General features: G+C 64.8%; 64 protein-coding genes and 2 tRNA genes (1 of these 66 cut by a window edge). 33 read left to right on the plus strand and 33 right to left on the minus strand.

Annotated elements, in window-relative coordinates; genetic code table 11:
- Together ftsY and AC3WJR_RS09910 are read left to right on the plus strand one after the other, a co-directional pair.
- Positions 1–874, plus strand: partial view of a signal recognition particle-docking protein FtsY gene (gene ftsY / locus AC3WJR_RS09905; RefSeq protein WP_492724626.1) — the 3' portion only. It extends 56 nt beyond the left edge of the window; only the last 874 of its 930 coding nucleotides appear in the window; its start codon lies off the left edge, out of view; it ends in the stop codon at positions 872–874.
- The gene (locus AC3WJR_RS09910) at positions 871–1497 is read left to right on the plus strand and encodes an inner membrane-spanning protein YciB (RefSeq protein ID WP_492724628.1); all 627 of its coding nucleotides are present in this window, start codon (positions 871–873) and stop codon (positions 1495–1497) included. Before ftsY ends, AC3WJR_RS09910 begins: the two co-directional genes overlap by 4 nt.
- Before the next feature lie 442 nt (positions 1498–1939).
- Here the strand turns inward: AC3WJR_RS09910 and AC3WJR_RS09915 are convergent, their stop codons facing one another.
- Both AC3WJR_RS09915 and pspF read right to left on the minus strand, forming a co-directional pair.
- A complete protein-coding gene (locus AC3WJR_RS09915) occupies positions 1940–2551 on the minus strand; it encodes a superoxide dismutase (RefSeq protein ID WP_492724630.1) in 612 nt (203 codons plus the stop codon).
- A 73-nt stretch (positions 2552–2624) separates the two neighbouring features.
- Positions 2625–3680, minus strand: coding sequence for a phage shock protein operon transcriptional activator (pspF, locus tag AC3WJR_RS09920; RefSeq protein WP_492724632.1), 1056 nt, complete (start codon positions 3678–3680; stop codon positions 2625–2627).
- Between the two features lie 157 nt (positions 3681–3837).
- Here pspF and AC3WJR_RS09925 point away from each other — a divergent pair, with 157 nt between their 5' ends.
- The 8 genes from AC3WJR_RS09925 (at position 3838) to AC3WJR_RS09960 (ending at position 6689) form a co-directional block, all read left to right on the plus strand.
- Positions 3838–3987 carry a hypothetical protein gene (locus AC3WJR_RS09925; RefSeq protein ID WP_354282260.1) on the plus strand — a complete coding sequence of 50 codons (150 nt, stop codon included), beginning with the start codon at positions 3838–3840 and terminating at the stop codon, positions 3985–3987.
- A 36-nt stretch (positions 3988–4023) separates the two neighbouring features.
- Positions 4024–4692, plus strand: a complete 669-nt coding sequence (gene pspA, locus AC3WJR_RS09930) for a phage shock protein PspA (protein ID WP_354282258.1) — start codon at positions 4024–4026, stop codon at positions 4690–4692.
- A gap of 1 nt (position 4693) precedes the next feature.
- Positions 4694–4984: an envelope stress response membrane protein PspB gene (gene pspB / locus AC3WJR_RS09935; protein WP_354282256.1), complete on the plus strand. Its 291-nt coding sequence runs from the start codon at positions 4694–4696 to the stop codon at positions 4982–4984.
- 1 nt (position 4985) lies between these two features.
- Positions 4986–5363: an envelope stress response membrane protein PspC gene (gene pspC, locus AC3WJR_RS09940; RefSeq protein ID WP_354282254.1), complete on the plus strand. Its 378-nt coding sequence runs from the start codon at positions 4986–4988 to the stop codon at positions 5361–5363.
- 45 nt (positions 5364–5408) lie between these two features.
- On the plus strand, positions 5409–5699 hold the full coding sequence (locus AC3WJR_RS09945) for a hypothetical protein (protein ID WP_492724634.1): 291 nt from the start codon (positions 5409–5411) through the stop codon (positions 5697–5699).
- A 19-nt stretch (positions 5700–5718) separates the two neighbouring features.
- The gene (locus tag AC3WJR_RS09950) at positions 5719–5991 is read left to right on the plus strand and encodes a hypothetical protein (protein ID WP_492724636.1); all 273 of its coding nucleotides are present in this window, start codon (positions 5719–5721) and stop codon (positions 5989–5991) included.
- 192 nt (positions 5992–6183) lie between these two features.
- Positions 6184–6423 carry a hypothetical protein gene (locus AC3WJR_RS09955; RefSeq protein WP_492726100.1) on the plus strand — a complete coding sequence of 80 codons (240 nt, stop codon included), beginning with the start codon at positions 6184–6186 and terminating at the stop codon, positions 6421–6423.
- A gap of 23 nt (positions 6424–6446) precedes the next feature.
- Positions 6447–6689: a hypothetical protein gene (locus AC3WJR_RS09960; protein ID WP_354282246.1), complete on the plus strand. Its 243-nt coding sequence runs from the start codon at positions 6447–6449 to the stop codon at positions 6687–6689.
- Between the two features lie 126 nt (positions 6690–6815).
- Here AC3WJR_RS09960 and AC3WJR_RS09965 read toward each other — a convergent pair whose 3' ends face one another.
- The 4 genes from AC3WJR_RS09965 to AC3WJR_RS09980 all read right to left on the minus strand — a co-directional run bounded on the left by AC3WJR_RS09965 (position 6816) and on the right by AC3WJR_RS09980 (position 9619).
- Positions 6816–7238, minus strand: a complete 423-nt coding sequence (locus tag AC3WJR_RS09965; RefSeq protein WP_492724638.1) for a DUF1810 domain-containing protein — start codon at positions 7236–7238, stop codon at positions 6816–6818.
- Positions 7239–7290: 52 nt separating this feature from the next.
- Positions 7291–7896 carry a hypothetical protein gene (locus AC3WJR_RS09970; protein WP_492724640.1) on the minus strand — a complete coding sequence of 202 codons (606 nt, stop codon included), beginning with the start codon at positions 7894–7896 and terminating at the stop codon, positions 7291–7293.
- A gap of 65 nt (positions 7897–7961) precedes the next feature.
- Positions 7962–8046, minus strand: a tRNA-Leu gene (locus AC3WJR_RS09975).
- 67 nt (positions 8047–8113) lie between these two features.
- Positions 8114–9619, minus strand: a complete 1506-nt coding sequence (locus AC3WJR_RS09980) for a YifB family Mg chelatase-like AAA ATPase (protein WP_492724642.1) — start codon at positions 9617–9619, stop codon at positions 8114–8116.
- 93 nt (positions 9620–9712) lie between these two features.
- Here AC3WJR_RS09980 and AC3WJR_RS09985 point away from each other — a divergent pair, with 93 nt between their 5' ends.
- The 7 genes from AC3WJR_RS09985 to AC3WJR_RS10015 all read left to right on the plus strand — a co-directional run bounded on the left by AC3WJR_RS09985 (position 9713) and on the right by AC3WJR_RS10015 (position 13908).
- On the plus strand, positions 9713–10000 hold the full coding sequence (locus AC3WJR_RS09985) for a hypothetical protein (RefSeq protein ID WP_354282240.1): 288 nt from the start codon (positions 9713–9715) through the stop codon (positions 9998–10000).
- A gap of 87 nt (positions 10001–10087) precedes the next feature.
- On the plus strand, positions 10088–10222 hold the full coding sequence (gene rpmH, locus AC3WJR_RS09990; RefSeq protein WP_010162954.1) for a 50S ribosomal protein L34: 135 nt from the start codon (positions 10088–10090) through the stop codon (positions 10220–10222).
- A 32-nt stretch (positions 10223–10254) separates the two neighbouring features.
- Entirely contained in the window at positions 10255–10572 is a 318-nt protein-coding gene (gene rnpA, locus AC3WJR_RS09995; RefSeq protein ID WP_492724645.1) for a ribonuclease P protein component, read from the plus strand.
- Between the two features lie 28 nt (positions 10573–10600).
- The gene (gene yidD / locus AC3WJR_RS10000; RefSeq protein ID WP_354282236.1) at positions 10601–10834 is read left to right on the plus strand and encodes a membrane protein insertion efficiency factor YidD; all 234 of its coding nucleotides are present in this window, start codon (positions 10601–10603) and stop codon (positions 10832–10834) included.
- Positions 10835–10871: 37 nt separating this feature from the next.
- A complete protein-coding gene (gene yidC / locus AC3WJR_RS10005) occupies positions 10872–12656 on the plus strand; it encodes a membrane protein insertase YidC (protein ID WP_492724647.1) in 1785 nt (594 codons plus the stop codon).
- Entirely contained in the window at positions 12653–13288 is a 636-nt protein-coding gene (gene yihA, locus AC3WJR_RS10010) for a ribosome biogenesis GTP-binding protein YihA/YsxC (protein ID WP_131527398.1), read from the plus strand. The genes yidC and yihA overlap by 4 nt, the downstream gene beginning before the upstream one ends.
- 227 nt (positions 13289–13515) lie before the next feature.
- A complete protein-coding gene (locus AC3WJR_RS10015) occupies positions 13516–13908 on the plus strand; it encodes a hypothetical protein (protein WP_492724649.1) in 393 nt (130 codons plus the stop codon).
- Positions 13909–13992: 84 nt separating this feature from the next.
- Here AC3WJR_RS10015 and AC3WJR_RS10020 read toward each other — a convergent pair whose 3' ends face one another.
- The 5 genes from AC3WJR_RS10020 to AC3WJR_RS10040 all read right to left on the minus strand — a co-directional run bounded on the left by AC3WJR_RS10020 (position 13993) and on the right by AC3WJR_RS10040 (position 18133).
- Positions 13993–14601, minus strand: a complete 609-nt coding sequence (locus AC3WJR_RS10020; RefSeq protein WP_492724651.1) for a PEPxxWA-CTERM sorting domain-containing protein — start codon at positions 14599–14601, stop codon at positions 13993–13995.
- A gap of 30 nt (positions 14602–14631) precedes the next feature.
- Complete coding sequence (locus AC3WJR_RS10025) at positions 14632–15099, minus strand: OsmC family protein (protein WP_492724653.1); 468 nt, start codon at positions 15097–15099, stop codon at positions 14632–14634.
- 1 nt (position 15100) lies between these two features.
- Positions 15101–16240: a glutathionylspermidine synthase family protein gene (locus AC3WJR_RS10030; RefSeq protein WP_492724655.1), complete on the minus strand. Its 1140-nt coding sequence runs from the start codon at positions 16238–16240 to the stop codon at positions 15101–15103.
- Positions 16240–16623 (minus strand): hypothetical protein, encoded by a 384-nt coding sequence (locus AC3WJR_RS10035; protein ID WP_354282223.1) that lies wholly within the window; start codon positions 16621–16623, stop codon positions 16240–16242. Before AC3WJR_RS10035 ends, AC3WJR_RS10030 begins: the two co-directional genes overlap by 1 nt.
- Positions 16624–16777: 154 nt before the next feature.
- Positions 16778–18133, minus strand: coding sequence for a chloride channel protein (locus AC3WJR_RS10040; RefSeq protein ID WP_492724658.1), 1356 nt, complete (start codon positions 18131–18133; stop codon positions 16778–16780).
- Positions 18134–18208: 75 nt separating this feature from the next.
- Between AC3WJR_RS10040 and AC3WJR_RS10045 the strand changes: the two genes are divergently transcribed.
- Positions 18209–18877 (plus strand): glutathione S-transferase family protein, encoded by a 669-nt coding sequence (locus AC3WJR_RS10045; protein ID WP_492724660.1) that lies wholly within the window; start codon positions 18209–18211, stop codon positions 18875–18877.
- A 38-nt stretch (positions 18878–18915) separates the two neighbouring features.
- On the opposite strand, the gene AC3WJR_RS10050 is transcribed toward AC3WJR_RS10045, so the two are convergent.
- Together AC3WJR_RS10050 and AC3WJR_RS10055 are read right to left on the minus strand one after the other, a co-directional pair.
- Positions 18916–19380 (minus strand): cupin domain-containing protein, encoded by a 465-nt coding sequence (locus tag AC3WJR_RS10050; protein ID WP_492724662.1) that lies wholly within the window; start codon positions 19378–19380, stop codon positions 18916–18918.
- 111 nt (positions 19381–19491) lie between these two features.
- Positions 19492–20124 carry a PEPxxWA-CTERM sorting domain-containing protein gene (locus tag AC3WJR_RS10055; protein ID WP_492724664.1) on the minus strand — a complete coding sequence of 211 codons (633 nt, stop codon included), beginning with the start codon at positions 20122–20124 and terminating at the stop codon, positions 19492–19494.
- Positions 20125–20318: 194 nt separating this feature from the next.
- Here AC3WJR_RS10055 and dapE point away from each other — a divergent pair, with 194 nt between their 5' ends.
- Positions 20319–21452: a succinyl-diaminopimelate desuccinylase gene (dapE, locus tag AC3WJR_RS10060; protein WP_492724666.1), complete on the plus strand. Its 1134-nt coding sequence runs from the start codon at positions 20319–20321 to the stop codon at positions 21450–21452.
- A 157-nt stretch (positions 21453–21609) separates the two neighbouring features.
- Here the strand turns inward: dapE and AC3WJR_RS10065 are convergent, their stop codons facing one another.
- Complete coding sequence (locus AC3WJR_RS10065) at positions 21610–22833, minus strand: threonine synthase (RefSeq protein ID WP_492724668.1); 1224 nt, start codon at positions 22831–22833, stop codon at positions 21610–21612.
- 403 nt (positions 22834–23236) lie between these two features.
- On the opposite strand from AC3WJR_RS10065, the gene AC3WJR_RS10070 reads away from it, so the two are divergent.
- On the plus strand, positions 23237–24397 hold the full coding sequence (locus AC3WJR_RS10070; RefSeq protein WP_492724670.1) for a hypothetical protein: 1161 nt from the start codon (positions 23237–23239) through the stop codon (positions 24395–24397).
- A 103-nt stretch (positions 24398–24500) separates the two neighbouring features.
- Here AC3WJR_RS10070 and grpE read toward each other — a convergent pair whose 3' ends face one another.
- Positions 24501–25052: a nucleotide exchange factor GrpE gene (gene grpE / locus AC3WJR_RS10075; RefSeq protein WP_492724672.1), complete on the minus strand. Its 552-nt coding sequence runs from the start codon at positions 25050–25052 to the stop codon at positions 24501–24503.
- A gap of 20 nt (positions 25053–25072) precedes the next feature.
- Positions 25073–26116: a heat-inducible transcriptional repressor HrcA gene (hrcA, locus tag AC3WJR_RS10080; protein WP_492726102.1), complete on the minus strand. Its 1044-nt coding sequence runs from the start codon at positions 26114–26116 to the stop codon at positions 25073–25075.
- Between the two features lie 145 nt (positions 26117–26261).
- Between hrcA and AC3WJR_RS10085 the strand changes: the two genes are divergently transcribed.
- From AC3WJR_RS10085 to AC3WJR_RS10095, 3 genes are read left to right on the plus strand one after another with little or no spacing between them, the layout of a single operon-like run.
- Positions 26262–26843, plus strand: coding sequence for an SRPBCC family protein (locus AC3WJR_RS10085; RefSeq protein ID WP_492724674.1), 582 nt, complete (start codon positions 26262–26264; stop codon positions 26841–26843).
- Positions 26843–28030, plus strand: coding sequence for a zinc-dependent alcohol dehydrogenase (locus tag AC3WJR_RS10090; protein ID WP_354282201.1), 1188 nt, complete (start codon positions 26843–26845; stop codon positions 28028–28030). Before AC3WJR_RS10085 ends, AC3WJR_RS10090 begins: the two co-directional genes overlap by 1 nt.
- Positions 28031–28053: 23 nt before the next feature.
- Entirely contained in the window at positions 28054–28839 is a 786-nt protein-coding gene (locus tag AC3WJR_RS10095; RefSeq protein WP_492724676.1) for an SDR family NAD(P)-dependent oxidoreductase, read from the plus strand.
- A gap of 197 nt (positions 28840–29036) precedes the next feature.
- On the opposite strand, the gene AC3WJR_RS10100 is transcribed toward AC3WJR_RS10095, so the two are convergent.
- Positions 29037–29801 (minus strand): energy transducer TonB, encoded by a 765-nt coding sequence (locus AC3WJR_RS10100; protein ID WP_492724678.1) that lies wholly within the window; start codon positions 29799–29801, stop codon positions 29037–29039.
- 97 nt (positions 29802–29898) lie between these two features.
- On the opposite strand from AC3WJR_RS10100, the gene rph reads away from it, so the two are divergent.
- Both rph and rdgB read left to right on the plus strand, forming a co-directional pair.
- On the plus strand, positions 29899–30615 hold the full coding sequence (gene rph, locus AC3WJR_RS10105) for a ribonuclease PH (protein WP_492724680.1): 717 nt from the start codon (positions 29899–29901) through the stop codon (positions 30613–30615).
- Positions 30612–31256 carry an RdgB/HAM1 family non-canonical purine NTP pyrophosphatase gene (gene rdgB / locus AC3WJR_RS10110; protein ID WP_492724682.1) on the plus strand — a complete coding sequence of 215 codons (645 nt, stop codon included), beginning with the start codon at positions 30612–30614 and terminating at the stop codon, positions 31254–31256. Before rph ends, rdgB begins: the two co-directional genes overlap by 4 nt.
- Before the next feature lie 73 nt (positions 31257–31329).
- Here rdgB and AC3WJR_RS10115 read toward each other — a convergent pair whose 3' ends face one another.
- Positions 31330–31941 (minus strand): PEPxxWA-CTERM sorting domain-containing protein, encoded by a 612-nt coding sequence (locus AC3WJR_RS10115; RefSeq protein WP_492724684.1) that lies wholly within the window; start codon positions 31939–31941, stop codon positions 31330–31332.
- A 238-nt stretch (positions 31942–32179) separates the two neighbouring features.
- Positions 32180–32728 carry a CAP domain-containing protein gene (locus AC3WJR_RS10120; protein ID WP_492724686.1) on the minus strand — a complete coding sequence of 183 codons (549 nt, stop codon included), beginning with the start codon at positions 32726–32728 and terminating at the stop codon, positions 32180–32182.
- 68 nt (positions 32729–32796) lie between these two features.
- Between AC3WJR_RS10120 and hemW the strand changes: the two genes are divergently transcribed.
- Entirely contained in the window at positions 32797–33963 is a 1167-nt protein-coding gene (gene hemW, locus AC3WJR_RS10125) for a radical SAM family heme chaperone HemW (RefSeq protein WP_492724688.1), read from the plus strand.
- A 21-nt stretch (positions 33964–33984) separates the two neighbouring features.
- Here the strand turns inward: hemW and AC3WJR_RS10130 are convergent, their stop codons facing one another.
- From AC3WJR_RS10130 to AC3WJR_RS10150, 5 genes are all read right to left on the minus strand, one after another.
- Positions 33985–34647, minus strand: coding sequence for a DUF4893 domain-containing protein (locus AC3WJR_RS10130; RefSeq protein ID WP_492724690.1), 663 nt, complete (start codon positions 34645–34647; stop codon positions 33985–33987).
- Positions 34648–34844: 197 nt separating this feature from the next.
- Complete coding sequence (clpX, locus tag AC3WJR_RS10135; protein ID WP_131529270.1) at positions 34845–36113, minus strand: ATP-dependent Clp protease ATP-binding subunit ClpX; 1269 nt, start codon at positions 36111–36113, stop codon at positions 34845–34847.
- A gap of 165 nt (positions 36114–36278) precedes the next feature.
- Entirely contained in the window at positions 36279–36980 is a 702-nt protein-coding gene (locus AC3WJR_RS10140) for an ATP-dependent Clp protease proteolytic subunit (RefSeq protein ID WP_354282187.1), read from the minus strand.
- A 193-nt stretch (positions 36981–37173) separates the two neighbouring features.
- Complete coding sequence (tig, locus tag AC3WJR_RS10145) at positions 37174–38802, minus strand: trigger factor (protein WP_492724693.1); 1629 nt, start codon at positions 38800–38802, stop codon at positions 37174–37176.
- A 60-nt stretch (positions 38803–38862) separates the two neighbouring features.
- Positions 38863–38947 (minus strand) — tRNA-Leu (locus tag AC3WJR_RS10150).
- 172 nt (positions 38948–39119) lie between these two features.
- Here AC3WJR_RS10150 and AC3WJR_RS10155 point away from each other — a divergent pair.
- Both AC3WJR_RS10155 and AC3WJR_RS10160 read left to right on the plus strand, forming a co-directional pair.
- Positions 39120–39329: a hypothetical protein gene (locus AC3WJR_RS10155; protein ID WP_492724695.1), complete on the plus strand. Its 210-nt coding sequence runs from the start codon at positions 39120–39122 to the stop codon at positions 39327–39329.
- A complete protein-coding gene (locus AC3WJR_RS10160) occupies positions 39326–39547 on the plus strand; it encodes a hypothetical protein (protein ID WP_492724697.1) in 222 nt (73 codons plus the stop codon). Before AC3WJR_RS10155 ends, AC3WJR_RS10160 begins: the two co-directional genes overlap by 4 nt.
- 86 nt (positions 39548–39633) lie before the next feature.
- On the opposite strand, the gene AC3WJR_RS10165 is transcribed toward AC3WJR_RS10160, so the two are convergent.
- The 7 genes from AC3WJR_RS10165 to AC3WJR_RS10195 all read right to left on the minus strand — a co-directional run bounded on the left by AC3WJR_RS10165 (position 39634) and on the right by AC3WJR_RS10195 (position 46324).
- On the minus strand, positions 39634–40443 hold the full coding sequence (locus AC3WJR_RS10165; protein ID WP_492724700.1) for a hypothetical protein: 810 nt from the start codon (positions 40441–40443) through the stop codon (positions 39634–39636).
- Between the two features lie 71 nt (positions 40444–40514).
- Entirely contained in the window at positions 40515–41999 is a 1485-nt protein-coding gene (gatB, locus tag AC3WJR_RS10170) for an Asp-tRNA(Asn)/Glu-tRNA(Gln) amidotransferase subunit GatB (protein WP_492724702.1), read from the minus strand.
- A complete protein-coding gene (locus AC3WJR_RS10175; protein ID WP_492726104.1) occupies positions 41996–42400 on the minus strand; it encodes a type II toxin-antitoxin system VapC family toxin in 405 nt (134 codons plus the stop codon). The genes gatB and AC3WJR_RS10175 overlap by 4 nt, the downstream gene beginning before the upstream one ends.
- 2 nt (positions 42401–42402) lie before the next feature.
- On the minus strand, positions 42403–42681 hold the full coding sequence (locus tag AC3WJR_RS10180) for an AbrB/MazE/SpoVT family DNA-binding domain-containing protein (RefSeq protein ID WP_492724705.1): 279 nt from the start codon (positions 42679–42681) through the stop codon (positions 42403–42405).
- A gap of 34 nt (positions 42682–42715) precedes the next feature.
- On the minus strand, positions 42716–44200 hold the full coding sequence (gene gatA / locus AC3WJR_RS10185; protein ID WP_492724707.1) for an Asp-tRNA(Asn)/Glu-tRNA(Gln) amidotransferase subunit GatA: 1485 nt from the start codon (positions 44198–44200) through the stop codon (positions 42716–42718).
- Positions 44200–44502 carry an Asp-tRNA(Asn)/Glu-tRNA(Gln) amidotransferase subunit GatC gene (gatC, locus tag AC3WJR_RS10190; protein WP_492724709.1) on the minus strand — a complete coding sequence of 101 codons (303 nt, stop codon included), beginning with the start codon at positions 44500–44502 and terminating at the stop codon, positions 44200–44202. Before gatC ends, gatA begins: the two co-directional genes overlap by 1 nt.
- Positions 44503–44539: 37 nt before the next feature.
- Complete coding sequence (locus AC3WJR_RS10195; protein ID WP_492724711.1) at positions 44540–46324, minus strand: DUF4153 domain-containing protein; 1785 nt, start codon at positions 46322–46324, stop codon at positions 44540–44542.
- A gap of 133 nt (positions 46325–46457) precedes the next feature.
- Here AC3WJR_RS10195 and AC3WJR_RS10200 point away from each other — a divergent pair, with 133 nt between their 5' ends.
- Both AC3WJR_RS10200 and ruvX read left to right on the plus strand, forming a co-directional pair.
- A complete protein-coding gene (locus AC3WJR_RS10200) occupies positions 46458–47609 on the plus strand; it encodes a DUF3089 domain-containing protein (RefSeq protein WP_492726106.1) in 1152 nt (383 codons plus the stop codon).
- A complete protein-coding gene (gene ruvX, locus AC3WJR_RS10205) occupies positions 47609–48073 on the plus strand; it encodes a Holliday junction resolvase RuvX (RefSeq protein WP_354282165.1) in 465 nt (154 codons plus the stop codon). Before AC3WJR_RS10200 ends, ruvX begins: the two co-directional genes overlap by 1 nt.
- Positions 48074–48082: 9 nt before the next feature.
- On the opposite strand, the gene AC3WJR_RS10210 is transcribed toward ruvX, so the two are convergent.
- Together AC3WJR_RS10210 and AC3WJR_RS10215 are read right to left on the minus strand one after the other, a co-directional pair.
- A complete protein-coding gene (locus tag AC3WJR_RS10210; protein WP_492724714.1) occupies positions 48083–48649 on the minus strand; it encodes a PEPxxWA-CTERM sorting domain-containing protein in 567 nt (188 codons plus the stop codon).
- Between the two features lie 991 nt (positions 48650–49640).
- A complete protein-coding gene (locus AC3WJR_RS10215; protein ID WP_492724715.1) occupies positions 49641–50183 on the minus strand; it encodes a PAS domain-containing protein in 543 nt (180 codons plus the stop codon).
- 256 nt (positions 50184–50439) lie between these two features.
- Between AC3WJR_RS10215 and AC3WJR_RS10220 the strand changes: the two genes are divergently transcribed.
- The 3 genes from AC3WJR_RS10220 to AC3WJR_RS10230 all read left to right on the plus strand — a co-directional run bounded on the left by AC3WJR_RS10220 (position 50440) and on the right by AC3WJR_RS10230 (position 53148).
- Positions 50440–51426, plus strand: coding sequence for an aspartate carbamoyltransferase catalytic subunit (locus tag AC3WJR_RS10220; protein ID WP_492724718.1), 987 nt, complete (start codon positions 50440–50442; stop codon positions 51424–51426).
- Positions 51423–52658: a dihydroorotase gene (locus AC3WJR_RS10225; RefSeq protein WP_492724720.1), complete on the plus strand. Its 1236-nt coding sequence runs from the start codon at positions 51423–51425 to the stop codon at positions 52656–52658. The genes AC3WJR_RS10220 and AC3WJR_RS10225 overlap by 4 nt, the downstream gene beginning before the upstream one ends.
- A 91-nt stretch (positions 52659–52749) precedes the next feature.
- Positions 52750–53148: a cupredoxin domain-containing protein gene (locus tag AC3WJR_RS10230; RefSeq protein ID WP_354282154.1), complete on the plus strand. Its 399-nt coding sequence runs from the start codon at positions 52750–52752 to the stop codon at positions 53146–53148.
- The last annotated feature ends 7 nt before the right edge of the window (positions 53149–53155 follow it).

Raw genomic sequence — 53155 nt, forward strand, 5'->3', positions numbered from 1 at the left:
GCTGATCGGCAACCTCGCCGGTCTCGGCACCGGGCCGCTCGATACCAAGACGCTGGACGAGATCGAGGAAGCGTTGATCGCGTCCGATCTCGGCCCGGAGACCGCCGCGCGGATCCGCCGCCGCCTGTCGACCGGCGTGTTCGAGCGCGACATGGAGGAGCTCGGCATCCGCCTCGTCGTCGCCGAGGAAATCGAGAAGTCGCTCGACACCGTCGCGGTCCCGCTCGAAATCACCGGCTTCCCGCGCCCGCACGTCATCCTCGTGATCGGCGTCAACGGCTCGGGCAAGACGACCACGATCGCCAAGCTCGCGCATTTGCTCAAGGAACAGGATTACGGCGTGATGCTCGCGGCGGGCGACACGTTCCGCGCCGCCGCCATCGGGCAGCTTGCAACCTGGGCGGAACGCGCGGGCGTCCCGCTCATCTCGGGCAAGGAAGGCGGCGACGCAGCCGGGATCGTCTACGAAGCGGTCAAGCAGGCGACCGCAACCGGCATCGACGTGCTGATCGTCGACACCGCGGGGCGCCTCCAGAACAAGCGCGAACTGTTGGACGAACTGTCCAAGATCCGCCGCGTGCTCGGCCGCCTCAACGTCGAGTCGCCGCATGACGTGTTGCTCGTGCTCGATGCGACCACCGGGCAGAACGCGCTCAACCAGATCGAAGTGTTCAAAGAGTCCGCTGGTGTTACCGGCCTCGTCATGACCAAGCTCGACGGCACCGCGCGCGGCGGCGTGCTCGTCGCGGCGGCGGAGAAATACGGCCTGCCGATCCACGCGATCGGAATCGGAGAGGGCATGGGCGATCTGCGCCCGTTCGACGCGAACGAGGTTGCGCGGATCATCGCGGGCGTGGAAGGGGTCCGCAAATGACCACCCCCCTGTCTTCCGCTTCCAAACCCCCGCTCAGTTCGGGTCAACGCCTTGCTGTCGACATCGGCCCGATCGCGATCTTCTTCCTCGTCAACTTCCTCACCCCCGGGCTCGACACGGTCAAGCTGCTCGCCGGCACTGGCGCGTTCATGCTCGCGAGCGTTGCGGCGATGGTCTATTCGCTGATCAAGTCGGGACGCATCTCGCCGATGTTGTGGATGACAGGCACGCTTGTGCTCGTGTTCGGCGGGCTGACGCTGTATTTCCACAGCAAGGAATTCATCCAGATCAAGCCGACCGTCATCTACGCGATGCTGTCGGCGATCCTAGTGTTCGGGCTGGTGACGGGACGGCCGCTGTTGAGCCTGTTCCTCGATTCGGCCTATCCGGGACTGAACGAAACCGGGTGGCGCAAGCTGACGATCAACTGGGCAGTGTTCTTCGCGTGCCTCGCGGTGCTCAATGAAGTGGTGCGGCACGAATTCAGTTATAGCTTCTGGCTCGGGTTCAAGCTGTGGGGGGTGATTCCCCTGACGCTTATCTTCGCCTTTGCGAACGTACCGATGCTGATGAAGCACGGCTTCCAAATGGGGGAAGAGCCGCCGGTCCCGCCGGTCGAGTGATTCGGGGGCCTATTTCTTCTGCCGTCGCTTCCCCGGCGAAGGCCGGGGCCCAGTAGCGAAGGGCGAGGTAACCGGGCGCAAGCGCCAGCAAACTCCAGTCTCGCTGCTGGGCCCCGGCCTTCGCCGGGGAAGGAAGTAATAAACTAAGAAGAAACCGCGGGGGAGAGCAAACTCTGCTCGATCCCCCGGCAATCGTTTCGCCGTTGCCGGTCTTTCCGGCGGCGTCCCTCGTCCTGCGTTTCTGTTTTATGTCCGGCGCTACGACAGCACGCACACCATAACAGGCGTTCCAACAAAAAAAAGGCCGGTCTTTCGACCGGCCGTGAAAGTTTTAGGAGAGGATGCCTGAAAGGCACACTCTTTGTGCAGTGCAGCACGGCTTTGAGCAACTGCAAAAATACGCTTTCACGATTGCACTGCGCGCAACTGCACGAGAATCACGTCAGGCGGTTGCGCCGTCGAACCGCTTGCCGGCCTCGTCCCAGTTCACGACATCCCACCAAGCCTTCAGATAGCCCGGACGGTCGTTCATGTACGTCAGGTAATAAGCGTGCTCCCACACGTCGTTACCGAGGATCGGGGTGCCCTTGTCCTTGGCATCGTCCATCAGCGGATTGTCCTGGTTGGGCGTCGAAACGACCTTGAGCGCGCCCGACGAATCCTTGATCACCCATGCCCAGCCCGAACCGAACTGGCCCGCACCCTTGGTGTTGAAATCTTCCTTGAGCTTGTCGAGGCCGCCATACGCGTCGATCGCCTCGGCGAGCGCGCCGGAAGGCTGCGTCGTGCCGGCCGGTGCCATGATCTTCCAGAAGAAGTCGTGGTTCCAGAAACCGCCGCCATTGTTGCGCACCAGCGGCGGGAGCGTCGAGATCATGCCGAGGATTTCCTCGATCGACTTGTCCGCCAGCTTGGGGTCGGCGGCGACGCCTTCGTTGAGCTTGTTGGTGTAAGCGGCGTGATGCTTGTCGTGGTGGAACGTCATCGTCTCCTTCGAGATCGTCGGCTCCAGCGCGTCATAGGCATAAGGCAGCGGGGGAAGTTCGAAAGCCAAGGCTCGTCTCCTTTGATAATGACGGGGTCGCTCACCCAAACGTCGCTTGGGCGAAATGGGTCCGGCGCGCTCGTTACGCAACCGATTCGGAAGAAGCGCCTGAAATCAGGCCGTGACGCTTCAACGCGTGGCGCAACTGGTCGTAGCTCAGCCCCAGCGCCTCGGCGGTCGCGCGCTGGTTGAACCGGTTTTCCGCCAGCGCGGTCTGCAGCATTTCGCATTCGAACCGCGCGAGCCGCGCCTTGTAATCCATCGGCTGGACCGGGTCTGCGCAAGGCGGTGGCGGAGCGTCGACGTGTTCCGGTGCTGCGACGTGCGGTGCGACCGGCGGGGCGGATGCCAGCGAGGTGGCGGGGCGATGCGGCGACTGGAACGGATCGAACACGATCGTGTCGATCGGCGTATCGTCATCCGAGCGGTACACCGCGCGTTCGACCACGTTGCGCAGCTCGCGCACGTTGCCGGGCCAGTCATAGCCCTTCAACTGCGCTTCGGCCGCAGGGGTAAACCCCGGCCACCCGTCGCGGTTGAGTTCCGCCGCCATCCGCCGTCCGAAATGCTCGGCGAGCACCATCACGTCGTCGACTCGCGCGCGGAGCGGCGGCAGCGTCACCACCTCGAAACTCAGCCGGTCGAGCAGATCCGCGCGAAACTGGTGCCGGCTGACCTTGTCGGGCAAATGTTCGTTGGTCGCCGCGACGATCCGCACGTCGACCCGCATCGGGCGCGACGACCCGATCCGCGTCACTTCGCCATATTCGACCGCGCGCAGCAGCCGGTCCTGCGCCGCCATCGACAGCGTGCCGAGCTCGTCGAGGAACAGCGTGCCGCGATGCGCTTCCTCGAACCGCCCTGCCCGCGCCTTGGTCGCGCCGGTAAACGCGCCCGCCTCGTGCCCGAACAATTCGGCCTCAATCAGCGTCTCGGGGAGCGCAGCGCAGTTCATGATGACGAGCGGCTGATCCCAGCGTGGTGACAGGCGGTGGAGGCGTTCGGCGACCAGTTCCTTGCCCGTCCCGCGTTCACCGATGACGAGCACCGGGCGGTCGAGCGCCGCCGCGCGGCTCGCGAGTTCGAGCGCGTCGAGAAACGCGCCTGACTGCCCGATGACCTGTGTGGTTCGCTCCATTGCCAAGGCTTGGCGTAAAGTCCCAAGCCTTGGCAAGGGCCATTCCGTTCACCTTCTAGCAAGGTACGGATTTCCGGCGTTTTTCGATTTGGCACGGTCCCTGCAAGGCTTCTGGCATCGCCCCACGGGGCACCGGACACAAACAGGGAGACCCACAATGGACAGCCAGTACAAGAACCGCACTTCGCTTCCCCAACTGCTCGTCGCGCTTGTCGCCACCGTCCTCGTCGGATCGGTCGCACTGGCCGGCACGGTCGGACCCGCGATGGCGACCTCTTCTACGGTAACGGCCCCGTATCAGGCCTGACGCCGCCATTCCCGAAATTTCCCAAGGAGTATCATAATGGGCATCTTCAGCCGCACCCGAGACATCATCGCCGCAAACTTCACCGACTTGCTCGACAAGGCCGAAGACCCCTCGAAGATGATCCGCATGATCATCCTCGAGATGGAGGAAACGCTGGTTGAGGTCCGCGCCTCCGCCGCCCGCACGATCGCGGACCAGAAGGAAATGCGCCGCCACATCAGCAAACTCGGCGCGTTGCAGGAAAGCTGGACCGAGAAGGCCGAGCTGGCGCTGTCGAAAGGCCGCGAGGATCTCGCCAAGGCAGCCCTCGTCGAGAAGCAGAAGGCCGCCGACATGGCAGCGCAGCTCGACGGCGAGATCGCAGTGCTCGATGAATCGCTCCACGGATCGGAGGAAGACATCGCCAAGCTGACCGGCAAGCTCCGCGAAGCCCGCACGCGCCAAAACTCGATCGCAACCCGCTTCGAGACTGCCCAGAACCGCTTCAAGCTGCGCGAGATGTACAACGGCCCACGGATGCAGGATGCGTTCAGCCGGTTCGAGATCATGGAGCGCCGCGTCGATATGGCCGAGGGCCGCGCCGACGTCGCCGGAATGGGCGCACCGCCCAAGACGCTCGAAGAAGAAATCGCCGAGCTCAAGTCGAGCGAGAAGGTTGAGGCCGAACTCGCCGCGATGAAGGCCCGCGTTAGCAAGGACGTCTGAGATGGAAGACATCCTCGTTCCGATCTTCGTCTGCGGCACGCTCTTCGTCGGCATGCCCTGGGTCATCCTCCACTATGTCACCAAGTGGAAGCAGGCGCCGAAGATCACCAACGAAGACGAGAAGCTGCTCGACGAGCTCTACTCGCTCGCCCGCCGATTGGAAGACCGGCTGGGCACGGTGGAGCGGATCATCGCCGCCGATCACCCCGAATGGCGCATCAGCATGCCGCTCGCCGAGCCGACCGCCCAATCGTTTCCAACCCCGTCTTATGACCCCACCCGGAGGAACTGAAATGTCCGCCAGCCGCACCAAATTTTACCTCGACAAGCAGAACGCCAAATGGATGGGCGTCTGCTCGGGGATCGCCGAATACACCGGCATCGACGTGACCCTCGTCCGGGTCGGGGTAGCGCTGCTGACCCTCGCGACCAGCGGATGGATCTTCATCGCTTATGTCGTGATGGGATGGGTCGCCGAGAAGAAGCCGAGTGGCCTGTACGACAGCGCCGACGACGCACGCTTCTGGCAGGGCGTCCGGTCCAACCCGACCCGCTCGACCGCCGAAGTCCGCAGCAAGTTCCGCGACATCGACCGCCGGCTCGCCGACATCGAAGTCATGTACACCAGCCGCAACAGCCGCCTCGCCGACGAGATCGACAGCCTGCGCTGAACGCGGCGGGGGCCAGTTTCTAGCTTTAATCAGGGGAGAATACCGATGTCTTGGGGTGGTCCAGGCTTCATCGTTGCCATCATCGCCATGTCGACCTTCGGATGGGTGTTCACCACCTGGATCCGCGCCCGGCACGGCTATCCCATCGAGAACGAATGGAGCGGCGTCGCCAGCCGCACCGATCCCGACGCAGACCGCAAGCTCGCGCTGCTGATCGGGGAAAACGAAAAGCTCCACGGCAAGATCAGCCGCCTCGAGGAGCGCCTCGCGGTCCTCGAACGGATCGCGACCGACCCCGCCGAACGCACCGCGCGCGACATCGACGCGCTGCGCTAACCCAGGAAAGGATCTGAGCATGGCATTCGATAGCGTCTTCCTCATCCCGATCCTTGCGATCAGCGTTGGTCTGGTCGCAGTCACCGGCGGGGTCATCGTCCGCCCCTGGCTTGCCTTCAAGGAACGCCAACTTGCGAGCGAAGCCACGATGGTCGCCGAAAAGGCCGCGCAATATGCGGCCCAGACCGAGCGCCTCGAACAGCGCGTTCGAGTATTGGAGCGCATCCTGACAGATCGCGGCGTCGATCTCTCCGACGAAATCGACCGGTTGCGCGACACCCCGCTTAACTAACCCCTACCCTTTCTTCCCCGAGGACATCATGATCATCTTTTTTGGAATACTCGCCGTCGTGACGGCGGGATGTTGCTGGGCGACCGAAAGCATCGACCGTCCTCGCCGCCGCGCAGCGCGCGCGGCACGCCAGGCCACCCAGGGCTGACCAGCCCGAAAACCTAAAGGGAGAATGTCATGAACGGTGGAGAAATGATGGTCGTCCTGATCGTGCTGGTCGCGGTCGTCGGCGGGATCATCAAGGCACGCTACAAGGCGGCCGGCCGGATCGAACTACAGCCGCAGCAGGACAGCGCCGACGCCCAGCGCCAGCGCGACGAGATCCGCGCGCTCAAGGAGCGGATCGCCGTCCTCGAACGGCTCGCAACCGAAAACAACGACAGCGGCGCCCGCCTCGATCGCGAGATCGAGAAGCTGCGCGACCGTCCATGACCACCTTGGCAGGAGCAGGGATCATGACCGACCCCAATTTCTACATGACGATCGCGGTCGCCGGGCTGGCCGGCCTCGCGATGCTGACCTTCGCCACGCTCACCGGCTGGCGCGGCTGGCTGTCCTACAAGCTGGAACAGCTGCATGCCGTCGGCGATGCCAATGCCGGCCCCGCGCTTCCCAACGCCAGCGCGCGGATCGAGATTGCGGACCTCAAGGAACGCATCCGCAAGTTGGAAGCCATCGCCGCGGGCGTGGATCTGTAAAGCCGCACCGCGTTTCGCTACCCCGTTACGCTTAAGCGCGACGGGGTAGCCTGTATCCCTGGCACAAGGGTCCACCAGAATTCGGGCCAACAACATCCGTTCGGGCCGAGCAAAGTCGAAGCCCCCCTACCGCCGCCCGACAATCTCCAAAGTCCGGGCATCGCGCTCGCCACCAAACCAGCGGCCCAGCGCCTCCCCGACCACCGCAGGCGCCCCCGCCGCCTCGAACAGCGTCAGCGATGACCGCAGCTTGATTGCATCAATCCCGCCAAACACGCCTTGCGCGGTTCCGCCCGACAATGCCTGCAACACCTCGACAGCGGACAGATAGCGCGGCCCCAACACCCCGTCAGCGAGATAGGCGCGCGCCTCGTCCAGCGAGGCAATCGCGAAATGGCGTGCGGTCGGGCTGTTGCCGAGCCCCGCAATCTGCGGAAAGATGAACCACATCCAGTGGGTGCGCTTCGCGCCGGCTCGAATCTCGGCCAGCGCGGTGTCGAACACCCCCGCCTGCGCCGTGGTGAACCGCTCCAGATCATATCCCGTCATCATCGCGTCCTCGCCGTTCGCGTATCAACGCGAGCGCATGGCGAAGGGTTCGTCAGTCCGCCTCGCCATCCTCACACCGCGCGACGCGCCAGCGCTTGAGTGCCGCGGCATAAGCCGCGTCCGCCCGGTCGACCGCCTCCTGCAACGTGCCGCGCTCCGCAGCCTGCGCCCGCTCCAGATCACGACGCCGCCGGTCCAGCGCGGCCTGTTCGTGCGCGAGGGCACGACTGTCGTCCTCATGCCGACGGCCCGCTGCCTCCAGCTCCGCCTCGGCGGCTTCGAGGGCCTCTGGCGACGGACGCGGCGGTGGTGGCTTGGGCCTGGCTTTCGGTTTGGCAGGCGTTTTGGCCTTGGCCTTTGCGGAGGTGGAACGCTCGGGCTCATCCTCGTCGCCACTCGCGGCGCGGTCGGGCCGTTCCACCGCGGGCAACGCCGCAATCTGCTCCGCGGTCGTCCCGCGCGATCGCTTGATGACCTTCCCCGGCGTGGCAAGCGGTTCCTCCGTCAACGCCGGATCGGTGACGATCTCCGCGATCCCGCGCGCGAACAGGTCATGCGTACTACCCCACGCTTCGAGCGCAGCCTTCTTGGTAGGGGCCGCGACATAGGCGTCGTGAAACCCGATCGGGGTGCGAAAGACTTTCAACGCGCGTGGCATATCGGGAGGCTAGCGATCCCGGGCACGAGCGACAATGCGCTCGGCCGGGCGCTTGGCCGGAAAGGTGGTGCGGGCGGTCGGAATCGAACCGACACTCCTTGCGGAACCGGATTTTGAGTCCGGCGCGTCTACCAGTTCCACCACGCCCGCACGCAAGCTCCGCTAGCGCAAGCTTGGCGGCGCTGCAACACCCTGATGCAGCGGGACGGCGCTTCGTTCAATTCACCGCCCCCCGCCTGCGATAGCTGAGCGCCTCCGCCACGTGCAGTCGCGCAACCCCGTCCACCCCCGCGAGGTCCGCGATCGTCCGCGCCGTCCGCAGCACGCGCGTATAGCCCCGCGCCGACAGTCGCATCGCCTCCGACGCCTGTGCGAGCAATGCGCGCCCCGCCGCATCCGGCGTCGCGACGCGGTCAAGCAGGGCACCGTCCGCCTCGGCGTTGGTGCGCACGCCCTCTTCGGCATAACGCTCGCGCTGGATCGTTCGCGCCGCGGCCACGCGCGCGGCGACCTCGGCGGACCCTTCTGCGGGCGGCGGCAGAACCAGGTCCGCGGCGCTTACCGCCTGCACCTCGACATGCAGATCGATCCGGTCGAGCAGCGGACCCGACACCTTCGCCTGATAATCCACCGCACACCGCGGTGCGCGCGAGCAGGCGCGCGTGACATCGCCCAAATGCCCGCACCGACACGGGTTCATCGCCGCGATCAACTGCACGCGCGCCGGAAACGTCACATGCGCATTCGCCCGCGCCACGCTGACCGTTCCCGTCTCAAGCGGCTGCCGCAGCGAATCGAGGACTACACGCTGGAACTCGGGCAGTTCGTCGAGGAACAGCACGCCGAGATGCGCGAGGCTCACCTCCCCCGGCTTTACCTTCAGCCCGCCCCCGACCAGCGCCGCCATCGACGCCGAATGATGCGGCGCACGGAATGGCCGCGCGCGCGTCAGCCGTCCGCCGGTCAGCGTCCCCGCCACGCTCGCGACCATCGACACTTCGAGCGCTTCAGCGGCATCGAGTGGCGGGAGGATGCCCGGCAGACAGGACGCCATCAGCGACTTGCCCGACCCCGGCGGCCCGACCATGATGAGGTTGTGCCCGCCCGCTGCCGCAATCTCCAGCGCGCGCTTGGCGGTTTCCTGCCCCTTTACCTGTGCAAGATCGGGTCCGCGCGCGACTGGCTCGGTCTCGCCTGGACGTGGGGCTGCTAGCAGGCCGTGGCCCTTGAAGTGATTAATTAAGGACAAGATGTCGGGTGCCGCCAGCACCCCCTGCCCCGCCCACGCCGCTTCCGCGCCCTGCGCGATCGGGCAGATCAGCCCCTTGCCCAGTTCGGACGCATGCAGCGCCGCGAGCAACACACCCGGCGACGGCGCGATCCGCGCGTCGAGCCCGAGTTCACCCACCACGACATAGTCGCCAAGATCCTCCGCATCGACGATCCCCATCGCCGCCAGCAACGCCAGCGCGATCGGCAGATCGAAATGCGAGCCTTCCTTGGGGAGATCGGCGGGGGACAGATTGACCACGATCCGCTTGGGCGGCAGCGCCAGTCCCATCGACGCGATCGCCCCGCGCACCCGCTCGCGACTTTCGCCGACCGCCTTGTCACCGAGCCCAACCAGATTGAACGCCGGCAACCCGGGGATGAGCTGCACCTGCACCTCCACGGCGCGCGCTTCCAGCCCCAGATATGCCACCGTGGACACGCTCGCTACCATCGCTTCCCCCCCGGGCCTGCGACGGGCTTAACCCAGCCGCCCGCGAAGTCCACCACCTTGCCAAGTGCCGCGCGCTTCCCACATGCTGTATCCATGCGACCCTCCCGCCATCCAGCGCTTCGGCTGACCCTGTTCGCGCTCGGCGTGATCGTGGTGATCGTGTCGCCGATCATCGGTGCGATTCCCGGACCCGGCGGAATCTTCGTGTTCGCTGCGGGGCTTGCGCTGATGTTGCAGAATTCCCTGTGGGCGAGGAAGCGGTTCGCGCAGGCCAAGCGGCGCTGGCCAAGGTTCGGTCATTATGCCGACATGGGGCTCAGGCGACGTAGCGCCGCGCGCCGCCGAGCGCGTGCCCGCGCAATTGATGAGGCGCGCAATTGACTAGGCCGCCCTTTTTGCATAGGGGAACCGCTTACGAGGCCGTCCGCGTGGCGGCCCTTTTCTGTTTGCAGTCCTAGGGAATGAACGATGAAGCGGACCTTTCAGCCGAGCAATCTGGTGCGTGCACGCCGCCACGGGTTCCGCTCGCGCATGGCGACCCCGGGTGGCCGCAACGTGATTCGCGCCCGCCGCAACCGCGGCCGCAAGAAGCTGTCGGCGTAAACCGGGATCTACGCGGCGCGACCATCGAGACGATGGCGCGCCGCGCCGATTTCCTCGCCGCAAATGCGGGGAAACGCGCGCCGATGCCGGGATTCGTCCTGTTGATGCGGCGGCGCGACGATGGCTCCCCGGCGATGCGCGTGGGGTTTACCGTCACCAAGAAAGTCGGCAATTCCGTCATCCGCAACCGGCTCAAGCGCCGGCTGCGTGCCTTGGCGCGCGGTCTGCTACCGGAGGCCGGCGTGCCCGGTGCCGATCACGTGCTGATCGGGCGGAGCGGCGGAATCGAGCGTGATTACGCGGCGATGCGCAACGAACTGACCAAAGCCCTGGCGAAGGTGGTACGGTGAGCGTGCCCCGTTCCAACGGCGCACGGTGATGTGCGAACGGCGCCCCACCCTCCTTGCCCGCGCGCTGATCCTGATCGCGCGCGGTTGGCAGGTCGGCCCGTCCGCGGTGCTGCCGCCAAGCTGCCGCTACCAGCCAAGCTGTTCCAGCTATGCAATTACCGCCGTTCGCCGCTATGGCGCTGTGAAGGGCGGATGGTTGGCCGCGAAACGAATCGCGCGCTGTCATCCCTGGGGTGGGTACGGACCCGACCCGGTCCCATGATCGCCGAAACCCTGATCGACGAACGGATACGACTCGCGTGAAGCACGACAGCAAGAATTTCATCCTCTTCGCGCTCTTTGCCGCGATCATCCTGCTCGGCAGCAACTTCATCACCCAGAAGTTCTTCCCAGCGGCGAACCCGCCTGCGACGAAGGTCGTGAAGGGGCAGTCGAAGCCGCTTGAGACGTCGACCGGACCCGCCGCCGAAGGCGCGCTGGCGGTTCGCGATCGCAACGTCGTGCTGCGCGAGAGCGCCGGCCAGCGTGTCCGGATCGAGACGCCCAAGCTCAACGGGTCGATCAACCTCAAGGGCGCGTGGATCGATGATCTGACGCTGTCGCAATATAAGGAAACGGTCGCCAAGGGCGCGCCGCCGATCCGGCTGTTCTCCCCGCGCGGGACCAAGGACGCTTATTACGCCGGGTTCGGCTGGTCGGGTGATGGCGTATCCGTCCCCAATGGCGACACCATCTATACCGCCTCGTCCAACGTGCTGCGCCCGGGCCAGCCGGTCACGCTGTCCTACGCGAACCCGCAGGGCCAGCGCTTCGCGCTGACCGTCGCGATCGACGATAAGTACATGTTCACGGTACGCCAAGTCGCCGCCAACGGGGGTGCAACCCCGATCGCTCTGCGCGCCTACTCGCTGATTTCACGCACCGGCGTCGGCACCGAGGCCGATACCTGGACCAACCACGTCGGCCCGATCGGCGTGTTCGACAAGGGCGCGACCTACGACATCACCTATGACAATCTGAAGGGCAAGGACGCCTCGTTCTTCGGCAAGATCTGGGGCAGCGGCGCCAAGCCCGGCGAAAACATGTTCGACGGCAACGGCGGCTGGGTCGGCTTCGGCGACAAATACTGGCTCGCCGCGGTCATCCCCGATGCCAACAGCCCGGTCCATGCGGGCTTCACCGCCGCCAAGGGCGATACCTTCCAGGGCGGCTTCACGCTCGCCCCGCGCGTCGTCGCGCCGGGCAAGGCGCTGGTCACCACCGCGAAGCTGTTCGCCGGCGCCAAGGAAACCAATACGCTTGACCGCTATGAGGACCGCCTTGGCGTCCGTCATTTCGGCAAGGCGATCGACTGGGGCTGGTTCGAGGTCGTCGAGAAGCCGATCTTCAAATATCTCGACTGGTTGTTCCGCATGATCGGCAACTTCGGTGTCGCGATCATCCTGCTTACCGTCACGATCCGCACGCTGATATTCCCGATCGCGCAGCGCCAGTTCGCGTCGATGGCTGCGATGAAGGCGATCCAGCCGAAGGTGAAGCTGCTTCAGGAAAAGTATAAGGACGACAAGCCGCGCCAGCAGCAGGAAATGATGGCGCTGTACAAGACGGAGAAGGTCAATCCGCTGGCGGGCTGTGTCCCCACGCTGATCCAGATCCCGATCATGTACTCGCTGTACAAGGTGCTGCTGCTCACGATCGAAATGCGGCACCAGCCGTTCGTCGGGTGGATCCACGATCTGTCCGCGCCGGATCCGGCGACGATCCTGAACCTGTTCGGCTATCTGCCGTATCATCTGCCCGCGTTCCTCGCGATCGGGATCGTGCCCGTACTGCTCGGCGTGTCGATGTACTTCCAGTTCAAGCTCAACCCCGCGCCGATGGACGATGCCCAGAAGCAAGTGTTTGCGCTGATGCCGTGGGTGCTAATGTTCGTGATGGCGCCGTTCGCGGTCGGCCTTCAGGTCTACTGGATCACGTCGAACCTGTGGACCGTCGCGCAGCAGCGGATGCTGTATGCACGCCATCCCGGGATGCGCGAGCCCGCTCCCGCCGCCGCCAAAACCACCAAGGTTGCCAAGACATGAGTTTCGAACCCGAAGCGATCGAGGCGGCGCGCAAAATCTTCGCGGGGCCGGTGGCCTTCCTGAAGTCCGCACCCGCGCTCGAGTTCCTGCCCAATGCGGACGTGCCCGAAGTCGCGTTCGCGGGCCGCTCGAACGTCGGCAAGTCGTCCTTGCTCAACGCGCTGACGCATCGCAACTCCTTGGCCCGAACGTCGAACACGCCGGGGCGGACGCAGGAACTCAATTTCTTCGACGTCGGTACGCCGCTGACGTTCCGGCTCGTCGACATGCCCGGCTATGGTTTCGCCAAGGCGCCCAAGGACATGGTCCGCAAGTGGCGCTTCCTGGTGAACGATTTCCTGCGCGGGCGCGATGTGTTGAAGCGCGCGCTGGTGCTGATCGACTCGCGTCATGGCATCAAGGACGTTGACCGCGAAATCTTGGAGATGCTCGACAAGGCGGCGGTCAGCTACCGGATGGTGCTGACCAAGGCGGACAAGATCAAGGCAAGCGACCTCGCCGAAGTGACCGAGGCGACCGCAGTGGAAGCGCGCAAGCGGCCCGCGGCGCATCCGGACATTCTGGTGACGTCAAGCGATACTGGGCTGGGCATTCCCGAATTGCGCGCTGCGGTGATCGAAGCGATCAGCTGAGGGACTAGCGACTTCTGTTCTACCGCTTCCCTCGTCGTCCTTCCCTCTTCCTCTACCGCTTCCCCGGCGAAGGCCGGGGCCCAGTAGCGGGCGTTGCGTTGGAGAGGACTGCGCGCTGTAACCCCTACCTTTGCTACTGGGCCCCGGCCTTCGCCGGGGAAGCGCAAAAGTAAGAGACCGCTCTCTCGGATTAGACCTCCCGCGCATTCTGCTCTATATCCCGAAGCATGACCTGCAAGCTGCCAACGTCGCTCCGCCCCTTCCTGCTGGCGACCGCGTGCGTCACCAGCGGATCGAGCCACGTCCTCGCGCAAACCCTCGATCCGGCACCTGCCGACCAAACCCGCTCGACACCGCCAACCGACACGATCCGTCTGAGCGACGCCGAGCGCGACGCGATCCTCAACAGCAATACGGTCGAAAGCGCCGCCATCGCCCGCGGTGAACGAAGCGAGTCTGACAAACCGGGTCTCGGCATTCACGGCGAAGTCGGCGCGGCGATCGGAACGAACGGGTTTCGCAGCGCTTACGGCGTCGCAGCCATCCCGCTCGGCGACAATGCCGGAGCGGTCGTTTCCTTCGAGAGCACGCAATATGGCGGATACCGCCGCGGTCGTTGAGCGACGAAGTCCTATCGGCTGCAGTGGTGAGGATGGTCGCCGCCATCACCGTCGGCGACCATCCCCTCCGGACGTTATCCTTGCTCAGGCGCGCGCAAGGCGACCCCGAACCACGGTTGCGCGACGCCGCAGACCCGCGCCGATCCCTGCGAAGCCCGCAAGCATCATGCCCCAGGTCGCCGGCTCGGGAACCGCGGCGATCGGCTGGAAATTCGCGCGCTGCGCGACCGATCCGTCCTGCGTGGTGAACGTGCCGCCAAGATTGTAGTTGGTCGCGTTGGTCCGGAAAATGTAGGTTGCGCTGGTCTGGCCAGCGGCTTCCAGACCGTTGTCGCCGAAATCGGTACGGACGACCGACCCGCTACCGTTGCGCGACGTTGTCGTCGTCGACCCAGGCGGCCCCTGGAGATTGGGGTTGTTCGCCGCGGTAAAGATCCCGGCGCCATCGAAATTGGTGGCGTCGACCAGTGCATCGACGGTGAAGCCCAGGAAACCGCCACTGGTCAGGTTGAACACCTCGTCGCCCGGCAGGATCGAACTGATCGCGACCTGATAATAGAAATCGAGCGTACCCAAGGTGTTCTGATACACCGCGCTGCGCAGCGAACCGGTATAGGTGGTCGCGCCGAGCGTCCCTGTTTCGAGCGCGGCCAATTGCGTCCCCCGCGTCGCCGCATCGAAGGCGTGGTGCATTGACGAGCCCGAACAGGTCGGGCGCCCATCTCAACCGTGGTGGTACGTCGCCGCATATTCGACGGGGAAATTCACCGACCGCGAGATGAAACAATGCGCGTGGATCCGCGCGTGGATCGCATCCGCCGCCGCAACATCGCTCCCGGCGGCGAGCGTGATGCGCGGGCGCAGCACCGCCTTTACGAACCGACCGGTCCCGTCTGGCGCGCTTTCCGCCATGCCAAGCGGATCGTCGGCATAATCGGTCACCACGATCCCCGCGACGCTCGCCAGATGAAGGTACCAGAGCATGTGGCACGCAGCGAGGCTCGCGAGCAGCAAGTCCTCGGGGTTCGGCAGCGCCGGATCGCCGCCGAGCCGCGGGTCGTTCGAACAGTGTACCGCGACACCGCCGGGGGTCGCCATGTCCCACGTCCGGTCGTAGCCCCGATAGCTTTGCGTCCCGGCGCCACGATTGCCGGTCCACGCGATCCGCGCGGTGAAATCGTGGCTTGCCATGTTACCCCTCGACGATGTGCGGCACGAAACGCGCGGTGTTTCCGGTGATCGGACCGTCCTCGCGGATCCCCATGCCGGCGGGTGCGCCGTCGACCATCCACGCACCGATCACCGGGCGCTGCGTGCCGCTGCCGGGGAGGTCGTACAGCGCCTGATAGACGAACCCTTCCGCGCCATAATCGCCTGCGCTTTCGGCAAGCGTCGCGCCGCCCTGCACCAGCGTCACGTTGGCCCCCTCACGCGCCAGCAGCGGCTTGCGGACATGATCCCCCGCAAACGGCGTCCGCCGTGCCTCGAGCAGATTGGGGTGCTCTGGGAACAGCTCCCACAACACCGCGAGGATCGCCTTGTTGCTCCATAGCATCTTCCAGATTGGCTCGATCCACAGTGTCGTGCCGAGGCTTTCGACGAGATCCTTGCCCGACGGCTCGTTGACCAGCCATTCCCACGGATAGAGGTGGAAGACCGCGTCGATCGCGGCATTGTCGAGATCAACGAAGCGCCGCCCCGCGCTGTCCCACCCGAGGTCCTTCATCTCGATCAACCGCGTATCGATACCGGCGGTCCGGGCGGTGTCGGCGAGATAGGCGGTGGTGACGCTATCCTCCCCCGCAGCGTCCGCAACATGCGCGAGGTACAGCGCGCTGCTCCCGGGCGGGGGTGCGATGTCGCGCCATTTGGCGATCAGCGCGTCGTGAATGCCGTTATACTGGTCGGCTTGCGGATAGACGGCTTCCTTCCAGTCCCACTGGATCACCGCCGCCTCGACCAGTGAGGTCGGCGTATCGCAGTTGAACTCGAACAGCTTGGGCGGGCCCTTCCCGTCATAACCGAGATCGAAGCGCCCGAAATTGAGCGCAGGCGGCTCCGCCTCCCACGAATCATGGATCGCATTGTGGCAGAAGTCCGGAATACCGAAGTCACCGAGCAGTTCGCGGTCGAGCACATGCTGCCCGGCGGCCACGAACATCTCGTACAATTCGTCGCTGGCGCTCTCGATCGTCGCGATCTGGGCGGGCGTGAAGCTATAGCAGGCGCTCTCGTCCCAATAGGCCTTGCCGTCTGCGGTGTGCCAGACAAGCCCAAGTTCCTCGACGCGGGCCTGCCAGTCGGTGCGCGGAACGGTATCGATCCGGCGCATCAGGCGCCGATCCCGCCGCTGCGCCCACGCGCACTCGCGCCGAAGCCGCCACGCGTGACAGTTGCGGCGGACGCCCGCGAATAATTCACGCCCGCGCGCGGCGACATAAAGCCGCCCGTCACTCTTTGCCCCATCCCGGGCACGACGCTGCCGCGCGACAGATAATACCAGGTCGCCGCCCCCAGCAGCGCACCGTTCATGCCGCTTCCGCCATGGCCGCGCGCGCAATTGGCGTCTGCGACTCGTGCGCCCTTGTCGTCGCGGCACACCGCCACGTCGGATTTGGCGACATCGGTCGACGGACCACAAGCACTCGCAAGCAACGCGGTCGCGACCGCACTGGTGATCGGCAGATATTTGGGATCGAAAGTACGTCTGGACATGCTCAACCTCTCGCGATTGACCGCATCATAAGCTGCATGTCGCGCTGCGGACAGCAAAACCGGGCGTGGCCAGGCGGAGCAATCATTCGAGACATCATCGAACACTTTTTCGAGCCGCAGCCGATGACGGTCGGTACGATGGGGCATTACGTTCCTACGGGTGATGGCTGGCTTTGGGCTCCACCAGCGCGAGGAATGGCTTCGCCAGTCCGTGATAAAGCCGCTCCCGACACACCAACGTGCTCGCAGCATCCGCGATCAGCGCGGTCGCGAACAGCGGCAGGATCATCCCGCGCGCCGCGGTCGCTTCCATCACGATGATCACTGCGGTCAGCGGTGCGCGCACCACGCCGACGAAATACGCGATCATCCCGAGCAGCACGACCGCGCCCGCCGGTTGGCTGCTGAACACCCCCGTCAGCAGGTTCCCCAGGCCAGCCCCGACCGCCAGCGACGGCGCGAAGATCCCGCCCGGCGCGCCGCTCAGCGTCGTCGCGAGCGCCGCCAGGAACTTGGCGGGGCCGAACCATTGCGACTGCCCGCTCCCCTCGACCAGCGAACGCGTTGCGCCGTACCCGGTCCCCCAGGTGCCGCCGCCCGTCGCGATGCCGAGCACCGCGACAACCAGCCCACACCCCAGCGCGAGCAGCAACGGGCGCGACCGCGCCACCGCGACCGGCCGCCACTGCGTACCCGCGAAGCCGAGCACCAGCCGCGCGAACAGCCCGCCCGCCGCGCCACCGATCACGCCTGCCACGGGCGCCAGCGTCAACACCGCACTCACCCCAAGCGTAGACCGCATTGCGCCGAAATAGACATAGTCGCCGGCGATCCCGAGGCTGGTCAGCCCCGCAATCATCACCGCCCCCATCACCAGCACCGCGACCCGCTGTTCATACGCTGCGGCAAGTTCTTCGATGGCAAAGGCCACCCCCGCCAGCGGCGTGTTGAACGCGGCCGCGACGCCCGCAGCGCCCCCCGCGATCAGTACGCCCGCGGTGATCGGCACGCGCAGATAATGGTGGACCTTGACCATGATCGCCGCGCTGACCTGGACCGTCGGTCCCTCGCGACCGACCGACGCGCCACCAAGCAGCATCACCACGGTCAGTAGCAGCTTGACCGCCGCGGTCGGCAGCGACACCAGCGCGGCGGCAGCCTGTGACTGTGGTGCGCGACTGGCGGCGATCACTTGCGGAATGCCCGACCCGCGCGCAAACGGTGCGATCCGGCGCGTCAGCCACACGACCGACACGAACACCGCCGGCGTCAGTAGCAGCGGCGCATAAGGCCACTGCCCGACGAACCGCGCAAATTCCGCCTGCGCCCGATCGCTGATCCCGGCAAACGCCAGCGCGGCCAGCCCGAGCAACACCGCCCCCACCCCGGTTGCCAGCCGCCGTCGCAGCCGCCCGAGATGTTCCCCCGCCTGCCGCGAACCGCGCCGCCTCCACACGATCGAGGCCAGACGGATCAGATGCGGGGCGTTCCGGTTCATCCGCTTGCTCATGCGACAGGAATCTTTGCGATGCCACCTCGGATCGGCGTTGTTGCGTCGGGTACGGCACATGCCTAGGCTGGCCGCATGAAACTGATCATCGGCAACAAGGCCTATTCTTCCTGGTCCATGCGCGGCTGGCTCGCGTGCAAGCAATCGGGCCTGCTGTTCGAGGAAGCGGTGGTTCCGCTCTACGATGCCGAATGGGACAAGCGCCGCGAAGGCGACGAGTTCGCGCCCTCCTCCGGCAAGGTACCGATCCTGTGGGACGGCGAGGCGGTAGTGTGGGACAGCCTCGCGATCGTGGAATATCTAGCAGAGAAGACCAGCCGCGACCTGTTCTGGCCAGCAGACGACGCCGCCCGCGCAATGGCGCGCTCGATGGCAGCAGAGATGCACTCGAGCTTTACCGCGCTCCGCCGCAAGCACAGTATGAACGTCCGCCAGATCTTCCCGCCGCACGAACCGGACCCCGACGTGCTCGTCGACCTGCAGCGGATCATGGAGCTATGGGCGCAGGCACGCGCACGCTTCGGCGGCAACGGGGATTTCCTGTTCGGCGCGTTCGGCGCGGCGGACATCATGTACGCGCCCGTTGTCACGCGGATCGTCACCTACAGCCTGCCAATCGCGCGCTTTGCAAACGCCTATATGGACGCGGTGCTGCACCATCCCTTCGTCCAGGACTGGATCGCGCAGGCGCAGGAAGAGGAATGGGTGATCGAACAGTTCGAACAGCCCGCAACGACTGCGTAGCACCGGCCTGGAGCACACCACCGCCGTAGGCGAACGACCTACGGCAACCGCCGTGTGGGATACGGCGTGCCGTCCTTATGCGTGTAGCCGTCCGGCGTGAAACGCATGTCGATGTCGGCATATTCCCCGCCGAGCCGTTTTGGCCCCGCGCCGATCGCGACGAACACGCATGTCTGTTCGGTCCGGTTCTGGAGATGGTGGGCGTCGCGCACCCCTGCGGCGAAGGTCGCGACATCGCCTGCCTGGAGGACCGTTTCTCCAGCGGCCTCGACCAGAACCGCTTCGCCTGCGAGCATGATGATGAGCTCGTCCTCATCCGCATGCCAATGCCGCTGCGACGACCATGCCCCCGGCAACAGCGTGACGTGGCTGGCACCGACATGCGTCAATCCCGCCACGGGCGCGAGGCGGCGGTACAAGCGACCGGCGACCGGAGCATCGAACGGCGGCGGATAGCCGGTCGCGTTGGTTCGCGGAATTTGCGTTAGATCGATCTTCGGCATGACGTTTCCCCCCGGAAGATCGTCATCGTGCCGCAGGCACCCGCTCGCCACAAGGCGAAGGCCGCCAGCCCTGGTGGGCCGACGGCCTCTCATCGCAACAGCCGGTACTGATCAGGCGTAAACGACCCGCGGTGCCGCAGTCCGGCGCAAGCGCAAGCCGAGGCCGATCATGCCGAACCCTGCAAGCATCATCACCCAGGTGGTGGGCTCCGGAACCGCGCCCTCGACGGCGGTGAACGAGAACTGGCCCGCATAGTCGCGCCCGTCCCCGCCCGGTCGCGCGATGGTGCCGCTGACGTTGTCGGCGCGCGAACGATCCCACGAAAAGCCCGTGAAGCTGTAGGTCGTGGTGCCCACGGTCGCGGACGTCGCGTCGAGCACGTCGTCGAACAACACGTTGTAGATCCCGGAGATCTGCGCGCCATCGGCGAAAGTGAGCGTCATCTTGTAGGCCGGGTCCGATGCGCCCTTGGTGCCCATCGGCCAGCCGTCACCGTTGATGCTGAAGCTGTTGAGTCCCGCCTCGGTCGCGTCGTTGAGCGCCTGACCCTCGGAGTTCATCACATTGCCGATCGGCTGCTGGACGAACACGGTATTCGAACGACTCGCGCTGGTCGTGTTCCAAATGGTAGCACCGTTCGATCCGGTCACGGCTGCACTGATGAGGTTGGCGGCGGCGTTCGCGCCGGTCGAGACGAACACGAGGGCAGTTGCAGCAGCGGTGAACAGGATGGTCTTATTCATTAACTTTATCCTCGGTGTGCGATGCTGCTCTTGCCGTCGACTCCGCAAGCCACGTGCCACTTCGCCTTTTCCGCGATCCTTTATCGTTAATGCTTCGGTCTATTGTAAACGGGGACGACGGTCTGCCCGGAAAGCTTGCGGATGCGCCGACGGACGGGATTGAAAGCGATCGCCGCTTAGGCAATGTCCGGCGGATGGATCACACCCCCTGCTCACCGAATGTCGTCAGCCTCGCAACCGCGCTGCTCGCCTGTCCCAGCGTCACGCCCGCGCGGGGGCCGGTGTTCGACGTGCTTTCCGATGCGCTGATCGCGCTGGGCTTCTCGGTCGACCGGTTCGTGACCGGCGACGCACCCGATGGCCCGGTCGAGAATCTCCTCGCCACACGCGCGGGGCATGGTCGCCATCTCGCCTTTGCCGGGCATCTCGACGTCGTCCCGCCGGGTGACGGCTGGACGAACGACGCCTTCGCCCCGACCGAACGTGGCGGCCTGCTCTACGGTCGCGGCGCGGTCGACATGAAGGGCGCCATCGCGGCGTTCGTCGCCGCCATCCCGGAAGCGCCCGGTGCGCCGCTCAGCCTGATCATCACCGGGGACGAGGAAGGCCCCGCGACCTACGGCACGCGCGCGCTGATCAATCGCATGCGTGCACATGGTGTAGCACCCGACTTCTGCCTCGTCGGAGAACCGACCTCCGCGCATCGGCTCGGCGACACGATCAAGATCGGGCGGCGCGGATCGGTCAATCTGTGGATCGCGGTTGCCGGTCTGCAGGGGCACGTCGCCTATCCGCACCTTGCCGACAATCCGATCCCCCGCCTCGTCGCGATCCTGGCGGAGATCGAAGCGATCGTGCTCGACGAGGGTAATCGCTGGTTCCAGGCGTCCAATATCGAGATCACCGACATCACCGTCGGCAACCCCGCAACCAACGTCATCCCTGCGCGTGCAGAGGCGCGGGTCAGCATCCGCTTCAACGACGAGCACACCGGTGCCGGTCTGGTCGAACGGATCGAGGCCGTGGTCGCGCGGCACGACCCGAACGCAACCGTGACCGCGCGGATTTCGGGCGAGGCGTTCCTGACCGAGCCCGGGCCGCTATCGGCACTGGTCGCAGCGGCGATCGAGCGGCAAAGCGGAATCGCCCCGGAGCTGTCCACCACCGGCGGTACCTCCGATGCGCGGTTCCTGTCCGCGGTCTGCCCGACGGTCGAATTCGGCCTGCTCAACGCGACGATGCACAAGCTCGACGAAGCGGTCGCAATCGACGACCTGATTGCACTGACGGCGATCTACGCGGACATCATGGAAAGCGTAGCCATTTAAGCGCTTCCCCGGCGCAGGCCGGGGCCCAGTAGCGAGCCGGACGGTGTCGGTCGCTGCGTGCGATGACAGCTGTCCCTTCTACTGGGCCCCGGCCTTCGCCAGGGAAGCGCTAGGGTACTGATGGAACCGAGCGAACTGCCGGCACCCTTCAGCCCCTCTACAGCGCGTCGAAGTCAATCGGTGCGAACCGGTCGATCGCCGCATCTGCTGCAGGCATCGGATATTTGAGTCCGGTCGCGCAATTGAACAGCACCACCCGCTCGTCCTCATCCACTTCCCCAGTGCGCAGCGCCTCGCGATACGCCGCCAGCGTCGCGCCACCCTCGGGGCACAGCAGCAACCCGTCCTTCTTGGCGCAGTCATCGACCGCCTTCAGGATTGCTGGGTCACCGACGCCGAGCGCCTTGCCGCCGCTTTCACGCACCGCACGCAGGATCAAGAAGTCCCCGACGGCCTTGGGCACCCGGATCCCGGCCGCGACCGTCGCCGCATCTTCCCAGCGCTCGGCATGTTCCTCACCCGCTTCGAACGCCCGCACGATGGGTGCGCAGCCGCTCGCCTGGACGGCATACATGCGCGGGCGCTCGGACCCGATCCAGCCGAGCTGCTCGAGCTCGTCGAACGCCTTCCACATCCCGATCAGCCCGGTGCCCCCGCCGGTCGGATAGAAGATCGCATCGGGCAGCTTCCACCCGAATTGTGCGGCGAGTTCGAGCCCCATCGTCTTCTTGCCTTCGATCCGATACGGCTCCTTGAGCGTCGAGAAATCGAACCACCGCCCTTCGGCCGCGCCCTTGCCGACGATCGCGCCGCAATCGTCGATCAGCCCGTTGACGCGATAGACCCGTGCCCCCTGCAGCGCGATCTCGCGCACGTTGATCTCCGGCGTATCCTCGGGACAGAACACGATCGTCTCGATTCCACAGCGTGTGGCATAGGCCGCCAGCGCGGCACCGGCATTGCCGTTGGTCGGCATCGCGATTCGCGTGACGCCGAGCTCCTTCGCCATCGCAACCGCCATTACGAGGCCCCGCGCCTTGAACGACCCGGTGGGCAAACGGCCCTCGTCCTTGACCATGACGTTGGGGCTGCCCGCGCTCTTGGGGATGGCGAGCAACGGTGTCTCGATCTCGCCCAGACTGACGATGTTTTCGGTCCGGCGTACCGGCAACAGTTCGCGCCACCGCCATAGATCCGTCGGGCGCGCGGCAACCTCGTCCCGAGTTAGCGCAGATTTAAGCGCGGCCAGATCGTAACGTACGAGCAACGGCCGTCCCGCCCTCGACAAGCCATGCAGTACATCGGCCTCATAACTCTCCCCGGTAATAGAACATTGCAGATTTGTTACATACGTTTTACGGTCAGTGGTGGTGTTGTTCATAAAGTTTTCACCGTATTTGATTTGCACTGGATAATTGGATATGATGCTCGTCTAAGTTCTTACGTAATGGGCGTGCGGTAATAACGAGGAGCGCCAGCTGGGCTTGCTTAGGAACTGTACCTATGAGCATTCGAATTCCAAGAGGATGTCTGCACCGCGTGATCGTTCCGCCGACGTCCGAACCCGTCAGTGGCACGAACCGTCGAAACGTGGCTGCGACCTACTCCTAGAGGGTGACATTCCCTGTCGACCATCGATGGGAGGTGAAGTCATTCACTCACCATCGAAACACTCTTCCGCCTTATCAACGCCCGAACAGGGATAGCTATTGTCAGGAACACGTCTTGCGAATGCCAATCCGGACCGCACGCTCAACGTGCATGACTCACATGGGAAGCTTCCGATGATGATGCCCCGGATCGATGACACGCTTTTCCGAACTGCGCTGCATTATACGTCCGTTGCGCGGATCATGCAGCCGCTGACAACAGAGCGCCTGAAACGAGAGTTTGACCCAGAATGCGCCAAAAGGTGCCTGCTGCTATATCAGGATGATCGCCTTGCCGAGCCGCAGTTTTCACCGTTTCTCCGCGGGATCGGTCGTCTGCGGGACGTCGGTATCAGTGTTCGTGCGGTCAACGCGGTGAAGCCAGTACCTGAGCGTCTTTTGAAGACCGCGACAACGATCATGTATCAGCCATGCTTCGGCCAATATGCCACCCTGGACGTCAGCGCAGTGGAGGCACTCCGGCAAGCGAGCCCCAATGCATGGATCGTATTTTGCGATTGGTTCGCCCCATGCGACATCCGGTTCGCCGAAGGCGTCGAACCTTACATCGATATCTATGCCAAAAAGTCGCTGCTGCAGGACAAGGCATCGTATGTTGATGACGTGCAAGCGCATACCAACTTGATGGACTTTTATTCGCGCTTCTTTGCGATCGACTATCCAACGAGAACGTGGACGACCCCGGCCGCAATCCTACCCAAACTGCGGTTGACCCCGTCGTTCAGCACGAGCAGTCAATTGTATCGTCGCTTCCAAGACGACATGCCCAACTTCCGCCCCAGTGACATCGACGTACATGCGCGTCTCCAGACCAAAGGCTCGGGATGGTACGGCAATATGCGTCAGTTGGCCTATGAACGCGTTTCGCAGATGCGGAAGTACAAGCTCGCTAAGGACGGAATGGTCAGCAAGAGCAAGTATATGGATGAGCTGGCGCGGTCGCATTTGTGCTTCAGTCCATTCGGCTATGGCGAACTATGTTGGCGCGATTTTGAAGCTTTCGCTGTCGGCGCGGTACTGATCAAACCCGATATGTCGCACCTGGACGTCATGGGCGACGTGTTTCGCCCGGGCGAAACGTATCTTCCCGTCGCATGGGATTTAAGCGATCTGGACGTCGTGATCGACGAGGCGCTGAGCGACCGCACACGGCTTCAGACGATCGCGGTGAATGCCTACAACCGAGTGCAGGACACGTTGAACTTTCAATCGTCCCTGGCCTACTTAAAATCGCTGACCCGGACCGTTAACGTTCGAACGATGGTCGCAAACTGACGGCGTCCGCACCGGCGGCGGTCTCTACCGAACGAGCCGGCATCCGACGTCGCGGCGGGTAGGTAAGGCGGTCGCTAGACTATGGTCGACCGCCCCGTTCGCATCACTGAGCCTTGGCGACCCCGACCAGCGCCGGACGCAGCAACCGATCCTTGATCATGTAGCCCGACTGCATTTCCTGCACGACCGTGCCGGCCGGTTCGTCGCTCGGAAGTTCGAACATCGCCTGGTGGAAATTCGGGTCGAGCTTCTCCCCGATCGTCGTCATCTTCTTGATGCCGTGGCGCTGGAACACTGCTTCGAGTTCGCGTCCGGTCGCGTCGAGACCGGCGACAAGACCCTTCATCTTCTCGTCCTCGCGCAACTCTGCGGGAATCGCGTCGAGACCGCGCGCAAGATTGTCGGCAACCGACAGCAGATCGCGCGCAAACGCCGTCGAAGCATAGGCGCGTGCGTCGGCGGTTTCCTTCTCCGCGCGGCGGCGGATGTTCTGCGCCTCGGCGTGCGCATAGAGCACTGCCTGCTTCGATTCGGCGAGCTCCGCCTCGAGCTTCTCGAACCGCGCGTCGGCGGCATCATGCTCAGCGACCTCGGGAGCGGCTGCGGCGGTTTCCTCGCGCAGATCAGAGGCCTGGTTGGTGTCGTTATCGCTCATGTCGTCCAAAAATCCCGTGTTCAACCCATCAAGCGCGCGAGTGTCGCGGCGGTATAATCCACCATGGGCACGACGCGCGCATAGTTCAACCTCGTGGGGCCGATCACGCCGACGACTCCGACCACGCGACCGTCGAGTCCGCGGAACGGTTTCGCGATCACCGAGGACCCCGTCAACGCGAACAACTTGGTCTCCGCCCCGATGAAAATGCGGGTCGCATCCCCTGCTGCCGCATTGTCGAGCAGCCGGGCAATATCCTGTTTTCCCTCAAGATCGTCGAGCAGGTCGCGGACGCGCTCAAGGTCGGCGGCGGCGGCATCGTCGATCAGGCGCGCCTGCCCGCGGACGATCAGCACCGGACGGCGATCGCCATCCTCGCTCCATACCGCCAGCCCACGCTCGATCAGCGCCCGCGCGGCACCGTCGAGTTCGGCGCGCTCGTCGGCCATCTCGATTTCGATCCGCGCGCGCGCCTCGGCGATCGTCAGGCCGCCGAGCATCGCGCTCATGTAATTGCCCGCCTCGACCAGCGCGGACACCGGGAGACCCGGTGGCAACGCGATCACGCGATTCTCGACCGATCCATCCGCACCGACCAGCACCGCCAGCGCGCGTTCGGCGGACAAGGGCACGAAGCTCATCTGCCGCAGCACCAACTCGCGCTTGGCGACCATCACCATCCCCGCGCATGCCGACAGCCCCGACAGCGCGGCCGTCGTCGCGGCGATTGCTTCCTCGACCGGCCCGACGTGCGTCAGCCGCGCCGCAATTGCCGCCTGTTCCTCGGCGGAGGGTTCGAGAGCCTGCATCATCCCGTCGACGAACAGCCGCAGCCCGGTTTCGGTCGGCATCCGCCCCGCGCTGGTATGCGGCGCCGCAAGCAGCCCGAGTTCCTCGAGATCCTGCATCACGTTGCGGATCGATGCGGGCGACAGGTTGAGCCCCGACAGATGCGCAATCGCGCGCGATCCGATCGGCGCGCCGGTGTCGAGATAACTTTCGACGACGACGCGAAAGATGTCGCGCGCGCGATCGTTCAGCTCTTTGATCGGGGCTGCGTTCATACCCTTCATATGGCCCCCCTTGGCGCTTTGCTCAACCGGCGTGCCGCGCGACCGCTTTACCGCACCTGATCGAGGTTATCCTCTTTTCGCAGGAACCGTCCCGCCCCCCAAGCGCGTTAACGACACCGTAACCCAGGAGGGCCCGATGCCAGACGTCAACACCGACGATGCCCCGCTATCCGCATCCAAACACAACTCCGCCGCCGTAGAAGCGATGACCGACTCTTTGCTCGAAAAACGCGGCGACGCGATCGTCGGCCGCGCGGTCACGATCAACCGGCCGCGCGCCGAACTCTTCGCCTATTTCCGCGACTTCACCAATCTTCCGACCTTCATGGACAATGTCGAGCGGATCGACGTGCTCGATGCGAAGCGGTCGCATTGGGTGGTGAAGGCCCCCGGCGGCAAGACGGTGGAATGGGACTCGGTCGTCACCGACGAGGTCGAGGGCGAATACATCGCCTGGGCGTCCGAGCCCGGTGCCGACATCGACAATAGCGGGCGCGTCGATTTCCGCGATGCGGGTGCGCGCGGCACCGTCGTCATCGCGACCTTGCTCTACGATCCGCCTGCGGGTGTCGTCGGCAAGCTGATCGCCAAGCTGTTCCAGCGCGAACCGGCGATCCAGGCGCGGCGCGATCTGCGCCGCTTCAAGCAATTGATGGAAACCGGCGAAGTCGCCACCGCCGCGCAGACGCGCAAGCAATATGAAGAGGAGAAGGCCTGATGCGCGCGCTGACCTGGCACGGCCGTCACGACGTCCGCGTCGACACCGTCGACGATCCCGAAATCATCAACCCGCGCGACGCGATCATCAAGATTACCGCGACGGCTATCTGCGGCTCTGACTTGCATCTGTACGACGGTTATATCCCGACGATGCAGTCGGGCGACATCCTCGGCCATGAATTCATGGGCGAAGTGGTCGAGATCGGCCCCAAGTCGACGCTCAAGAAGGGCCAGAAGGTCGTCGTCCCGTTCACCATCGCGTGCGGCAGTTGCTACCATTGCGGCAAGCACCAATATTCGGCGTGCGACAACGGCCTCCCCGCCGACAATCAGGACATCGCGCAGACGTTGTACGGCCAGCCGATGTCCGGGCTGTTCGGCTACAGCCACATGACCGGCGGCTATGCTGGCGGCCAGGCGGAATATGTCCGCGTGCCGTTCAGCGACGTTGGCCCGATCGTCATTCCCGAGGGGATTGACGACGAGAAGGTGCTGTTCCTGTCCGACGTGCTGCCGACCGGCTGGATGGCGGCGGAGAATGCCGACATCGAACCCGGCGATACCGTCGCGGTCTGGGGTTGCGGCCCGGTCGGGTTGTTCGCGGTGCAATCGGCGTTCCTGATGGGGGCCGAGCGCGTGATCGCGATCGATCATTTCCCGCGTCGTCTCGAACTCGCCAAGAAGTTCGGCGCGGAGACAATCAACTTCGAGGATTCGGCCGTTTATGACGCGCTGATGGAAATGACCGGCGGGATCGGTCCCGATGCCGTCATCGACAGCGTCGGATTGGAAGCACATGGCTTCTTCGTCGACAACGTGATCGACCAGATCAAGAAGTCGACCTTCCTCGGCACCGATCGCACCCATGCGATCCGTCAAGCGATCTATGCCTGCCGCAAGGGTGGGCGCGTCTCGATGCCTGCGGTGTACGGCGGGTTCGTCGACAAATTCCCGCTCGGCGCGTTCATGGAAAAGGGCCTGACGCTCAAGACCGGCCAGACGCACGTCCAGCATTACTTGCCCGGACTGCTCGCGGCGATCCTCGAGGAGAAGATCGACACGACCTTCCTCATCTCGCACCGGCTTTCGCTGGAAGAGGCGCCACAGGGTTACAAGATGTTCCACGACAACCAGAATGAGGTGACCAAGGTCGTCCTCAAGCCCGGCCTCGCGCCCACGCTCTGACCCGCATTCCAGGAGACTTTATCATGGCCAACAAACTCGCAGTCGTCACCGGCGCATCGACCGGGATCGGGTTCGAACTCGCGACGCTTGCTGCAAAGCAGGGGTACGATCTGATCGTCGTCGCCAACGAGGCGCTGATCGATTCAGCCGCCGCCGACTTCAAGCAGTTCGGCACCGACGTCCAGTCGGTCAACGCCGACCTGTCCTCGATCGAGGGCGTCGACCAGTTGCTCGACGCGACGAATGGGCGACAGATCGACCTGCTGTTCGCCAATGCCGGGATTGGTACGGGCGGGGCATTCCTCGACCAGGACGTCGCCAAATGGCGCCGATCGGTCGATACCAACATTACCGGCACGATCTATTTGGTCCAGCGCGTCCTTAAGGACATGGTCGCGCGCGATGACGGCAAGATCCTCGTGACCGGGTCGATCGCCGGCTACATCCCCGGTGCGTTCAACGCGGTGTACAATGGCACTAAGGCGTTCGTGGACAATTTCACCGAAGCTTTGCGCAATGAGATCAAGGACTCGAAGGGCGTCACGGTGACGACGCTGATGCCCGGCCCGGTCGAGACCGAATTCTTCGATCGCGCGGGCATGAACGACACCAGCGTCGGGCAGGACGACCACAAGAGCGATCCGGTCGACGTCGCCAAGGACGGCTGGGACGCGCTGTTCGCGGGTAAGGGGAGCATCGTCTCAGGCCTGAAGAACAAGCTGCAGGTCGCGGCCACGGGTGTGGTGCCCCCGTCCATCCTGGCGGACCAGCATCGCAAGATGGCCGAGCCCGGCAGCGGGGAAAAGTAAGCGCGTTGGTGGCACCCCCGGCCATGAGCGCCGGGGGCCGCTGCTAACCACGCCCCCCCTTTTGACGCTTCCCCGGCGAAGGCCGGGGCCCAGTAGCGAGAAGGGTAATGGCGGACGCTGCGCCCGAGACCCTCCACCTTCGCTACTGGGCCCCGGCCTTCGCCGGGGAAGCGTCTGTAAGGGGGAAGCAGTCCAGCTCAGTCCTCCTCGCCCCGACCCATCCCACGCTCGATTGTCCAGACCTGCTCCCCCGAAACCGTATCCGGAACGGCAACCCCCGCCGCCGTCCGCGTCGGACGATAGCGCAGCTTCTCGATGATCAGATCGCACGTCGCCGCATCCAGCCGCCGGTTGCCGCTCGACCGCGCGATCCGGCAGGCGGTCACCCGCCCCTTTACGCCCACGTCGAACGCCATCTCCACCGTGCCGGAGACATGCGCCTCGTAAAGGTCCCGCGGCAGATCGCGATAGCGCAGCTCGCCGCGGATCAGTTCTAGCGGTATCTCCCCGCCCCCGCCGCCATCGCCATCGCCGCCGCGACCGCTGCCACGCCCGTTACCCTGCCCGCCGCTCCCGGTTCCCGGCCCAACCACTGGTGCCGCCCCGGCGCGCGGATCGATCCCCGGCCCCGCAACCGGTGCCACCACGACCGGCGGCGGCTGTGGCAGGCGGATCACCGGCGGCGGCGCGACGACTTCGGTTGGCTTGGCGGTCAGGTTCGGCGGGGCAGCTTCGGCCTCCTTGCGCTTCTCCGCCTTGCGCCGCGCAGGCACGACGTCCTTCTTCGGCGGCGGCGGTGCGGGCGGCAGCACGGAAAAGGCTTTCATTTCCTCGACCACGCGCGTTCGAAAATTGACCGACAGCCCCGTCACCAGCCCGTATCCGATCGCCGCCACCAGCAACGCAGCACCACCCGCCCCCTTGATCCGGTCGCCAGTCGAGGAAGATTGGTACATCGTCATCAGGGGGTTAGGCTCCGAGGTCACGGCCCTTTCAGATAGGGGTGACACCATCCCAACGCACGGGTAGGTCGTCGCGACCAATCTCAGGAGATTCCCGATGCGCCCAAGCGGCCGTACCCCCGACCAGATGCGCGCGATCACGATCGAGCCGCGTTTTACCCGTCATGCCGAGGGATCGGTGCTGATCGGTTTCGGCGACACCAAGGTGCTCGTCACCGCCTCGATCGAGGAGAAAGTCCCGCCGTTCCTGCGCGGTAAGGGCGAAGGCTGGGTCACCGCCGAATATGGCATGCTCCCCCGCGCGACCCATACCCGCGGCAACCGTGAGGCCGCCAAGGGCAAGCAGTCGGGCCGAACGCAGGAGATTCAGCGCCTGATTGGACGCAGTTTGCGTGCGGTTACAGACCTGAAACAGCTTGGTGAGCGCCAGATTGTGCTCGATTGTGACGTGATTCAAGCAGATGGCGGCACGCGTACAGCGGCAATTTCGGGTGCATGGGTCGCATTGCGGCTCGCGATCGACGGGCTGATGGCGAGCGGCAAGCTCACCGCCGATCCGCTGACGCAGAAGGTCGCGGCGGTCAGCTGCGGCATCTACAAGGGCACGCCGGTTCTCGATCTCGATTACGACGAAGATTCCAAGGCCGACGCGGATGCCAACTTCGTGCTGCTCGAAACCGGCAACATTGCCGAAGTCCAGGCGACCGCCGAAGGCGCGACCTATGACGAAGAGGCTTTGCTCCGCCTGCTCCGCCTCGCGCGCATGGGGTGCACCGACATCTTCGCCGCACAGGCGCGCGCGGTGGCGAAGTGACCCCCGGCGCGTCGGACGGCGTACCGCCCCAGGCGATCCGCAAGCTCAGCCCGGGCAAGCTCGTCATCGCCAGCCATAACGCGGGCAAGGTGCGCGAGATCGGCGCGCTGCTCGCCGAATATGGGATCGAAGCGGTCTCTGCGGCCGATCTCGACCTGCCCGAACCAGAGGAAACCGGCACGACCTTCGTCGCCAACGCCGAACTGAAGGCGTTGCAGGCGGCGGACCTGTCGGGCCTGCCCGCGCTCGCCGATGACAGCGGCCTGTCTGTCGATGCGCTGGGGGGCGATCCCGGCGTCTACACCGCCAATTGGGCAGAGACGCCCAACGGCCGCGACTGGACGCTCGCAATGACCAAGGTCGAGCAGGCGCTCGCGGAGAAAGGGCCGGACGCCAGCCGCGACGCACACTTCGTCAGCGTGCTGGCGCTCGCTTGGCCCGACGGCCACGTCCAGTGGTTCGAAGGGCGGGCCGAGGGTACGCTGACCTGGCCACCGCGTGGCACCGTCGGGTTCGGCTATGATCCGATGTTCGTGCCGCTCGACAACAGCCAGACCTATGCCGAGATGGACCCGTCCGAAAAGCACGCGATCAGCCACCGCGCCAAGGCTTTCGCGCAGATGATCGCCGCGGTTCTCTAAACCGCGACCGATCCGTAGAACGACAAAAGCCGACGGTCGCGAGACCGTCGGCTTTTTCGTGTGACCCAATGGCTCAGGCGAAGCTGAGTTTGGTCGACCGCTTGCGGTAGCGCAGCGCAGCGCCCATCGCGCCGAAGCCGGCGAGCATCATCGCCCAGGTGCCCGGCTCAGGCACGGCTGCGGTCATCGACGGGGTGAACTTGGCGTAGACGACGCTCGGCAGCGATTTGGTCGACACGTTGGCGCTGATCGCCAGGGGCACGGTGAAGTCGAGCGACGACGTCGCCGTGTTGACCGTATCCTTGACCAGCACGACCCCATTGCCCTCAGCGAACGGGATCAGGATGTTGCAGACGATCGAGGTGCTGCACCCGTTGGTCAGGTTGGGATGCGTGTCGAACGCGCCCGCGGCACTGTCGACGAACACTTGCGAGAGCAAAGCATTGCCCGCTGCGAACGCGCTCGACAGCGTCGTGAAGGTGAAGTTGCTCGTGCTGCACCCGCCGAACACGCTGGAGCAGGTCCCGTCGAGGAATGCCACGTCGTAGCTTGCGCCGCCGATCGTGACGCCGGTCGCACCCATCAGCTTGCCGCTGCTGACGATCGGGGTCGCGGCCACGGCGGGCATCGCAACGAGAGCGCTTGCGAGCGCGACGGTGGCATACAGACCCTTGATCATCTTCATCGGTTACACCCTTTTTTACGGGGCCGTTTGTCGGCCGGTTGGTGAACCCTGGCCTACCGATGAAAATTATCGTCGCAACGCCGAATAAATGACTGTTAACCAAGCATTGTCTCTAATCTGGAAGAACATCGTTAACAGCGACGGTATTCCCGTTCCGGAACATGCAGCGCTGATCCTGACCGGTACATGCGCTCATCACGCCCCTCACGGTAACCACCTTTGGCCGTTCGTCGCCGAGTCAGAGCGCGCGTTCCCCGACCACGTTCCCCGGCGGGGAATACCGGCACACCAGATAGTCGTCGGTCGGGCTGCTCTTGAGCGCGCAACCGACACGGGTCGTCGAATGCCAGATGATCTGGGTATAGTGGCCGACATCCTCGCCACGCCCCGTTTTGCTGAAGAACGGGGTTTCGCCATTGATGAAGTCGGCCTTCTCGGCGATCCACAGGTCGACCATTTCGCGATAGGAATAATCACCCCGCGTGCCGCGGAACAACGCCTCGCCTTCCCGGCCTTCGCCTTGCGCCTGATCGGCGTGGCGGAATACGCCGGTCGACACCAGCGTCGTGGCATAAACGGCGGCGGACGCTGCCAGCGCATCATCCCACAGCAAAGGTGCCTCGCCCACCTCGGCGCGCGCAGCCGCGTGACGCGCCAGCATCGCCTGCTTGAGCAGCGCTTCCCCGCGCGGATAACTGCCCGAAATCGTCCGCGGCTCGACCACGGTTTTCGGGACCGGCGCATCGCATCCGCCCAGCATCATCGCTGCCAGCAGTCCCCCCATCATTCGGCGGTTATACCCCAAAAACCTTCCCAGCGTCATCGTCTACCTTCATAGCGTCCGGCATGCCCGCCATGCCCGCTCCCTCAGGCGATCCGTCGCCGCCGCTCGCGCTATACGTGCATTGGCCATTTTGTGTTTCGAAATGCCCCTATTGCGATTTCAACAGCCATGTTCGCGACGGCGTGGACCAGGCGGCATGGCGCAAGGCGCTGCTCGATGACCTGCGATATGAAGCCGCGGCGCTACCGGGGCGGCGTCTGGGATCGATCTTCTTCGGCGGCGGGACCCCCTCGCTGATGCCGCCCGAAACCGTCGCGGCGGTGATCGATGCTGCGACAACCTATTGGAAACCCGAAGCGGACATCGAAATCACGCTCGAGGCAAACCCGTCCTCGGTCGAGGCTGCGCGGTTCGCGGACATCGCCCGAGCCGGGGTCAACCGCGTCTCTCTGGGGCTGCAGGCGCTGGATGACGAAGCGCTGCGGTTCCTTGGCCGTGCGCATGACGTGACCGAAGGGCTCGGTGCGCTCGCGACTGCGCAAGCCGCGTTTCGGCGCGTCAGTTTCGATCTTATCTACGCCCGTCCGGGCCAACGGATGGCGGATTGGGAGGCCGAACTTGCCCGCGCACTGAGCTTCGGCACCGAACATTTGTCGCTGTACCAGCTGACGATCGAACCCGGAACGCGCTTCGCGACCGAGGCTGCGGCGGGACGAATCGTGATTCCCGATGGCGATTCGGCAGCAGATCTCTTCGAGTCGACTCGCGCGATGACCGCTGCGGCGGGGTTGCCGGCATATGAAATCTCCAACCACGCGCGGCCGGGTGCGGAGAGCCGCCACAACCTCGTCTACTGGCGCTACCGCGATTATGCGGGCATCGGCCCGGGCGCACATGGGCGACGCGGCGGTCTTGCCACTGCGCGGCACAAGAAGCCCGAGAACTGGATGTCCGCGGTCACCCGCAACGGCCACGGTGCGCAGATCGAAGACGTGCTCGTCCCTTCCGATCGCTCGACCGAAGCATTGCTGATGGGGCTGCGGCTGCGCGAAGGCGTCGATCTTGCCCGCATTGCTGCGCTCGGCGAGACGACCACCGACCGCCTGATCGATGCGACCGCGGCGGACCGGCTGATCGCCCAGGGACTGGTCGCACGCGATGGCGACTGGATGGGTGTTACGGAGGCGGGGATGCTGTTGCTCGATGCGATCCTGCCGCTGGTCGTACGGACGTCCTGAGGGCCGCCCAGCAGCGATCCGCTATCCCGCCACTGCCGGCATCGCGCCCGGCACCTTGGGCGTCACCGGCACCAGCTCGTAGACATCGAGCAGCGCACCGCCCCCGGCCCGCGACAGCACCATGCGCCAGCGGAACCCCGACACGCGTTCGACCACCCCGGCGACGTTGGCGAGCGGATCGACCCCGTACGCAGGCGCGGCACCCCCGCGTTCCGGCGGAAACGTGCCTAGGAACACCTGCCGCGTATCGTTCTGCATGAACAGCCAACCGCGAGGCTGGGTCGTGCCGCTCTGCTTGTTGAAGGCGGTCCCGTCCGCATTGACGACGACGGTGCAGAAGTCGGGTTTGAAGGTCGCGAACCCAGCGCGCCCACCGAAGCGGAGCAACCGGCAGTAGTATAACCCCGGCGGAAGCTCCGCCTTGGGAAGCGCAACCGTGGGATCGAGCAAGACACCCTCCGCCGCGACCGCAGCCCGCGCGCGCCGTGGCACCGCAGCGCGCGCGCGGCTCCACGCCATCGGCAATCGATCGATGGCATTGCGGTCCGTCGCCGTGACCCGCATGTGCCAGTTCGTCGGCACATCCGGCTGCGCGCCGACGGAGATCTGCGGTTTTTCCTGTACCGGGGTACATCCCGTGGCCAGAACGATCGTCGTCGACAACAGCAGCATTGCGTTGCGCATGGCAGCTCCCCCTCGACCAGTTCTACTGCCCGGTGTCTCAACCCGGCCTCGTAACCCAACCAAACGACAGGGCTATTGGCGTAAACCGTACGCGTTAACGATTCGTCAATCCAGATCCTGACGCTACCCGCCGATCATTAAAAAAGGGCGCCGGTCGCCCGACGCCCTTTTTGCAGTCACCGTGGTCCGGAACGGCGTTACGCCGCGCCTGCCCCCGCCTTTTCCTTCTTTGCATAGACGCGGATCGGCTCCTTGCGGCCGTCGATCACGTCCTTGTCGATCATCACCTCGTCGACGCCGTCCATCCCGGGCAGGTCGAACATCGTGTCGAGCAATATGCCCTCGAGGATCGAGCGCAGCCCGCGCGCGCCGGTCTTGCGATCGATCGCCTTCTTGGCGACCTGCACCAGCGCATCGTCGGTGAAGCCGAGCTTGACCGTCTCCATGTCGAACAGCTTCTGATACTGTTTCACCAGAGCGTTCTTCGGCTCGGTCAGGATCGTCACCAGCGCCGGCACGTCGAGATCCTCGAGCGTGGCAATGACGGGCAGACGACCGACGAACTCGGGGATGAGCCCGAACTTGAGCAGATCCTCGGGCTCGACCGCCTTGAGCGTCTCGCCGGTACGACGTTCCTCAGGCGAGGCGACATAGGCACCGAAGCCGATCGACTTGCCCTGCAGACGGTCCCCGATGATCTTCTCGATGCCGCTGAACGCGCCACCGCAGATGAACAGGATGTTCGTCGTGTCGACCTGCAGGAATTCCTGCTGCGGATGCTTGCGGCCACCCTGCGGCGGAACGCTCGCGGTTGTGCCTTCCATCAGCTTGAGCAACGCCTGCTGGACGCCCTCGCCCGAGACGTCGCGCGTGATCGACGGGTTCTCAGCCTTGCGGCTGATCTTGTCGATCTCGTCGATGTAAACGATCCCGCGCTGCGCGCGCTCGACGTTATAGTCGGACGCCTGGAGCAGCTTGAGAATGATGTTCTCGACGTCCTCGCCGACGTAACCGGCTTCGGTCAGCGTCGTCGCATCGGCCATCGTGAACGGCACGTCGAGGATGCGGGCCAGCGTCTGCGCGAGCAGCGTCTTGCCGCAACCGGTCGGGCCCATCAGCAAAATGTTCGACTTGGCAAGCTCGACATCCGCGCCCTTCTGGCCGTGGTTGAGGCGCTTGTAATGATTGTGCACCGCCACCGAGAGCACGCGCTTGGCGCGCTTCTGGCCGATGACATAATCATCGAGCACGTCGCAGATTTCCTGCGGAGTCGGAACGCCGCCGTCCTTCTTGCTCACCAGCGCGGACTTCGTCTCCTCGCGGATGATGTCGTTGCAGAGTTCGACGCATTCATCGCAGATGAAAACGGTAGGGCCCGCAATCAGCTTGCGGACTTCGTGCTGCGATTTGCCGCAGAACGAGCAATAAAGCGTGCTCTTGGAGTCGCCGCCGGTCATCTTTGGCATTTAGTCCATCCTTGGCAGCCCTTGGGGCGCACTACTGCGAGGGTCCATCCTAGACCGCCCTCGCGCGGTCCGACAATCACCAAAATCGTCTTGAGACAGGTGTGCCGGGCTAAAATATAGACGCCCGGCACTGAATATACGGTGAATTTACGCGGTCAGTTCCAATTATGCAGACGTCAGCGCCGGCGGCGTGGTCGAGTCGTCGGGGAGTGCCGGACGCTTGTCGAACACCTGATCGACGAGGCCGAATTCCTTGGCCTCATGCGCCTCGAGGAACGTGTCACGGTCCATCGCGCGCTCGATCTCCTCGATCGGCTTGCCGGTGTACTGCGCATAGAGCGCATTCATCCGGTTCTTGATCCGCTGGATTTCCTTCGCCTGGATCTGGATGTCGCTCGCCATGCCCTGCGCCCCGCCCGAGGGCTGGTGGATCATGATCCGCGCGTTGGTCAACGCGACGCGCATGCCGGGCTCGCCAGCTGCGAGCAGGAAGCTGCCCATCGAGGCGGCCTGCCCCATGCAGACCGTGCCGACGCGCGGGCGGATGTACTGCATCGTGTCATGGATCGCCATGCCCGCCGTGACGACGCCGCCCGGCGAGTTGATGTACATGAAGATGTCCTTCTTCGGATTTTCCGATTCCAGGAACAGCAGCTGGGCGCTGATCACCGAGGCCATATGGTCCTCGACGCCGCCCGTGATGAAGATGATGCGTTCGCGCAGCAGCCGCGAGTAGATGTCGAAGCTGCGCTCGCCGCGATTGGATTGCTCGATGACGATCGGAACGAGCCCGCCCTGGGGCGAGGCCGCCATCCCGGCGCCATGAAGGGGGGCCATGAAGTCACCGGTGTCGAACGGATTGCGCATGATGAGTCTTGAAATCCTTTATGCCCCGAAGAGACGTCATACATCGGCGTTGCCGGAAACGAGTTCAACCCCCGTTGGGTTACGGGGTGTGATCCGGGGCCGCGCAACGCCGCCGCGCGATGACCGATAGCTACCAAAAAGGGGCGATCCGAAGACCGCCCCTGTTTTGAACCTTCAAAAGGAAACCCGGCGGTTACGCCTCAGGCTCTTCCTTGGGCGCAGCGGCCTTTTTCTTCGCCGGTGCCTTCTTGGCAGGTGCTTCCGCTGCTGCCGCGTCGCCAGCAGGCTCCTCGGCCTTCTTGGCGGGGGCCTTCTTGGTCGCAGCCTTCTTTACCGGCTCGGCGGGGGTCGGTGCCGCCGCATCGTCGGTCGCCGGGGCTGCTTCGCCCTCGACGTCATCACCCTCGGACGGCTTGGCCTTCTTGGACGATGCCTTCTTGGCCGCCTTGGGCTTGTGGTTGTCGTGATCGTGGCTGTGCGTACCGGTCGAGAAACCCTCGTCGCTCTCGATCGCTGCCTCGAGCTCCTCGCGCGTCACTTCGCGATCGGTGATCTCGGACTTCTCGAACAGGTAATCGACGACCTTGTCCTCATACAGCGGCGCGCGGAGCTGGGCTGCTGCCATCGGCTCCTGCTGGACGTACTGCATGAAGCGCTGGCGATCTTCCGGGCCGTACTGCTGTGCGGCCTGTGCGATCAGGCGGTTCATTTCCTGCTGGCTGACTTCGACGCCATTGGCCTGGCCGATTTCACTGAGCAGCAGGCCCAGGCGAACGCGACGCTCGGCGATCTTCTGGTAATCGTCGCGCTCGGATTCCATCTCGGCAAGCGCTGCCGCCGGATCTTCCTCATGCGTCGCTTCATGCTCGAGCTGCTGCCAGATCTGGCCGAATTCGGCTTCGACCATCGACGGCGGCACTTCGAAATCATGCCCTTCGGCGAGCTGGTCGAGCAGCTTGCGCTTCATGTAGGTGCGCGTCAGGCCGTTGAGCTCCTGCTCGATCTGGCCCTTGAGCAGCTCGGTCAGCTGGTCGAGGCTCTGCAGGCCGAGCGAGGTCGCGAGCTCGTCGTCGATCTTGGTCTCGCCTGCGGTCTTCACCGACTTGATCGTCAGGTCGAACGTCGCGGCCTTGCCGGCGAGTTCCTTGGCCTGATAATCCTCGGGGAAGTTGACGTTGATCTGGCGCTCGTCGCCAGCCTTCACGCCGACGACCTGGTCCTCGAAGCCCGGGATCAGACGACCCGAACCGATCTCGACCGACATGTCCTCGCCGGTGCCGCCATCGAACGCAACGCCGTCGACCTTGCCGACGAAGTCCATCACGACGAGATCACCGGTCTCGGCTGCACGGCCTTCGGCCTCTTCCCAACGCTTCTGCTGGTCGGCGAACTTCTGGAGCTGTGCCTGGACCGCAGCTTCGTCGACCGGAACGGTCAGACGCTCGAGCTTCAGACCCTCGATCGCCGGGGTCGGCACGTCGGGGAGCACTTCGAGCTCGACCTTGATGCTGGCGTCCTGGCCCAGCTCATAGCCGTCTTCCAGGCTGACCGAAGGCTGCAGCGCGGGGCGCAGCTTGTGCTCGGCGATCAGCTCCTGGATGCCCTGCTGGATCGAGCTGTTGAGCGCGTCCTGCATCAGCGCGTCACCGTGCATCTTGCGCACCAGGTTCGCGGGCACCTTGCCGGGGCGGAAGCCGGGCATCTTCACCGTCGGCGCAACGCGCTTCAGTTCGGCGTCAACGCGCGACTCGATGTCCTTCGCGGTGATCTTCAGCGTGTAGGCGCGCTTCAGCCCCTCGTTCAACGTCTCGACAGTCTGCATGTTCAGGTCTGGCCTTTTACAGGAAATTCGTTTGGCTACCGCCCGTTTGCCACGGGCGGCTGGTGCGGGCGAAGGGACTCGAACCCCCACATCTTGCGATGGCAGGACCTAAACCTGCTGCGTCTACCAGTTCCGCCACGCCCGCACAGGACACCGCCGGTGTGGGGGGCGTCTATAGCAGGCGCGCAGGGTTGGGCAAGTCGCGGCGACACTTGAGGCAAAAACAGTCTGGGTGATGGCTCTGGGTCACCCCTCCGGGAAATTACGGGGCAACTCCCACCGGCACCACGCGTTAGGACAGGCAGAGGAGAAAACTGATGGCGACGACACCCCCCACCGAACTTCCCCCGATGCCTTCCGATCCCGGCACCGTGCCGACCGAACCCGGTCAGCCCACGCCGATGCCGACGGAACTGCCGCCGCCAACCCCGGACACGGACATTCCCAACCCGTCACCGATGGGCGACCCACCGGTCGACCCCGCACAGCCGGTCGACGACTCCGGTCTTTCGGGTGATTTCGCATGAGCGACACCGGCATGGAGCAGACCAAGGGCCCGCTCGACGACCCCAAGGAGGACACCGACGATCGCAGTGACCTTCAGAAGATGGTCGAGGCGCGCAAGGATGCGGTCGAGCGCGGCGAAGGCGGCGACGAGCCAGACAATTTCACGTCCACCGGCATGCCGGATGGCGTTGGCGGCACCGGTGGCGTGACCAAGAATCAGGATGACGACGCGCAGTAAGCACTGACGATGCGTTGGGCATGGTGGTCGGAGGTGCAAAACTTTCGACCACCATAGCCGATGGAACGGTTCCTAACGGCTACAGACTATTTCGCGGCAGCGTGCTTGTCCGGCAAACTCGTGTCCAGGACCGAAAAGTCGTACACGCGCGACCGCCCGCTTTCCCCTGAGAACACGAACGCATATTCTCCCGCCACCAATGCGTCGGACGCGGCGACCTTGAAAATGCCGTCGCCGATTTCCTCGGCGGTAAACGCGGCCGTATCCTTCCCCTTCACACCCAGATGGAGGCTGATCGAAAAATAGGCCGACAATCGCCCCGTCTCGATTTCGCGACCATTTCCTTTCACCTTGAACCGGACCAGGCTGAACTCAGCCGGAGACTGCGCAGCGATCGAGCGCTCAACGCCGAAATCGCTGACATTCTGGTCGGCGGCATCAAAGTAGAAATAAAAGGTCGGTCGGCTCGACCCCACGTGATTCTGGCTTTGTGGCTGCGGCACCGTGAGCATCGTTTTTAGCGGGAATAAGACGCTTCCGTTCCCGGTTGTGCGATTACCGCTCCCCACGACCGGTCGTAAAAGCAGCAATCGCCCTGCCCCTGCCGCCTCTTGCGCCAAATAGATGCCGGGCGAATGTTTGACCAACGGATCCATCGATCGATTATCGATGCCCTGGGCGCGGGACGACGCGCCACACCGCCCGACCATGGCGGCAATGACGTCATCCGTGACCCCCGCTTTCTTCAGCGCAATCAGGCTGTCGGTCGATACGTCATAGCTGCAGGGCAAGCTGTTGATCTTGGTAATGATCGTAATTTCGCCCAGCCCGGCATCATGGAGCGCGACGACACTTTTGTTATCGAATACCTGCCCCTCTGCCGACGTCACCAGCATACAAAGCATGCTGGTCAGCCATAGTGACCGTATCATTGTCGCCCCCCATTAAAGGGGAAACTGTAGTCCGGTTATGCTGCGCCTGAAAGTGCAGCCTTCAATACTTCGTTCACCACGCCAGGATTGGCCTTGCCACCCATTGCCTTCATCGTCTGCCCAACGAAGAAGCCGAACAACTTGTCCTTGCCCCCGCGATAGTCGCCAACCTTGTCTGCGTTCGCTGCCATGACTTCGGCGATGACGCGTTCGATCTCGCCGGTGTCGCTGGTCTGCTTGAGCCCGCGTTCCTCGACGACGGCACCCGCGCCCTGCTTGGTTTCGAGCATGATCTCGAACACCTGCTTGGCAAGGCTCCCCGACAGCGTACCGTCCGCGACCAAGGCAAGCAGCTCGGCGGCCTGCGCCGGGCTGACTGGCGAGGTCGTGAAATCGGTCCCGGTGCGGTTGAGCGCGCCGAACAGTTCGGACGTCGTCCAGTTCGCCGCCGCGACCGGCTTGGTGCCCGTCTCCAGCAGCGCATCGAACCAGCGCGCCGCCTCGACCTCGGCGGTCAGCACCGCTGCCGCGTAAGGCGTGATGCCCAGCGCCTCATAGCGCCGCCGCTTGGTGTCTGGCAGCTCGGGCAAGGACGCACGGCATTCCTCGAGGAACGCATCGTCGAGTTCGAGCGGCAGCAGGTCCGGATCCGGGAAGTAGCGGTAATCGTGCGCATCTTCCTTCGACCGCATCGAGCGGGTCTCGTTCCGGTCGGGGTCGTACAACCGCGTTTCCTGGACGATTCGCCCGCCGTCCTCGAGCACCTCGACCTGACGCCGCGCTTCCTGCTCGACCACCGCCATTACGAAACGGACCGAATTGACGTTCTTGGTCTCGGTCCGCGTGCCGAGCGGGTCGCCCGCCTTACGCACACTGACGTTCACGTCGGCGCGCATCGACCCTTCTTCCATATTGCCGTCGCACGACCCGACATAGCGCAGGATCGACCGCAGCTTGCGCAGATAAGCCCCTGCCTCCGCGGGGGACGTCATGTCGGGCTTCGACACGATCTCCATCAGCGCGACGCCCGAGCGATTGAGATCGACGTAGGAGCGCGTCGGATGCTGGTCGTGCATCAGCTTGCCCGCGTCCTGCTCGACATGGATCCGCTCGACGCCAATGCGCTTGCCACTCTGGTCGGGGTTCTTGTCGTCGAGGCTGATGTCGATTGCGCCCTCGCCCACCAGCGGATGGTAGAGCTGGCTGATCTGATAGCCCTGCGGCAAATCGGCGTAGAAATAATTCTTGCGATCGAACCGCGACCAGCGGTTGATCTGCGCGTCGATCGCCATGCCGGTGCGCACCGCTTGGCGGATGCACTCACGGTTGGGCACGGGAAGCATCCCCGGCATCGCGGCATCGACCAGCGACACCTGGCTGTTGGGCTCCGCCCCGAACGCGGTCGCCGCGCCCGAGAACAGCTTGGCGTTGGAGGTCACCTGCGCGTGGACCTCGAGGCCGACGACGACCTCCCAGTCACCGGTTTCGCCGCGGATGGTGTAGGTGGAGGCGTCGGTCATGCGTCTGTCTCGGGTGTGATGAGGTTTAAGTCGGGAAAATAGGTACGGTAGGGCCGTGGGTCGCGCGTGAGAAGCCGCGCACTGGCCATCTCGGCATGCGCACCGATGAGAAAGTCGCCGAGCAGCCTGTCGCGCGTGCCCCCAGCCTCACGGTACGCACGGTGCGCCAAGCCCGCGCGGTGCGCCTCTGCCGCCCCCAGCGGCGCTATCGTAAATCCAAAGCCGTCGAGCAAAGCCAGTATCTCCGCATAGGCCATCGAACGTGTTGCCAGTTCGCCGACGACGATCGCACTGATCGTCAACGGCGCTTCACTCTCGGCCAGGGCCACGGCATCAACCGACCAGCGATGCCACACCTGATCTGCTTCGATCAGGTCGATAACGATATTGGTATCCAGCATGATCACGGCAGGAACGAGTCATCTCCGCGAATGTCCCGCATGATGTCCTCGGTCGGCCTGCCTTCGCGCAAATGCGCGAATTGCGCCGACGTCGCTTCCAGTCGTGCCTTGATGCGTTCGACGCCGGTTTCGCGGTCGACCATCGGCCTCCGGATGATCGCCTGCGTCCCGCCATCCCATGCGAACTCGACCGGCTGCCCTGGTTCCAGCCCCAGCGCATCGCGCACGTCCTGCGGGATCGTTACCTGCCCGTCGACGCTGAGAGTGCTGAGCTTGGCCATGTCGTAAGGGATACCATTCACCGCCGATCGCTGTCTACCACCAGCGCTCCGCCCGCGCGGTGAAGCCGGCGCGTTCTTCCAGCGCCAGCCCCGCATTCAGCACGCCCTGCTCGTCGAGCGGCTTGCCGATGATCTGCAACCCGAGCGGCAGCCCGGCATGGTCAAGACCACCCGGAACGCTCATCGCGGGCAAGCCGGCGAGCGACGACGGCACCGTGAACACGTCGTTCAAATACATCGCGATCGGGTCCGCGCTCTTCTCGCCCAGCGCAAAGGCGGCGGACGGTGCGGTCGGGGTCAGCAGCACGTCGCACTTGGCCCACGCCTGTTCGAAATCGCGCGCGATCAGCGTGCGGATCTTCGACGCCTGGGTGAAATAGGCGTCGTAATAGCCCGCTGACAGCACATAGGTGCCGATCAGGATCCGGCGCTTGACCTCGTCGCCGAACCCGTCGGCGCGGGTCGCGGCATACATGTCCTGCAGGTTCGCCCCCTCGGGCAAGTCGCGCAGACCGTAGCGCACGCCGTCATAGCGCGCGAGGTTGGACGACGCCTCGGCGGGCGCGATGATGTAGTACGCAGGCAGCGCATATTTGGTATGCGGCAGCGACACCTCGACGATCTCGGCCCCGGCATCCTTGAGCCAGTCGATCCCCTGCTGCCACAGCGCCTCGATCTCGGGCGGCATGTTGTCGACGCGATATTCCTTCGGAATACCGACGCGCTTGCCCTTGAGATCGCTGGACAATCCCGCTTCCCACGCAGGCACCGGCAAGTCGAGTGAGGTGGCATCCTTCGCATCGAACCCACTCATCGCGCCCAGCATGATCGCGCAGTCGCGCACGTCGCGCGCCATCGGCCCGGCCTGGTCGAGCGACGAGGCGAACGCGATCGTCCCCCAGCGCGAGCAGCGGCCATAGGTCGGCTTGATCCCCGAGATGCCAGTGAACGCGGCAGGCTGGCGGATCGAGCCGCCGGTGTCGGTGCCGGTCGCCGCAGGGCACAGTCGCGCAGCGATCGCCGCGGACGACCCGCCCGACGACCCGCCGGGCGCGAGCGCGGCGTTCCCGCCGTCGCTGCGCCGCCACGGCGAGATGACGTTGCCGAACGCGGACGTCTCGTTCGACGATCCCATCGCGAACTGGTCCATGTTGAGCTTGCCGAGCATCCCCGCGCCCGCATCCCAAAGGTTGGCCGACACGGTCGATTCATACTCGGGCGTGAACCCGCCGAGGATGTGGCTCGCCGCAGTCGTGGTCACGCCCTTGGTGCAGAACAGGTCCTTCATCCCGATCGGCACGCCCGCCAGCGGCTTGAGCGTCTCGCCCTTCGCGCGCGCCGCATCGGCGGCGTCTGCGGCAGCGAGCGCATGGTCGGGCGTTTCGACGAGGAACGCGTTCAGCGCCGTGGCGGCGGACACGTTCGCGATGAACCCTTCGGCCACTTCCCGCGCGGTGAAGCTGCCATCGCGCACGCCGTCACGGATCGCGGCGACGCCAAGATTGGTAAGGTCGGTCATTATTCGATCACCTTGGGCACGATGAAAAACCCGTGCTCGGCCTGAGGGGCGTTGGACAGCACTGCGTCGCGAATGCCGCCGCCGGTCAGCGGATCGGCGTTGACGACATCGTCGCGCAGCCGCAGATGGTTGGGGATTACCGCGGTCATCGGCGCGACGCCGGTCGTATCGACCTCGCTCAATTGCTCGATCCAGCCCATGATATTGTCGAGCTCGGGCGCCATGCGCGCGGCTTGCTCCTCGGTGATCGCAATGCGGGCCAGGCTGGCGATCTTGGTGACGGTGGCGATGGTGACTGACATGGCTTGCGGCTAGCAGAGCGCCGGAGCCTTGCGCAACCTATTCGAACGGATCCCCGACCGGAACGCCCCCGACGAACACCCGACGCGCTGGCACCGCACGGATCTCGACCCGACCCGCGGCGTCCCCCGCCTTGAGCGCGGCGCGTTCCGCGGGCGTCAGCGGGAGCCGTGCATCGTCGTCGACCCGCACCCAGGCATCCCCCGTTCGGCGATAGCGCGCGGCACCGCAGCCCGATCGCAGCGCCAGGCTCGCGGGCGTGGCGGCTGGCGGATCGCGCGTCAGATCGTCGATGCAGCTTTGCGAGATCGACACCGCCTCGCGCGCACCGGGGGCGTAAAGCAGCGTGCAGCGATTCTCGCGATCGGAGCGGCACCCCTGCCAGTCGGTCAGCACCGCGCGCAGGGCGAGTGGCACGGGCACTGTCACCGGCAGCACGCGCAGGCGTTTGACGAGCAGGTCGGCATCGGTCTGCGTGCGGTCGATCCCCGCGATCTCCCACCGACTGGTCTTGGTCGCGACCTCCCTCGCGCGCGCCGCGATCACCGGATTGGCGGAGCGCGCGAGACGCCGGAGCGCGGCCTTGCCGGGATCGCCGAAATCGAACGCCAGCGCCGCCCAGTCGAATTTCGCCGACGTAACCCGGCCAGCCTCGAGCCGCGCGACCTGATCCGTGCTCGACAACGTGTTGAAGCTCGCGAGTGGCGTGGCGAGCAGCAGCCCGACCCCCGCCACGAGGAAGGCGATCCGCAAATTGCTCGGCCGCACGAACGCGCCCCACGCGTGCCGTCCGCGGATCAGCGCGACCAGATAGGCCACGCCGTACACACTCGCGAAGCCGACGAAGACGACCGCCCATAACCGGTCCGGCGTCAGGCCATGTTGCCCGATCCGCAGCCCCGTCGCGATCCCCGCGATCACCGTCAGCGGCAGCACCGCGAGCGCCAGGGCCATCGCGCCGAGGCGCAGCACCGGATTGGTCGCCTCCTCGTCCGTGCCATTGCCGATCACCGCATTGGAAAGGATCAGCGCGCCGATCACGCAGCCGAGCAGGATCGGCGTGGTCGATTTGGTCGCCTCCCACAGCGCGTCGAGCCCGGTGAAGGGCAAGGCCAGCAGAAACACTAGCAACCCCGCGCCTAGCACCGGGGCCAGCACCGCGAGCACCGCGGTCACGACACGCTGGAGCAGCCGCAGCACCCCGTCGCGTTCGCGCAACAGCCCGAGCGCACCGCCGAAACTCGCGCCGAACAGCACGGCGTTGCACCAATTGTGCTGCAACAGGTCGCGCAGGAAATGCAGCCCGATCAGGTCGAACAGCGCCGCCAGCAGCCACGCGAGCGCGAACACGACGCCGGTGAACAGCCAGCACGCGCCCCACAGGACGACGTTGGTCCAGGCCTCGCCATGCACGTCGGCATAGGGAAAGCGCCACCCGCCGTGATCGCGCGCGGTCTGGAACAGCGGCACCGCGATCGCGATCGCCAGGAACAGGCTGGCGCTATGCCAATTGTACCAAGCGCCCCACCCGCCTCCATTCCAGTAGAGGATCAGCCCGGACACCAATCCGACGACCGCGCCGAACAGCGCCGCCCACCACCAGCGCCTCCGCTCGAACGCAAAGCCGAAGGTGACGGCCCCGGTGCCGATCGCGGTCGCCAGCGCGATTCGCCACGCTGCCGGATCGGCCGGAGGGGAACCTGGCTGCGCGATATCCAGCACCTGCTGCACCGCAAGCGCCGCCAGCGCACCGACCAGCGCGAGCACGATCGGGCGGATCGGCCAACCGATCCCGGCGCGGGTACCTTCGGTCATTTCGTCCATCGCTTCGTTCCCCACGCTGGTGCGCTACGGACAGCAGCGCCAAGGCGATTGCAAGCGTCGCGATCCTGCTGCACGGAAATGCCATCACGTCTGCATGGCCACTGCCGCGCCATGCCCGTGGGAGGTGGACCGCTTGGCGCGCAAGTTTCTCTACATTTTCAGCGGCCTGATCGTGCTCGCGATCGCCGGTGGCTTTGCCTATGCGATCTGGGGCAAGGAACTGATCGCGCTCGCGACGGTGCCGACCGCCGGTTTCGAACGCTTGCCCGCCGAAAGCACCGCGCACTATCGCGACGCCCGCATGTGGCTGGCGCGCCCCGATATTCCGGGCAACCCCGCGCTGTGGACACCGCCCGGCTATCAACCGACCAAGAAACCGCAGGCCGCGGTGTTCTTCGTCCACCCGACCTCGTTCCTCGAACGCTCGCGCTGGAACGCGCCGCTCGACAATCAGGAAGCCAATGATCGCGCCGCATTGTTCCTGCGCGGCCAGGCGAGCGCGTTCAACGAGGTCGGCGCAATCTGGGCACCGCGCTACCGCCAGGCGACCTTCGGGGCGTTCCTGACGACGCAGGAGAATGCCGGCAAGGCGCTCGATCTCGCCTATCACGACGTCGCCGCCGCCTTCGACGCGTTCGTCGCGCAGGCCGGGGACCGCCCGATCATCCTCGCCGGCCATAGCCAGGGGTCGCTCCACCTGGTGCGGCTGCTCCGCGAGAAGATCGCGGGCAAACCGATCGCAAAACGCATCGTCGCGGCCTATGTCATCGGCTGGCCGGTCTCTCGGACGACCGACGTGCCCGCGCTCGGCCTGCCCGAATGCCGCACCGCGGATCAGGCGGGGTGCATCCTGTCGTGGCAGAGCTTCGCCGAACCCGCCGATCCGTCGCTGGTGCTCGATGCCTATGACGCGAGCAGCACGATCGACGGCAAACCCCGCCGCGGCACGCCGATGATCTGCACCAACCCGCTGACCGGCATGCCCGACGCGACCGCACCCGCGACTGCCAACCTTGGCACGCTCTTCCCCTCGGCCGACCTGACGCGTGCGACGATCGAACCGGGCCGAGTCGCCGCCCGCTGCGATCCGCGCGGGATCCTGCTGATCGGCAACCCGCCGTCGCTGGGCGGCTATGTCCTGCCCGGCAATAATTACCACGTGTACGACTACAGCCTGTTCTGGGCGAACGTCCGCGCCGATGCGGCTCGCCGGCTCGCGACGTTCACCGCGGCGTCGGTCCCCGCTGGGCAACGCCGGCGCGCTGTGCAAACGAGCCGCCTGTGATGATCACCACCGACCGCCTCGAATTCCGCGCCGCCCTCCCCACCGGTGGCCGACTGATCGGCCTGGACGTGGGCACCAAGACGATCGGTACCGCCTTGTGCGACGCAGGCTGGAGCTTCGCCTCGCCTGCGCTACTGATTCGCCGGACCAAGTTCCAGAAGGACAAGATCGCGCTCGCCGACCTGATCACCGCGCAGCAGGTGAAGGGGATCGTCATCGGCCTCCCGCTCAACCTGACCGACGGCAGTGAAAGCCCGCGCAGCCAGTCGAGCCGCGCCTTCGCCCGCAATCTCGCGGATCTCGCGCTGCCGATCTTCCTCCAGGACGAGCGCTGGTCGACTCAAGCCGTCACGCGCACGCTGATCGAACAGGACGCCAGCCGCGCCAAACGCGCCGAGCTGGTCGACAAGATGGCCGCCGCCTACATCCTGCAAAGCGCGATCGACGCGCTGGTGGCGATCTAGTCCCGGCGCTCAGACGCGCGCGTGGCGCAACGTCCGGCGACGAGACCTGACGACGCCGCCCACGCCGGCAAGACCCAGGATCATCATCATCCAGGTCGCAGGCTCAGGAACAGCGGGTGTCGTGACCACCTGAGTCAAAGTGAAATTCTGCGGCCCGAGCTGCGCGTCGAGGCCCGTCCCGGTATTCCCGTAATACTCGCCCAACTGCGCTACGTTATCGAAGACGCCGTTGAAAATGTTGCCGCTCAGCCCATTCACATAATCGAAGCCAATGCCGAATTCGGTCACCGGTACGCCCGTGGCAAACAGATATTGGTCCGAACCGCCCGCAGCCCCGGGATATGTCGCGTTCAATCCGGCAATCGCAATCCCGTCGCGCGCACCGGTCATGCCGGTCACGGTATAGGCTTCCCGCCCATCGACCAGCGTCGTCGTATCGGTGGTCGTGAAGATGCCCGATGCGAAGACGGTGCCACTGAAATAGCTGTAGCTGAACTCCGCAGCCGACGCGGGCGACGCGACCATTGCGCAAGCGGATGCAACCGTCAGCGCGAGCTTCGTCCTCAGTCCAGCCATCATCGTTCCCAATCGCCGCGCGGGATGCACAGCGTTAACGAGGCGTTTACGATGACCCGCAAGAATTACAAGCGGTGACGATGCCTGGAAACGATTCCAAATTGATGAGAAGCAAGGATAGTTTCTAGCCTCATCGATTGTATGTAGGGCTCCGCGATCCCCGCATACTCGGCGCAACTCAATAGGCTGCGTATATCGTCCCAAAAGGGCACATTACGGTTGGACGGAACTTGAACCCCGCAGCCGATCGTTTTCAGCTTCGCAAAGCGCACGTTCGAGTGCGCTGACTGCCCTTCCTCGCTATCCCACATGATGGCCGTCGTGCCGGGAGAAGGTATTATGCAGGCTTGCCCGCGATCAGCCCATCCAAAGCCTCGCTCAACTGCTGCGCCCGAAACGGTTTCTGCGGAACCGCGTGGGTCATATAGCCCCCATCTTTAAGCGCACGTTTCGCGCGCAGCTCCCGATCCGTTGATGGAACTCGTATCATGCCCTGTCCTTGAGGCCGACACCCGAGCGCTTGAAACACGGTGGGGCCGTCGACCATGCGGCGGTGCGCTGACAGCATGTCACGCTGGATCGCTAAGCAGCGAATATCCGCCGCCGCTGCTCCCTTTTGGGCTTCGTCTAATGCGCTTCGTAAGTATACGCCGGCGACAAACAGCGAAACACCAGCGACGCAAATTTACAAAACGCACCGTCGACTTCGAAACTTCGAGTCAACGGCCGAATAGAGGAACGACAGTCCGGCCGTACTAAACAGACACATTATCAACAGTGTATCTGGAGTAACAAACCGCAGCATTGGGCCGCAAAGGTATGCCACCCCTACCGCTCCAACGCTGAGCGGCCATAACGCATCCTTCATGTAAGCTATCGCTTGTTTATTCTGCACGACATTCTCCCAAAGCCATCTATTAGGTTAGGGATCATCATTCTCATATGCGTATCGCTGTGACACACGCGACAGCGGTATCCTTTGGTAGAATACCTACCTAAATGGACGTTGGGTAACCGTCATATTATCTTCTACCGTCGATAACCTATTCTTCACGCGGTGGTTGAGTTCATCGACGAGCAGCTTGAGTTCCGCCTGCTCTTGCTTGTGGGCGGTAAGGTCCGAGATCGACGCGAAATGCTGCACCACGACCCCATCCTGGTTCCGAACCGGGCTGATCCGCATCGAGGCCCAGATGCTGGTGCCGTCCTTGCGGCAATACCGGACCTCGCGATCGACATCCGAGCCGTCCTCAAACGCCGACAGCACTTGCGACCAAGCTTGGGGCTGTATTCCGGGTGCCATCAGGGAATCGAAGCTGTGCCCGAGAACTTCATCACGGGCATATCCCAGCAGTGACAGGAAACTGTCGTTTGCAAACGTGATCCGATGCCCCCCGCGCCGCGCATCCATGAACACCATCGGCATTCGCGTTGTCTCCGCGGCGACAACGAATGGCCCGAGGTTTTGGCGAAAGTACTCCACCTCCGCCTCCGCACTTGCCTGATCCTTCGGGGTGTCCTCTGGTCTTGGCATATCGCAAATTACCCGATCCGGGCGGATTGCCAGTAGCCCCCTACTGTCTCCACATGAAACCCCGCAGGTTTGCGAAGCCTTACAACTGCTTAGCTCATTTATTTGCGGCAGTCTTAACAAATGTTTCTCTGAACTTTGCGCTGGTGACGCTATCCTCCCGCTGTACCGCCATGCCCAAATGGCGGCACCCTGATGCACGCGAGCGCGCACCTGCCACCTTGCGCCCGCCCCCCTGCCCCGCTACCCGACACCCTCGATGCAACGCTCCGATCACCGCCCCGCCTCGCTCATCCCGGGCCGCGCCGTGTTTCCGCACCGGCACCTCACCGGAATCGAGGGTTTGCAGCCCCATGAGATCCTGTTCCTGCTCGACGAGGCTGATGGTTGGGTCGCCGCCAACCGCACACGCGCGATCGCGGACAAGAGGCTCGGCGGTCTCACGCTGATCAACGCCTTCTTCGAGAACAGCACCCGAACGCTGCTGTCGTTCGAGATCGCGGGAAAGCGGCTTGGCGCGGACGTCGTCAACATGCATGCCGCACAATCGAGCGTGAAAAAGGGCGAGACGCTGATCGATACGGCGATGACGCTGAACGCGATGCGCGCCGACATGATCGTGATCCGCCACATGTCGTCGGGCGCAGTGCGGTTGATCGCGGACAAGGTCGATTGCCCGGTCCTCAACGCCGGCGACGGACAGCATGAGCACCCGACTCAGGCATTGCTCGACGCGCTGACGATCCGCCGCCGCCGCGGAACGATCGCGGGGCAGCGCGTGGTGATCTGCGGCGACCTGCTGCACAGCCGGGTCGCGCGGTCGAATATCCTGTCGCTGACCGCGCTTGCGGCTGAAGTCCGCGTGTGCGCGCCGACCACGCTGATGCCCGCCGCGATCGAGCGCATGGGCGTGACGCCTTTCACCGATTTCGATGCGGCACTCGTCGATGCCGATGTCGTGATGATGCTGCGGCTCCAGAACGAGCGGATGAACGGCGGGTTCGTGCCCTCCAACCGTGAGTATCACTTGCGCTATGGCCTTACCGAGAAGCGCCTCGCCCTCGCCAAGCCGGATGCGCTGGTGATGCATCCGGGTCCGATGAACCGCGGGGTGGAGATCGACTCTGCCGTCGCCGACCACGCGCGCTCGGCCATAACTGAACAGGTCGAGATGGGCGTCGCGGTGCGCATGGCCTGTCTTGACGTGCTGACGCGTCGGCCGCGTGGTGTGGCGGGCTGGGCATGAGCCGGATGATCGCCTTGCTCGACGCCACGCTCGCCTGCCCGGTCGGTGGCGTATCGCGCGGGGGCGTGCTGATCGCCGACGACGTGATCGCCGCAACCGGACTGATCGACGTTCCCGCAGGCGCCGAGACGGTGGACTGCATGGGGTTGGTACTCGCGCCGGCCATCGTCGACCTTGGCGTTTTCGCGATCGACGTTCCCGCCTTCCATGCCGGCGGCATCGTGCGCGTGGGGCTGATGCCCGACCAGTCGCCCGTACTCGACGATCCGGGCGTGGTGCAGCGCGCGGCGTTGATCGGTCGCCCCAATCTTTGGATTCATCCGATCGCGGCGGCGACTCGCGCGCTCGCGGGCAAGGACCTTGCTGAGATGGCGATCAACCGTGACGCGGGCGCACGCGCGGTCGGCACGGGCGCGCATTGGATCGCGGACTCGGGCGTGATGCGCAAGGTGCTCGCCTACGCCAACGATCTGGGCCTGACCGTGATCGCGCACGCCGAAGACGCCGGGATCACTGCCGGTGCCGTCGCGACCGCAGGCGAAACCGCGACCCGCATGGGCCTGTCCGCAGCGCCCGCGGTCGCGGAAGCGCTGGCCATCGCGCGCGACCTGATGCTGGCGGAGGAAACCGGTGCGGCGCTGCATCTGCGCACCGTCACCACCGCTGCCGGGTTCGATCTGGTCCGTGCGGCGAAACGTCGCGGCGTTCGCGTGACGTGCGGGATTACCCCGGCGCATCTGTTGCTGTCCGACATCGCGATGAGCGACTTCCGGACCTTCGCGCATATCTCGCCGCCGCTGCGGCACGAGGACGACCGCCGGGCCGCGTTGCTGGCGCTGGCGGACGGAACGATCGACGTCCTGTGTTCCGCGCATGATCCGCATGGCCCCGAAGAAAAGCGGCTGCCGTTCGGGGATTCGGCGGCGGGCATGGCGGGGGCCGAAACGTTGCTTGCGCTTGGGCTAGGTCTAGTGCGTGACGAGCACATCCCGCTTGACCGACTGTTCGCGTTGCTCGCCGCCAACCCTGCGCGGATCCTCGGTGTCGACGCCGGCACGCTCCGGGTCGGTGCGCCGGCCGATCTGCTGCTGTGCGATCTTCACGCGCCGTGGCAGGTCAATGGCGACCGCATGCACGCCAAGGCGGGCAATACGCCGTTCGACGGGTTGCCGGTCGAGGGCAAGGTGCGGCGGCTGTTCAAGGGCGGAACCGCAGTACCCCTGCCGGCCTGAGGGACGCTGCCTGACGGCAAACCCCGCTGAATGGCGGAACGAAGCCGACCGTGCTTCATTTGCTCCCCGTCAATTGGATCGGAGAGACATGATGAAGCCCATCCTCATCGGGATGATCGCCCTCGCAACCCCCGTGGCGGCACAGACGCCGGATTGGCGCAAAGCGCAGACCATCACCGTCAGAATGACCGACGACGGGTTCGTGCCGCGCAGCATCCCGCTCCGTCAGGGCGCGCCGTACATTCTGCGGATCTCCAACCGTTCGGACAAGGGGCACAATCTGACGCAGGAGGCCTTCTTCCGTCAGGCTCGGGTCGCCCCGCGGGACACCGACAAGGTCTACGGCGGCAAGGTCGTTCTGGCGTCGGGCGAAGGCCTGACGGTTCGGTTCCAGGCACCGGTCACGCGCCGGGGTGGAACCTATCAGTTCAGCAGCACCGTGCTGGGCGACGCAGGCAAGGATTATAAGGGCGTGTTCGTGATCCGGTAAACGCCAA

Source organism: Sphingomonas sp. FW306-05-A (assembly GCF_058782275.1).

Bases quoted from the DNA above. Each gene is read 5' to 3' on its own strand.
- AC3WJR_RS09910 (WP_492724628.1), top strand. From the start codon at position 871: ATGACCACCCCCCTGTCTTCCGCTTCCAAACCCCCGCTCAGTTCGGGT.
- pspF (WP_492724632.1), bottom strand. From the start codon at position 3,680: ATGGAGCGAACCACACAGGTCATCGGGCAGTCAGGCGCGTTTCTCGAC.
- AC3WJR_RS09925 (WP_354282260.1), top strand. From the start codon at position 3,838: ATGGACAGCCAGTACAAGAACCGCACTTCGCTTCCCCAACTGCTCGTC.
- pspA (WP_354282258.1), top strand. From the start codon at position 4,024: ATGGGCATCTTCAGCCGCACCCGAGACATCATCGCCGCAAACTTCACC.
- pspB (WP_354282256.1), top strand. From the start codon at position 4,694: ATGGAAGACATCCTCGTTCCGATCTTCGTCTGCGGCACGCTCTTCGTC.
- pspC (WP_354282254.1), top strand. From the start codon at position 4,986: ATGTCCGCCAGCCGCACCAAATTTTACCTCGACAAGCAGAACGCCAAA.
- AC3WJR_RS09945 (WP_492724634.1), top strand. From the start codon at position 5,409: ATGTCTTGGGGTGGTCCAGGCTTCATCGTTGCCATCATCGCCATGTCG.
- AC3WJR_RS09950 (WP_492724636.1), top strand. From the start codon at position 5,719: ATGGCATTCGATAGCGTCTTCCTCATCCCGATCCTTGCGATCAGCGTT.
- AC3WJR_RS09955 (WP_492726100.1), top strand. From the start codon at position 6,184: ATGATGGTCGTCCTGATCGTGCTGGTCGCGGTCGTCGGCGGGATCATC.
- AC3WJR_RS09960 (WP_354282246.1), top strand. From the start codon at position 6,447: ATGACCGACCCCAATTTCTACATGACGATCGCGGTCGCCGGGCTGGCC.
- AC3WJR_RS09965 (WP_492724638.1), bottom strand. From the start codon at position 7,238: ATGACGGGATATGATCTGGAGCGGTTCACCACGGCGCAGGCGGGGGTG.
- AC3WJR_RS09970 (WP_492724640.1), bottom strand. From the start codon at position 7,896: ATGCCACGCGCGTTGAAAGTCTTTCGCACCCCGATCGGGTTTCACGAC.
- AC3WJR_RS09980 (WP_492724642.1), bottom strand. From the start codon at position 9,619: ATGGTAGCGAGCGTGTCCACGGTGGCATATCTGGGGCTGGAAGCGCGC.
- AC3WJR_RS09985 (WP_354282240.1), top strand. From the start codon at position 9,713: ATGCGACCCTCCCGCCATCCAGCGCTTCGGCTGACCCTGTTCGCGCTC.
- rpmH (WP_010162954.1), top strand. From the start codon at position 10,088: ATGAAGCGGACCTTTCAGCCGAGCAATCTGGTGCGTGCACGCCGCCAC.
- rnpA (WP_492724645.1), top strand. From the start codon at position 10,255: ATGGCGCGCCGCGCCGATTTCCTCGCCGCAAATGCGGGGAAACGCGCG.
- yidD (WP_354282236.1), top strand. From the start codon at position 10,601: ATGTGCGAACGGCGCCCCACCCTCCTTGCCCGCGCGCTGATCCTGATC.
- yihA (WP_131527398.1), top strand. From the start codon at position 12,653: ATGAGTTTCGAACCCGAAGCGATCGAGGCGGCGCGCAAAATCTTCGCG.
- AC3WJR_RS10015 (WP_492724649.1), top strand. From the start codon at position 13,516: ATGACCTGCAAGCTGCCAACGTCGCTCCGCCCCTTCCTGCTGGCGACC.
- AC3WJR_RS10020 (WP_492724651.1), bottom strand. From the start codon at position 14,601: ATGCACCACGCCTTCGATGCGGCGACGCGGGGGACGCAATTGGCCGCG.
- AC3WJR_RS10025 (WP_492724653.1), bottom strand. From the start codon at position 15,099: ATGGCAAGCCACGATTTCACCGCGCGGATCGCGTGGACCGGCAATCGT.
- AC3WJR_RS10030 (WP_492724655.1), bottom strand. From the start codon at position 16,240: ATGCGCCGGATCGATACCGTTCCGCGCACCGACTGGCAGGCCCGCGTC.
- AC3WJR_RS10035 (WP_354282223.1), bottom strand. From the start codon at position 16,623: ATGTCCAGACGTACTTTCGATCCCAAATATCTGCCGATCACCAGTGCG.
- AC3WJR_RS10040 (WP_492724658.1), bottom strand. From the start codon at position 18,133: ATGAGCAAGCGGATGAACCGGAACGCCCCGCATCTGATCCGTCTGGCC.
- AC3WJR_RS10045 (WP_492724660.1), top strand. From the start codon at position 18,209: ATGAAACTGATCATCGGCAACAAGGCCTATTCTTCCTGGTCCATGCGC.
- AC3WJR_RS10050 (WP_492724662.1), bottom strand. From the start codon at position 19,380: ATGCCGAAGATCGATCTAACGCAAATTCCGCGAACCAACGCGACCGGC.
- AC3WJR_RS10055 (WP_492724664.1), bottom strand. From the start codon at position 20,124: ATGAATAAGACCATCCTGTTCACCGCTGCTGCAACTGCCCTCGTGTTC.
- dapE (WP_492724666.1), top strand. From the start codon at position 20,319: ATGGATCACACCCCCTGCTCACCGAATGTCGTCAGCCTCGCAACCGCG.
- AC3WJR_RS10065 (WP_492724668.1), bottom strand. From the start codon at position 22,833: ATGAACAACACCACCACTGACCGTAAAACGTATGTAACAAATCTGCAA.
- AC3WJR_RS10070 (WP_492724670.1), top strand. From the start codon at position 23,237: ATGATGATGCCCCGGATCGATGACACGCTTTTCCGAACTGCGCTGCAT.
- grpE (WP_492724672.1), bottom strand. From the start codon at position 25,052: ATGAGCGATAACGACACCAACCAGGCCTCTGATCTGCGCGAGGAAACC.
- hrcA (WP_492726102.1), bottom strand. From the start codon at position 26,116: ATGAACGCAGCCCCGATCAAAGAGCTGAACGATCGCGCGCGCGACATC.
- AC3WJR_RS10085 (WP_492724674.1), top strand. From the start codon at position 26,262: ATGCCAGACGTCAACACCGACGATGCCCCGCTATCCGCATCCAAACAC.
- AC3WJR_RS10090 (WP_354282201.1), top strand. From the start codon at position 26,843: ATGCGCGCGCTGACCTGGCACGGCCGTCACGACGTCCGCGTCGACACC.
- AC3WJR_RS10095 (WP_492724676.1), top strand. From the start codon at position 28,054: ATGGCCAACAAACTCGCAGTCGTCACCGGCGCATCGACCGGGATCGGG.
- AC3WJR_RS10100 (WP_492724678.1), bottom strand. From the start codon at position 29,801: ATGACGATGTACCAATCTTCCTCGACTGGCGACCGGATCAAGGGGGCG.
- rph (WP_492724680.1), top strand. From the start codon at position 29,899: ATGCGCCCAAGCGGCCGTACCCCCGACCAGATGCGCGCGATCACGATC.
- AC3WJR_RS10115 (WP_492724684.1), bottom strand. From the start codon at position 31,941: ATGAAGATGATCAAGGGTCTGTATGCCACCGTCGCGCTCGCAAGCGCT.
- AC3WJR_RS10120 (WP_492724686.1), bottom strand. From the start codon at position 32,728: ATGATGGGGGGACTGCTGGCAGCGATGATGCTGGGCGGATGCGATGCG.
- hemW (WP_492724688.1), top strand. From the start codon at position 32,797: ATGCCCGCTCCCTCAGGCGATCCGTCGCCGCCGCTCGCGCTATACGTG.
- AC3WJR_RS10130 (WP_492724690.1), bottom strand. From the start codon at position 34,647: ATGCGCAACGCAATGCTGCTGTTGTCGACGACGATCGTTCTGGCCACG.
- clpX (WP_131529270.1), bottom strand. From the start codon at position 36,113: ATGCCAAAGATGACCGGCGGCGACTCCAAGAGCACGCTTTATTGCTCG.
- AC3WJR_RS10140 (WP_354282187.1), bottom strand. From the start codon at position 36,980: ATGCGCAATCCGTTCGACACCGGTGACTTCATGGCCCCCCTTCATGGC.
- tig (WP_492724693.1), bottom strand. From the start codon at position 38,802: ATGCAGACTGTCGAGACGTTGAACGAGGGGCTGAAGCGCGCCTACACG.
- AC3WJR_RS10155 (WP_492724695.1), top strand. From the start codon at position 39,120: ATGGCGACGACACCCCCCACCGAACTTCCCCCGATGCCTTCCGATCCC.
- AC3WJR_RS10160 (WP_492724697.1), top strand. From the start codon at position 39,326: ATGAGCGACACCGGCATGGAGCAGACCAAGGGCCCGCTCGACGACCCC.
- AC3WJR_RS10165 (WP_492724700.1), bottom strand. From the start codon at position 40,443: ATGCTGGTGACGTCGGCAGAGGGGCAGGTATTCGATAACAAAAGTGTC.
- gatB (WP_492724702.1), bottom strand. From the start codon at position 41,999: ATGACCGACGCCTCCACCTACACCATCCGCGGCGAAACCGGTGACTGG.
- AC3WJR_RS10175 (WP_492726104.1), bottom strand. From the start codon at position 42,400: ATGCTGGATACCAATATCGTTATCGACCTGATCGAAGCAGATCAGGTG.
- AC3WJR_RS10180 (WP_492724705.1), bottom strand. From the start codon at position 42,681: ATGGCCAAGCTCAGCACTCTCAGCGTCGACGGGCAGGTAACGATCCCG.
- gatA (WP_492724707.1), bottom strand. From the start codon at position 44,200: ATGACCGACCTTACCAATCTTGGCGTCGCCGCGATCCGTGACGGCGTG.
- gatC (WP_492724709.1), bottom strand. From the start codon at position 44,502: ATGTCAGTCACCATCGCCACCGTCACCAAGATCGCCAGCCTGGCCCGC.
- AC3WJR_RS10195 (WP_492724711.1), bottom strand. From the start codon at position 46,324: ATGGACGAAATGACCGAAGGTACCCGCGCCGGGATCGGTTGGCCGATC.
- ruvX (WP_354282165.1), top strand. From the start codon at position 47,609: ATGATCACCACCGACCGCCTCGAATTCCGCGCCGCCCTCCCCACCGGT.
- AC3WJR_RS10210 (WP_492724714.1), bottom strand. From the start codon at position 48,649: ATGGCTGGACTGAGGACGAAGCTCGCGCTGACGGTTGCATCCGCTTGC.
- AC3WJR_RS10215 (WP_492724715.1), bottom strand. From the start codon at position 50,183: ATGCCAAGACCAGAGGACACCCCGAAGGATCAGGCAAGTGCGGAGGCG.
- AC3WJR_RS10220 (WP_492724718.1), top strand. From the start codon at position 50,440: ATGCAACGCTCCGATCACCGCCCCGCCTCGCTCATCCCGGGCCGCGCC.
- AC3WJR_RS10225 (WP_492724720.1), top strand. From the start codon at position 51,423: ATGAGCCGGATGATCGCCTTGCTCGACGCCACGCTCGCCTGCCCGGTC.
- AC3WJR_RS10230 (WP_354282154.1), top strand. From the start codon at position 52,750: ATGAAGCCCATCCTCATCGGGATGATCGCCCTCGCAACCCCCGTGGCG.